The sequence below is a fragment of the Fictibacillus sp. B-59209 genome, assembly GCF_036216745.1.
In the GTDB taxonomy this organism is placed as follows: domain Bacteria; phylum Bacillota; class Bacilli; order Bacillales; family Fictibacillaceae; genus Fictibacillus_C; species Fictibacillus_C marinisediminis.
Genome location: NZ_JARMMC010000004.1, coordinates 1 through 57,671, shown reverse-complemented (window position 1 = coordinate 57,671; position 57,671 = coordinate 1). Strand labels below are relative to the sequence as shown.

Here is a 57,671-nt window from a genome sequence, read left to right as displayed (position 1 = left end):
ATGACACCCATTAAAGGTTCAATCTTAATATAGTAAACTCCGAAAATAACACCCGCTGCCCCTGCAAGCGCTGAGCCGATCGCGAAAGTAGCAGAAATTGTGCGGTCAACGTTAATCCCCATCAGCTGTGCTGCTTCTGCATCAAAGGATACAGCACGCATTGCTTTACCGATTTTCGTTTTATGTACGATGAACTGTAAAATGATCATGAGCGCTACCGAAACACCGAGGATCAGAAGCGACTGGCTGTTAATTTTCGCGCCAAAAATGTGGATAGCATGTTCCGGCAATACATCGCCAGGGTACGCTTCAGGCTGTGCACCCCTTACATAGATAAAGCCGTACTCAATTAAAAGAGAGACACCGATCGCTGTAATCAATGCCGCGATCCGAGTAGCGTTCCTTAGCGGTTTATACGCGATGCGTTCGATCAGTACCCCGAAAATCGCACAGACCGCCATGGCAAGAATCAATGATAAGACAAATGGGATGTGCAAAACTGTAATGGAATAGAAGCCTACAAAGGCACCTACCATAAAAACATCGCCATGCGCGAAGTTGATCAATTTAACTATTCCATATACCATCGTGTAGCCAAGAGCAATGAGGGCATAGATACTGCCGAGTGATATACCATTGACCAGCTGTTGTATGAGTTCCATCTCCGACACTCCTTAATATGTCCAATTCCTGAAAACACAGAATAGGGGGACAGAGCCCCCTATTCGTTAAACTGCTCTTATGGATTGATTTTTGTATTAAACTCTTGTTTGCCGTCTTTGTACTCAAGAATAGATGCTGATTTGATCGGGTCATGTTTCTTATCCAATGTCAATTTACCGGAAACAAGGGAAAGATCTTTTGTCTTCGCTAATGCTTTTGCAATTTTTTCAGGGCTGGCATCGCCTGAACGCTTGATGGCATCAGCAAGGTAGTACGCTGTATCATATCCAAGTGCACTAAAGGCATCTGGAGATTTTCCTTTATATTTCTTCTTGAATGCATTTACAAAGTCCTGAATCTTCTTATCAGGGTCTCCAGAAGAATAGTGGTTCGTGATGTACGTGTTATTGAGCGCTTCCGGTCCGGCGATCTCTACAAGTTTAGGAGAATCCCAGCCGTCTCCGCCCATGAATGGTGCTGTAATGCCGATCTCACGCGCTTGCTTGATGATCAAGCCGACTTCCTCATAATAGCCAGGAAGGAAAATGAAGTCCGGTTTTGCTGCTTTTAAGCGGGTAAGTGTAGCACGGAAGTCGGTATCTTTAGCGACATAGGCTTCTTCGGCCACGATGCTGCCGCCGTTTTTCTTATAAGCAGATTTAAACGCTGAAGCCAGCCCTTTGGAATAATCGCTCGCACTGTCGATGAACACAGCCGCTTTACTCGTTTTCAATTTATCTGTCGCAAAGTTCGCAGCCACTGTTCCCTGGAACGGATCGATGAAACATGTACGGAACACATAATCATTCACTTTGCCGTCTTTATTTGTAATATCAGGGTTTGTTCCTGTCGGTGTGACGAGCGGAACTTTGTTGCTTTGAGCGATCTGTACCTGAGCCAGTGTATTCGTACTCGTTGCAGCACCGATTACAGCCGCTACTTTATCCTGGCTGACGAGCTTCACTGCTCCGTTCGTCGCTTCTGCCGCTTCCGATTTATTGTCTACTTTCACAAGCTTGATTTTCTTGCCTTTAATCCCTTTTTTATTGATTTCATCCAATCCAAGCTGAAGTCCTTCTGCGATGGATTGTCCGTAGGAAGCTACGCCTCCTGAGAGCTCAAGGTTGGCCCCGACTTTAATTGTTTCTTTTCCTCCTGATCCGCCTGTCGATGCTGCACCGCAGCCCGCCATGACTCCTGCTGATAATGACAAGGAAAGAAAGATCCCAGCAAGTTTTCTCTTCTTCATTTTCTCATCCCCCTATTTTTTGTGAAAATGAAAACTACCTACAATATTTAAATATTGTAAATAAAATCAATATTCTGAAAATATTTTACACGAGATTTCTAAACTCGTCTACCGTATTTTATCTAGCACAAAATTCCTGCTTGTTTTCTAAAATTTTATAAAAAAAGACAAAAAACGAAAAAAGGCGGCAGATTGATGCGCGATTTACAGTTTTTTTTGTTTATAATAGCTAAGGTAGCTAAAGGCAATTTTGTTTCCTTGCTGTGAATGATATAATGGTGAGATAGAATGTTAACAGAAAGGCTGATACGGGATGGAAGAAAATTCGAATTTTATTAGAAGCATCATTAAAGAGGATTTGGAATCCGGCAAAAGGGACACCGTCATCACTCGTTTCCCGCCAGAACCGAACGGTTACCTGCACATCGGGCACGCCAAATCCATTGTTATAAATTTTGGGCTCGCCGACGAGTTTAACGGGCAGACCAACCTTCGCTTCGACGATACCAATCCACTTAAAGAAGACCGTGAGTATGTCGATTCGATCAAAAACGATGTCGCATGGCTGGGCTATGAATGGGAAAACCTTCGCTTCGCCTCCGACTATTTTGAGGAAATGTACAGCCGCGCTGTCCTGCTTATCAAAAAAGGAAAAGCATACGTCGATGATCTGTCACCGGATGAGATCCGCGAATACCGCGGAACGTTAACTGAACCCGGAAAAGACAGCCCGTACCGTGACCGTTCTGTTGAAGAAAACCTTGACCTCTTTGACCGCATGCGCAAAGGCGAATTCCAGAATGGTGAAAAAGTGCTCCGCGCCAAAATCGACATGGCGTCCGGGAACATCAACATGCGTGATCCGGTGATCTACCGTGTATCCCACGCGCCCCACCATAATACAGGAGACGCTTGGTGCATCTACCCAATGTACGCGTTCGCTCATCCGCTTGAGGATGCCATTGAGGGTGTAACCCACTCTCTTTGTACGACTGAGTTTGAAGAACAGCGTCCTCTTTATAACTGGGTGGTAGCAGAGTGCGAGATGGAAAGCCAGCCTCAGCAAATCGAGTTCGGCCGTCTGAATATCGAAAATACAGTCATGAGCAAACGTAAATTAAAACAGCTTGTTGACGAAGGCTATGTTGACGGCTGGGATGATCCGCGCATGCCGACCATTTCCGGACTTCGCCGCAAAGGATATACCCCTGAAGCGATCCGTGAATTTGTACAGGCGACCGGTGTTTCCAAAGGATCCGGTGCTGTAGACGAAGCGATGCTTGAGCACTTTGTGCGTGAAGACCTAAAGATGAAGGCTCCTCGTACGATGGGTATCCTGAATCCGTTAAAAGTCGTCATTACGAACTATCCTGAAGGACAAGTTGAAATGCTGGATGCGGAAATCAACCCTGAGAACCCTGAGATGGGCACACGCCAAATTCCTTTTTCACGTGAGATCTATGTGGAACAGGATGACTTCATGGAGAACCCTCCAAAGAAATACTTCCGCCTCTTCCCTGGCAACGAAGTCCGCTTAAAGCATGCGTACTTCATTAAATGTGAGGATGTCATCAAAGACGAGGATGGAAATGTCATCGAGCTTCACTGTACGTATGATGTGGAAACGAAGAGCGGCAGCGGTTTTACAGGCCGTAAAGTAAAAGGGACCCTTCACTGGGTGGATGCTTCACAGGCCATTCCAGCTGAGTTCCGATTATACGAGCCGTTGATCCGCGATGAAGATCTGAAGGCTGCTGATGAGAGTGAAGACAAAACGTTTATCGATTTCGTCAACGAAGACTCATTGACCATCCAAGAAGGGTTCATCGAGCCAAACATGAAGGACGCGAAGCCGCAGGACAAGTTCCAGTTCTTCCGCCACGGCTACTTTAACGTCGATCCAAAGCACACGGCCGAGGACAAGGTCGTGTTCAACCGCATCGTATCATTGAAAAGTTCATTTAAGCTCTAAGCTTAGAGTAAAAACCGGTTCTTTAGGGGCAACTGCCTCTCGAGCCGGTTTTTTTTGTGATTGAATGAATGCTGATCGGAGCGTCGCTAGTTTCCACAATGCCGTTTTGGCGGGTAATTCTGCTGTTTCAGCGGGTATTTTCAAATTTTGGCGGGTAAATTCTCTGTTTCCGCGGGTAAATCTCTCATTTCGGCGGGTAAACCGAATCATCGCCCAGGCAGACCGTCCAAACAATATCGATTTGAAGGAAACAGACGCTTTGGCGTATAGTAGAAACAAAGAAACAAGGAGGAATGCCGCCTGAAAGCCATAAAAGTTTCGCTGCAGATTAAAATACTCGGGCTCGTCCTGCTATTGGGTGCATTGCTGATCTTGTTGCTGACAGGGTATTTCAGTTATAAAGAGAGTAAACAAATTGAAGAAAATAAAGGACGGCTGGCCCTCGAGTTATCAAAATCCATATCCTTCATGCCTACGGTTATTGATGCTTTCCAATCGAGCGATCCATCCAAAACGATACAGCCTCTCGTTGAAAAGATACGTAAACATACTGGTGCTGAATTCATTGTGGTCGGCAACACATCCGGCATCCGCTATTCACATCCCATCCCTTCAGAAATCGGAAGAAAAATGACTGGGGGCGATAATGACCGCGCACTTAAAGGGGAGTATTACGTTTCACAGGCAAAAGGTTCTCTCGGTCCCTCTCTCAGAGGAAAATCCCCGATCTATAACCAGCAAGGAAAGATCATCGGCCTCGTTTCCGTAGGATTTTTGTTGGAAGACATTCATGAACAGATCATGAACAACTTCTTAAAAGTCCTTTTTGTTTCTCTTATCGCACTGCTGGTTTCTGTGATTGGGAGCTATATCCTTTCTAGAGATATCCGGCGAGATACGATGGGGCTTGAACCGTATGAGATCGCCGCACTGTATAAAGAAAAGAACGCTGTGTATCATTCCGTTAAAGAGGGCATATTGGCCATTGATAAAGAAGGACGGATAACGAATATGAACCAATCGGCCAAGAAGCTGCTCGATATTGAAGGATCTGTCCGGCATATGAAAGTGGACGGCCTCTTTCCCTCCGCTTATCTTTATGAGGTGTTAAAGCACGGTAACCCCCAAAGTGATAAAGAGATGTTTTGGAAAGATAAAACAGTGATCGTTAACTGTACCCCTCTCTTTCATCAAAACAAGATCAGCGGTGTGGTTGCTTCCTTCCGGGACAAAACAGAGGTGGAGCAGATGATCAATACCCTTTCTGAAGTCAAACAGTATTCTGAAGACCTTCGTTCGCAAACCCATGAGTTTACCAATAAATTATATGTTCTGTATGGTCTCTTGCAGCTTGGTGAATATGAGCAGGCCATCAGTATGATCAAAAGCGAAACACAGGTCCTGCAATTTCAAAATGCCGTCGTCTTTAACCAAATTAAAGATACAAAAGTACAAGCGATTCTATTAGGCAAGCTGGGAAAAGCTTCTGAGAAAAAAATACAGTTTGAGATCGCTTCTGATAGTTTTCTGGAAGAGCTGCCGGCACACTTCAAGCTCTCCAGCTTAATTGTTATTCTTGGAAATTTAATTGATAACGCTTTCGAAGCGGTTTATCATGTGAAGAGTCCGAAAGTCACGCTTTTTGTTACCGATATCGGAAGTGAAATTATTTTTGAAATTGAGGATAATGGCAAAGGAATAAACGATAAAGAAATACCGCTTCTCTTCAATCGGGGCTACACTTCTAAAGACGGAGATGAACCAAGAGGATATGGCTTATCAAATGCGGACGAAGCGGTACGGGATATGAATGGAATAATTGAAGTGCAAAGTAATCCAGGCACTGGTACTGTATTTACGGTGTATCTTCCTAAGAATGATAAGGGAGCTGATTCATATGATCAAAGCAGCGATAGCCGAAGATGATTTTCGAATAGCCGATATACATGAAAAGTTTTTGAAGAAATTCAATGAGATTGAGGTGGTCGGAAAGGCACTGACCGGAGAACAGACGCTGCAATTGCTGAAAACAACGGAACCCGACCTGCTTCTTCTTGATGTGTATCTGCCTGATATGCTGGGCTCTGAGCTCCTCCCTCTCATCCGTGAGCACTTTCCTAAACTGAGTATTATCATGATTACAGCCGCGACGGAAAAGGAGTTCATTGAGAAAGCCCTGGGATATGGCGCGGAGAATTATTTAATCAAACCTGTGAGCCGAGAACGATTTGATGAGATCATCCAGTCATTTATTAAAAAGCATGCTCTCCTTTCTTCCAATGAACAAGTGAATCAAAACCTGATTGATTTGATTTTTGATAAGAGGAATCTTGAGCAATCCAAAAAAGGAACCAGCTTCCCAAAAGGAATCGATGAGATCACACTGGGCAAAGTGAAGGCCGTCCTTCAGGCAAAAAGGGACGGGCTTTCTGCAGAGGAAGTCGGAAACGAGATTGGAGCTTCAAGAATTACTGCCCGCCGGTATCTCGAGTACCTCTCCTCCATAAACGAATCCAAAGCCGAAGTTGTCTACGGCATTGTCGGCCGCCCCGAAAAGAAATATTATCCCCTGTAAGAGGATGGCGAAATCGCCGTCCTCTTTTAGTTTTCTCATGAACTTTATGTACAAAATTAATTTAAAGTACTTTAATAACTTTATTTTGAAAACGTTTTCATTTCAGAATATTTTGTTTACACTCAACTTACTTACAAAAGGGGTGAAGACGATGCTCGCATTATTAGGTTTTTTAATGATACTTACATTCATGGTTTTAATTATGACAAAACGCCTGACCGCCATGATCGCCTTGATGGTTGTCCCTGTAGCTTTCGCCTTGATTGGCGGATTCGGCAAAGATATCGGACCGATGGCGCTTGAGGGCATAAAAGGTGTAGCGCCTACAGGAATCATGATCCTGTTCGCCATTCTCTTCTTCGGCATTATGATTGATGCCGGTGTGTTTGATCCCATTATCTCAAGCATTCTGAAAGTTGTAAAAGGAGATCCTGTAAAGATCGCCATCGGAACAGCAGTACTGGCTTTGTTAATTTCGTTAGATGGTGACGGCACGACGACCTACATGATCACCATCTCAGCAATGCTTCCATTGTACAAAAGAATTGGCATGAGGCCTCTTGTTTTGGCCGGTATTGCCGTATCTGCGTCCGGTGTTATGAACCTCCTTCCATGGGGCGGTCCTACTGCCAGAGCGATGACAGCGCTGCACCTCGAGATGTCTGATATCTTTACGCCTGTTATTCCATCCATGATCGGCGGCGTAGTGTTCGTCCTGTTCATGGCCTTTATTCTCGGAAAAAAAGAACGCAGCCGTGTAGGTGTTCTTGAGATTGATTATAAAACAATGGCGATGCAGGCCGCTGCTGTTGATGCTGATGCAGTCGGTTTAAAGCGTCCAAAGCTCATCGTAGTGAACTATCTGCTAACAATCCTGCTTCTTGTTGCATTGATCAAAGAACTTTTGCCAACAACTGTTTTATTTATGATTGGCTTTGCTATTGCCATTACGATGAATTATCCAAAACTGCGTGACCAGAAAGAAAGAATCGCCAACTATGCTGATAATGCCTTATCTGTCGTCACGATGGTTTTTGCCGCAGGTATTTTCACAGGAATTCTTTCAGGTACAAAAATGGTAGATGCTATGGCCAACACGATGATCACACATGTCCCTGATGCATTGGGTTCACACTTTGCGCTCATTACAGCCATCATCTCTGCACCGTTTACCTTTTTCATGTCCAATGATGCCTTTTATTACGGCGTTCTGCCTTTGCTTGCCAAAGCAGCTGCTGGATACGGCATTGATCCAGCCATGATCGGACGCGCTTCCCTTTTAGGATTGCCGGTCCATCTATTAAGTCCATTGGTCCCTTCTACTTATCTATTAGTCGGCATGGTAGGCGAAGACTTCGGAGACTTGCAGCGAGGCTTCCTGAAATGGGCCTGTGGTGCAACCGCGGTAATGATTCTCATAGCTCTCGTCTTAACGATCATTCCGTTTTGAGTTTAAAAAGAAAGGAAGGCAGCGTGCCTTTCCTTTCTTTTTTTTGCTTATGATAGTGTGCTAGTTTCCATAATATCGTTTTGGCGGGTATTTCTTCTGTTTCGGAGGGTATTTTTGGATTTTACCAGGTAAATCCTCTGTTTTGGCGGGTAAATGTTTCATTTCAGCGTGTAAATCTATTTACAGGGCCATAGCCATAGAAAAAAAACAGCCAAAACGGCTGTTTTTTCCTATACCCGATAGTAATCCCCGCGCCATTCATTGATCGCCTGCTTAATTTCTTTAGAACGCAAACTTTCTTCAGCTGCTCTTTGGCTCAACGCTGGCAGTTCTTGATCACTGGCAAAGCGCAAGGCGACAATCTGTCCGGTTGTCAGCCTGGAATCCATGAGCTTGCCGGTCAGTACAAAGTGCCGCAGATTCTCTTCGGCACGGATGGCCCGGTCTTGCGCCTTCAGCGGGTAACTTCTTACGAGTAAAAATAGAATAACCAGTGACCCTGCCGCTAAAAGCACCACACAGGCAAGGAGTACATTCTCTCCATTACTCAGCGAACGGACAAAGTAAACCAGTGCTGTTACGAGTGTCCCCAGCACGAAAAGGGACAGGACATAATGAAACAACGGATGCATCCGTGTATGGTTTTGATAGTTTTGATTTTCCATGTTATTTTCCTCCTGATTTTCGAACTTCTTATTCCCACTTAAACGTGAGGCTCGCTACGATAAAGGCACCAATCAGCCAGCAGCCAAGAATCAGGGCCTCTGTTCCCAGGCTCATAAACGAAGCGCCAACATTCATCGTCTCCCTCATCGCAGTTGTTAAGTGAGCTATGGGAAGGATATGCACGATCGGCTGAAGAAATTCCGGCATATTTTTAATTGGAAAGAACACTCCGCCCAAAAACAGCATCGGAAAAGATAGGAAGCCTGCGATCGGTCCTGCACTTTCCGGTGTTTTGGCAATCCCTGCAATGATAAAGCCAATCGCCATGAACGCGAGTGTACCCAAGATGACAAAGCTGACGAGGGTCAGCCACGATCCCCGGATTTCCACATCAAAGACAAGACGGGCGACGCCAAGAACAATGAGTGCCTGCAAGCCGTTCAGCATCAGCCGGGCGGTAATCTGTGCCGCGATAAAAGTGTGGGCTTTCAATGTCGTTCCCTGCATCCTCCGCAAGATTCCGCGTTCGCGCCATGATGCGATCTGTCCTGCTACCCCGTTCATGTTGTTGCTCATGATCATCATCGCCACGATCCCCGGGACAAGAAAGTCAATATAGCGGAGATTCAGCGTCTCTACCCCTTTTGGGTTGATGACCACCGATGGCTTATAATCCGCCTTCTGTTTACTGATGGCATCGACCGCATTATTCACGAGCTGCTGTCCAACCTGCGAGACAGCCATGTTCGTTTCATTATAAAAAACAGGAAGCCTGAACGGCTTTTCACCCTGATCCGCACTCTTCATCCTTGTTTCATAGCCTTTCGGGACCTGCAGTACAAGCTGGACGTCTCCTTTTTTCAGCTTGGAGAGCGCCTCTTTTTTACTCGATGATTTTTCGAGTGATATCGCTTCGTTTTTCTTCAAAAGACTTGCAAGTTGTTTAGATTGGGCAGATTGATCCTGGTCCACATATCCGATAGTGACCGACACGCCGTTTCCATTGCCGAGAAAAGAGCCGAGCATGACCATGAGGAAGATCGGAAACGCAAGCGTCCAGAACAAGACCTGGCGGTTGCGCAGGAAAATGCGTAATTGAGCTAACGTTAATTGCCAGTATGCTTTCATCCTTCTCTCAAGCTCCTTCCTGTCATATGGATGAACACATCCTCCAAAGTGGCGGTGCGTGTCTGCAGATCGGTCAGTTTCAGATCTTTTTCAGATGCGGTCTGAATCAGGCTGGTCAGCGTCTGCTGTAGATTATCGGTATAAAGCACTTGAACATCCTTATGGCTGCCTGTCTGCTTGACCCCTTCAATTTCTTTTAAATCCAGGACGGGTGCATCTTCTGTTAAACGGAACTCAACGGCGCTGTCCGACTGAAGATTTTTCACCAGATTCTCAGGTGTATCCAGTGCAATCAGCTGTCCCTGATCCATAATGGCAATCCGGTCACAGAGCACATGAGCTTCATCCATATAGTGCGTTGTCAGCATGACCGTCTTTCCTCTTTCCTTCAAATTCAGAATGATATCCCACAAGGTACGCCGAGCCTGCGGATCAAGTCCTGTTGTCGGTTCATCCAGGAAAATGATCCAGGGATCGTGCACGAGTGCCAGCGCAATCGCCAGCCTCTGCTTTTGGCCGCCTGATAAGCTTTTGATCCGGCTTTTACGCTTATCGGTTAAAATCATGTCTTCGATCAGATCCGGAATGGATATATGCTTGGGATAGAAGCTGGCATACATTTTCAAAATCTCTTCAACGGTCAGCAGTTCAAACAGCGTCGTAGATTGAAGCTGTACTCCAATCACTTCCTTGACGTGTTCCAGGTGCTTCTTAATATCAAATTCACCGATCCAGGCTGTTCCTTCATCCGGTTTTCTCAGGCCGACAAGCATTTCCAGCGTTGTCGTTTTTCCGGCTCCGTTCGGACCGAGCAGCCCGAATACTTCACCTTTATGTACTTCAAAGTCAACTCCCTTTACGGCGATAAAATCACCATAGCGTTTCACGAGATGCTCTACTTTAATAATGGGCTCCTGTGAACTCATTGCCATCCTCCATCCTATAAAAACTTTCATTCATAAAAAAAGAGCTAGATCCCTTCTATGAGATTCTAACTCATTTCTTTTGAAATTTATGTTTTTTTATGGCGTATAAAAAAATTCTGCCTCGATACGTGCCGTAATCTCATTCTCTCCAGTTTGGATCGGCACGGAACTTCCCTGTGACAGCATCGCTCCCTGAAACGGAACAGGCCCTGGATGGATGCCCTTTGACAGCTCTGTTACTTTTGCCGGAACCCGATTGAGCGTGACACCAAGATCACGGGATATAGCCATCGCTTTTTGCTGTGCACTGTTTACGGCAAGCGACAGAGCTCGGTTATAAAAAGCATCTGGAGAAGACACAGTGAACTGAATCGATGATACGGAATTTGCTCCCTGGCTGACCGCTGTCTCAATCACGGCTCCCGTCCTGCCCACATCATCCACCGTTACCTGAAGCTGATGGTTTACCTGATAGCCTTTAAGATTCTGCTGTCCGTTCTCATAAACATATTGCGGTTCAATGCGATAGAGTGAGGTCTGGATGTCTTTGTTCTTGATCCCCATCGTTAACAATCCATGAATGACGTTTGCCATGATCTCATTGTTCTGCTTTTGCGCAGTGTTCACATCTTTATTTTCCGTGATTACGCCTAAGGAAAGCTTGGCTTGATCGGGTACGGCAAATACGGAACCCTCACCGGTTACCTTGATGATGTTCCTCATATGTTCAGCTGTAAATTCCGGCCGGTTGTAATACATATAAGCCCCTCCCCATTGTACCGTTACATTATAGTCTATGCGGTACAACGCAGGCTCATAACAAAGCCCCCTAAAGACAGCCCACCTTTAACCAGAGTGAAGGATCGCCCCTTTTGTTGACTAGATGTTACGAAACAACTTCATGATCTCTCATAGTAACCAAACCCTTCCACCCTGCACCGAATACCTTTTTCTATTCCCTGTAGGAAAAAGGAGGAAATAGTTTAAATAGGAAAAATTACCTATATGGGTTAAAAGTTTTGTAAAAGGGATTTTTAACGAGAAGGATTACTCGTTTGTTTCAAAATATGGTAAAATAAGGAGATTTTTAAGGGGGAACGTATGTGAGAGAAAAGTGGTTTTGGGCAGGCATTATTCTGGCTGTGTTGAGTTGGATCGGCAACTCCCTCTATTATCAGTCAAAGCAGATTGAGCATCCGATCTTTTTAAAGCACTATTACGAGGCAGCAGATGACGGAGATCAATATTTAAAATTTTATTACTTGGCAAATCGTGAAGACAAGCAGGATTTACAAAGTGTCCGTATTAAGGACGCTGTAGTGTTTCCCTACTCCCAAGATGATTTTATGGCGGGTGAAAATAATCCTTCCGTTGAACAGGAATACACTCATCAGGATTTAAAAGTGTTTACCGTTTCACTGAAGGATATGCTTTCACAGATGAAGAATAAAGAAGCTTTTACTTTTAATAAAATGAGGGTTGTCATGAACAACGGCCAGAGCTTTACGGCCTACATCGGGCATGTGACGATCTATAAAATATATAAGGATGATAAAATTCTGGAGGAACAGATTGCAACCGGAAGCAATTTTGGTGATATAGGACTATTTCAGGCATTGAAACCAATTACGCTGACAAGTGTCAGTCTGCCTTTTGAAAAAGAAACGGAAAGACTAGTTTCGGTGAAAGCAAATACCGATCAGGAAGCTTTGAGTAAGGAAGCCGAAAGCGATGACCCTTTCGGCTGGACGGATCATGAGAAAAAGAGTCATAGCAGGTACCAGACTTTAAATCCGCATAAGAACTTTAGCATAAAACTAAAACAGAAGGATTGGCTTGAACTAGCCACAAGGTTTAAAGCTAGTACTCTCGCGTACTGCGATTTTTCTGTAAAGCTGCACGGAACAAGTAAAGGAAAGCCCTTTGTTTCTACCGCATTAGTAGACTATCAGCCGGTTCTCAGCCAGAGTGATGTCGACCGCATCATATTAAGGAACGGGGGCGGGGGGAAATGAGAGAAAGTTTTCACAAGCTGTTCTGGGGATTTTTATTAATTTTAATCGAGATACACATAATAGCAATTGATATTTTGCCAGACCCTGTTGGTTACTATCTCATCGTATCTGGTCTTGGACTGCTAACGATCAATAATAAAGCTCTGACAAAAGCAAAATATTTGGCATTAGGCCTCGTGTTTATATCCATCCCTACTGTCTTTATCCAGCAAAATGTCACTGGAAATACTTCCGGACAGCTGTTTGATCTGAGCCTATGGCCAATATATACGCAAGTCATTGGAATTTTAAAGCTGATTCTCGTTTTCTATGTGTTTCAGATCCTGCTGGATGCCGCTATGAAAAAAGGAGATCAACAGCTGTACGCTTCGGCCAGATACCGTTTTGTTTCCTATATGGCCGTCATGCTCATTTTGAACATCACCTTACCTTTCACAATGAATATCATCGGGGATTTGATGACTGCTTACACCGTTGTCTTCTTGCTGCTATCCCTTTTGGTAGAAGTTATGTTTTTGCTGTTGTTAAGGAAGTACAGGAAGGTTTTTAGCAATTGAATGATAGATTGCTGGCAGTAAAAAGAGAAGGCATCCTCTCTTTTTTATTTACTATTTTTTCTAACTTGTATAATTCCACCCCGAAAGATTCAATATAATCCATATTTCACCTTATTTATTTCACCATGTGAGCAGGAAATTTGTACGATTAACCATCGTTTGAAATACTTTGAGGTGGGTTGTCAATCCTATAGAAAAAGGAGAGTGTCATAATGAAAGTCTTTTTAGTAGGAGCAAATGGACAAATTGGGCGTAAACTGGTTGAGCTCTTGGGAAGCAGTTCGGAGCATTCCGTCCGGGCGATGATTCGAAACCCGGAACAAGCAAATGAACTGGAGAAGCTAGGAGCTGAAACCGTAGTGGCGAACTTGGAGGGCAGTGTTTCTGAATTGGCAGAAGCCGTTAAGGGAAGCGATGCGATTATTTTCTCGGCCGGATCCGGAGGGAGTACCGGCTCTGACAAAACCCTGCTCGTTGATTTGGACGGAGCGGCTAAAATGGTAGAAGCTGCTGAACAGGCCGGCGTCGACCGTTTTGTGATGGTCAGTGCTTTACAGGCGCACAACCGGGAAAACTGGAACGAAAAGCTTCGGCCTTATTACGTGGCCAAGCATTATGCAGATAAAATTCTTGAAAGCAGCAGTTTGAACTACACGATCGTACGGCCGGGCGGACTATTGAACGAGCCAGGTACAGGTAAAGTGGAAGCCAGCGAGAATCTTGGACGAGCCTCCATCCCCCGTGAAGATGTCGCGCAAACCGTATTGGCTGCTCTAACCGAAGAACACACATTTAAACGCTCGTTTGATTTGATTTCAGGAGATCAAACGATTCAAGAAGCGTTGAAGAACGTATAAAAAAAGGCTGGCCTCAAAGGACACATCTTGTGCTCTTTTGAGGCCAGCCTTATTTTTTTATATTAAAGCCTTAAATGTCGTTAAGATAAGTCCGATTAAAAACCCGCAAATCGCTCCGTTCACCCTGATCCACTGCAACTCTTTACCTACGTTGTTTTCCATCATATCGATCAGTGTTTCATTATCCAATTTATCAAGGTTTTCTTTCACAAGATTGCCTATTTTGGAATGGTTGCTTTCAATTAAAGTGGAAATTTGGTTTTGGAGCCACTTTTCAATGCTGTCGATTTTTTCAGGATCATTTTTTGTTCGATCAATGAGGTCTCTTATAAATGAAATCACATATCGATCAATAAACTCTTCATCTTGGGTCAGCAGCAGCAATTTATTTTGAACCTGGCACAGAATGTTTGTAATTTGATCCGCAGGACTCCATGTATTGACCATGTTATCTTTCCACTCATTAAGTTCAGCCGCCAAATTTTCCCGGTCTTGTACACTTTCTAACTCTTTGCGGATTCGATTAAGGATTAACTCCCTGTATGGATTATCTTTGTCTTGCAAAAGAATGATTCTTTTAAGAAAAAATGGCTGCAGGATATTGCCCAGCTTTTCTTCATTAATAAAATTGCTAAAAGATTGAAGGGCCATTTTAATAAACCCATCGGCCTCCGTATTATCCAGCAGTTGTTTCGCCATTTTGCCGATTTTTCTTTTTGTATCTTCCCTTGCCATCCACTTTTGTGTCTCGGCCAGAATATAATCAAAGGCTTGATCATGCATATTTCTATCCAGGGCCTTATTAATCATGGACTGCAAAAAGCCTGCAGCATCCAGGGAGCGCAGATAGTTCTTCAGCTCTTTTTCAATATACGGAGCGATATTTTCCGGATTGATATGGCGTATCGCCTGCTGAAGAAACGTTCCGACTCCTTTATGAAAGGAATTGGAATCCAATTCTTTCTTTGCGATTTTTATAAGTTTCTCTGTAATTTTAATTTGCTGGATTTTCCCCTGAATACTTTCTTTTGTCAGCCAATCATTTTCAAGCATGGATACGATGGCTTTCATCATCCTGTCACGGTTCTTTGGAAGCAACGCCGTGTGAGGAATGGGTATGCCCAAAGGATGGCGAAAGAGAGCGGTAACCGCAAACCAATCGGCCAGCCCGCCTACGAGTCCTGCCTCAAATCCCCCTTGCAGCAATTGTCCAATAAAAGAATCTTGAAATGGGATGGTTCCGAGAAACCCTGCTCCCATTACTCCCAATGAAATTTTCGCAAAGTATTTCGATTTCTTTTCCTTTTTTTCCATGGTAACTTCCCTCTGACATTCATTTGCTTAAAACTATACCATAAAACAGTGGACTGGCTGAAAAGTTTGCCGCCAGTTTTTCCCCTTAGCCGCCAGAAAGCCCGCGCTCAGCGCCCTTTCAGATAGCTCTCGAGCCCGCTGTTGGCTGATTCATAGGCCGGGAGCATCGCTTCCATTCTCTTTGTTGACAAAAAAGCGGTAAATAAACCACTAAACTGCTCCCCTTGAACCACTTTGGTCGTATCACCGAGATCTGTCAGCTCCCAGTAATGATAACCGGTCAAGATACCGGGTACCCCGCCCGTCCATGCCAGCTTTCTGTTCGGTTCAAATTCCAGTACCTTAGCTTTAAAACAAAAAGGGATGCCGTTGCCGACCGGTGATTTGACTCGAACGGACAGGCTGCTTCCTTTCCTGCATTCACCTTTAATCGAAACAATCTGCGGATTCCAGAACGAATGTGTTCCTGTGTCAGCTATAACCTTCCATACTGCTTCCATCGGGTAAGGCAGAAGGTATTCAGTCAATAATTCTTTCATTCTGCTTCCCTTTCTCTATCCTTGTTTTGGCGGCCGTTCACCATTTTTCAAATCTCTCATGCTTAGACCGAAATCCATTTGCAGATGGGGATAATCTTTGAACTCCCAGTCACCGCCCCATGTAAAGCCTAACGTTTTGGCAATGGAGACGACCTCCATCCAATCAGGTTTGTTATTACGGTTGCTGTCGCGCTCTGTGTCCCACACGACATCCCCCTCCTTGGTCTGAAGCGCAAAATCAATCGCCAGTCCGTAATTATGGTAGGATTCTCCGCCTTTAACAGTAGTGACGATATCGCCTTCTTTCGTACGGCCTTTTTCGTACAGCTCATTCTGTTTTTTTATGGAACGGAAACCATCCGTGATGACAATGGAAATCCCTTTCTCTTTCGCTCTTTGAATCAGTTTCTCTTTATTTTCTTCCACGGCCGGATGAAGTTTGGCCGGCAGCGGAACCTCTCTCTTGGCTTTCTCACGATCAAAGTACAAGTAGAATAAAAGCCCAAGAATAACAACAAAGATCAGCCAGCTTCCCAGTCTGGAAGTTGATTTTGCAGCACTCACCTGTTGAATTTCTCCTCCCTTGTCTGGATACACGTTACTCTTCTTCCATCGTACCACAAGCTTACACTACCACATAAAGATTGACATTTTCTGAATTTTCATAATAAAATGACTTTACGTACAATTAAATTTTTATGTAAAAAGGAGCGATGAGGATGCGTGTATTGGTGATAGGCGGCACAAGCTTTATGGGTCCAGAGGTCATTAAACGATTGTTTAACCTTGGACACGAGGTCACGGTTTTTCACAGAGGGCAAACCAGAACAGAATTGCCTGCCGGGGTGCATGAAATGCTTGGCGACAGAAATAATCTCTCTTCTTTTCGTTCAAAAATTCAAGAACTGAAACCTGACGCAGTATTGGATATGATTTGTCTCACTGAACGACAGGCGAAAACATTAGTCCAAACTCTTGATGGCATTGTCAATCGGGTGATTGTGGCCAGCTCACAGGATGTGTATCGTGCCTTCGGACTTGTTAACGGGACCGAAAAGGGTGCGATTGAACCGGTACCCATTGATGAAAATGGTGTTTTACGCCACAATCTGTATCCACATAGAGAGTTTGCAAAAACAGAGGAAAGGCGCAACTACGATAAAATTTTGGTGGAGCGTGTGGTGATGAATGCCCCCGGGATTGAGGGTACAATCATTAGGCTCCCTGCGGTATATGGACCGAACGATAAACAGCATCGGTGGTATTCTTTTTTAAAGCCAATGAGTGATCAACGGCCTTACATTCTGCTTTCAGAAAGCCTTGCCGGCTGGCGCTGGACCCGTGGCTATGTAGAAAATATGGCGGAGGGTATTGTGCAGGCTGTATTAAATGATCAGGCAAAAGGCAAGATCTACAATCTCGGTGAGAACGAAGCATTCACCATGAAGGAATGGGTAAAGAAGCTGGCCACCTCTCTCCAATGGAAAGGAAAAATTGTTGTTTTGCCAGACAGCAAACTTACCGAAACCTACTCCTGGGGAATTAATGCTGAACAAGATGTCATCTTCACTTCTGATAAAATACGGAGCGAATTAGGATTTACAGAAACGGTTTCATTGGAAGATGGCTTGAAACGTACGATTGATTGGGAATTAAAAAACCCTCCAGAAACTCACGGATTGGACTACGAAGCTGAAGACGAGATCATGAAGCTTCATCATGCAAAAACTCAGCCGTAACAGGCTGAGTTTTTGCTTCTTCTTAAACACATCATTTAAAAATGATCGGCCATATTGTATTCACGCAATAGGGCTTCCACCTTCAATGCCTTGCCGACATCGCCTTTGACTTTCAATTTCCCCATCATGAAGGCGGCGGTACCGTTCAGTTTGCCTAAAAGCATTTTCTTGAAGTTGGGATAAGAGATGAGGATGCCACAATCTGCCCGCTCTTCAAAATTTTCCACTACTTTTGCACTTCCGTCATTCAAGTGAAGCTGAAACGAGTATTCCTCGTCTGTAATGTCATATTGATACGCAGCATGAACTCCTTGAATCGGTCCCGGATTTTTATTCAGTACCTGTTCAATTTTTTTTACCGTTTCCTGTACAGTCAATTCTTCGATCGCTTTTGGCATTTCTCTTCCTCCTTATTTGGATTCTGATTTTGGCAATGAGACAACGTTCCCTGATGACAGATTGCTTTCCCTGTCTTTTTTTCGGATATAAATGGTTTTCTCCACTACGGCATGGACCGTGCCGCTCTCATCAACAAGCTCCACGTCATACACCCGGTCAAGACTCCGTTTTCCCTCAAGAGCTCTCTTAACTTCATCCAGCTCTTCATTCGTTATCTTAAACGTAGCGTACAATGTGCTTTTTCCCGGCTTTTTAAACCGGATGGAGGCGGCTTTATCCCATACGATATAATCATTGCCGAGCATTTGTAAGATCATGTACATATAGATGGGATCCACCGCACCATACATGCTGCCGCCAAAGATCGTGCCGACATAATTTCGGGTACGCCAGTTAAGCGGCAGCTTGATGCGGATCTCCGAATAGTCTCTAGCAATATAGATGACTCTTGCTCCCGTCCCTCTAAAGGCAGGAAACAAGTTAAAGCCGCAGCGGACAATCCTCGTCTTCCAGGATTCTTTCATCTTGACACCCCTTTCTTCGCTATGAGTGTTTTCGAAATTTTACTGTCCTCCTACTTCACTTGAATTAATTTATCGGGATCTCTTCTGTGCGTTTTATAATATTTCACCATGCTGGACACATAATCTTTAAAATCAGGACATTGAACGCCGCCTTTTGCGAGCACGCCCTTGGCTCCTGAAGCATCATATTGTGAGGTGCATCGGAAATACTCAAGCGCTTCCTTTTCTACTTTAAAAAAGCGCCGGAATATGGAAATAGAAAGAGCAAATTCAACAAGCGCTGGTGAAATGGTCCACGAAGGTGTTTTGCCGAGCAGCTCTTTGCAAACCATGCGGTAAAGCTCCCGGCTTTCATAAGGTGAAGGATCTGTGAGGTGGAACGCCCGATTTACGGCGTCTTCTGATTGCGCCAGACACAATGTGGCATCAACGATATAGTCAGCAGGCACAACGTTGAACAGGGCCTCCGACTTGCCCAAATAAGGAATGGGTATATATCGAAGACGGTCTAAAAAGCGCATAATAAAATATGGGCCATCAAACTTAACCGTCTCCCCGGTCACGGAATGTCCCACCACTACCCCAGGCCGAATAATGGTGTAAGGTACATTTTTAAGCTCTGCCACGAGCTTTTCTGCTTCAAACTTTGTAGATTCGTAATGGTTCTTAAAGGCCTGTCCTTTATCAAGCTCATCTTCTTTAATAACGCCAACCCTTTTTCCTGAAACATAGGCTGTGCTGAAGTAGATGTAGCGCTCTAAGAGTGGAAGTGATTGAGCGAAGGTGTTCACATTGCGAGTGCCCGTTATGTTGACGTCTTCTGCAATCTTTTTTGGTACGGCAAGATCATAAACCGCAGCCAGATGAAAGACATGTGTCATTTGTTCCTTCAGCCATTCTGTTTGTTCAGCATCCAAATCAAGTCCTTCCTTCGTAATATCTCCTGCAAAAAGACGCATATTTTGCTTGTTAGCTGCCAAGCGCTCTGCTTTATCCAGCTGGCTGGGGTGGACAATAAGCGCGAATTGCGTATCTTCATTTCGCCGCTGCATTTCTTTCAGTAGCTTTGAGGCAAGAAAACCAGGATAACCTGTCAATAAACATCCTTTCATGAACCATTCGCCTCCTTTAGCAGTAAATACGAATACGTACTGGTACTACTTCCCTATAAAACCAGCAAACAGCCGATTTTATAACGATAGATTGACATAAGCTCCGACAACAATCCGGTTAAGCAAGCGGGCCAGCCGGTCCAAATCCAGCTCAATGTCTGATTCAAACAGGGTTTGGATGACGACCTCATTGACCGCACCGACCATGGCCTGTGAGACGACCAATACTTCCTGATCAGGAACGGATGCTGGCATGGTCCCCTGAACCGTATTATAGAGCAGGCTGGCAAATCGCCGATAAGCTTCCCGGCGAACATTCTCTACCGTAAGGCTTACACCCACTGAATCAATTAATAATAGTTTGGCAGCGTTAGACTTCATTTCGCATATTTCAATATAACGGCGGATGCCGGCGTAGGCTTTTTCGCTAATTTTCTCTTCCCTTTGAACAGCAGCTTCCACATCTGCAATGAGCTCTTCAGCCAGCTGTGTGCAAAGGGCGGCAAGCAGCTCCTCTTTGCTGCCAAACGATTGATAGAATGTTGTTTTTGACACCCTCGCCAGCTCAACAATCTCAAGGACTGACGTTTCCTTATATCCCTTAACCGTATAGAGCTGGAGCGCGGCATACAGCATTTTGTCTCTGGCTTCTGTCGGCATTTCTGTTACAAAAAGCACATTCATCATTCCATTCTTTCATATGTGTACGAGTACGTACTCGTATTGTACGTATAACTTGCAGCCCCTGTCAATCGGCTGCAGCATCATTTACTGCTCTTGAAGGGAGCTGCTTGAAAAAAGGAACCTTCTCTGCGCCTGTCATACGAGCATAGACAAACAGCTGTCCTTTATGGTGAATCTCATGATCAATTAAACTTTCAATCCAATACTTCCCTAGCGCCCCATACCCGAAAATATCAATTTCCTTGCTCAAATGAGCACTTTCCAGAACAGAAAAATCCCTTTTTGATTTTTGAGTGAACTCCTGAACGATCTCCCGCACCTCATCCATCGTTTGAAACTCGCGCGGTGTGGCAGGCGATACAAACCGCCCGTTTTTAATCGTTTCCAAAAACATATCTGTGGAACCTGCGATATGAACCGCCAGCTCTCCCATTGAAAAACCATCTTTCCACGGTTTAAAAAACACATGCTCCGGCCCTATCTGATCCAGCAGATCGTGCAGTACAGTCCTGTGTTTGAGCCAATTTTGATAGTATTCTTCCACCATTTTTTATCGCTCCTATCTCAAATTTCCAATATAAACTAATTCGATGTTCCTCGTCTTTACCCTTTATTAAAGAACACAAAAAAGTCCAGCACTTTTCTGCTGGATTATGGCCGGGGTGATCCGTTGATTCCCTGAGGAAAGGTGAAGACATTATAGGGATCATATTTTTTATTTACTTTTTTTAATCGCGGTGCATTCCATCCGAAATACTCTTTTTCATAATGCCTTAAGTGGCTGTATGGAAAGTTGACAAAAGAACCTTATGTCAGGGATTTTACATAAGGAAATCTTTTCTTCAGCCACTGTGTGTTCTCTTCGGCAAATGCCGGATCGGTCCAGAATGCCGTTTCAAAAGGATTGATCTGGCTGGCCTTTCCTCCTAAAGCATATACCGTAATAGCTGCGTAAATTGACCCCTCAGCCCGTTTGCTGATCAGCCCGACAATATTTCGAATCTCTTTTTCACTGTATTTCCTGTACACAAATCTTCCCGTAGATTTAAAACTCTCATACTCTGGATAGGTCCTCTATCTATACATAGTGGAGAAAAAAACTCCCTATCATAAGGTATGTTGAGAAAGGACAGACAGTCATTTTTTTAATGGGTTCTTATTTTTTTTGTTTGTAATACGTTAACGCCAGTGCAAATGCGAGAACCGCTCCCTTCACAATGTCCATGGAATAGTAAGGCACAGACATCATGACAAGGCCATTCTGCAGAATGCCAATCAATACTGCGCCGACCAGGGTTCCAAAAGCATTGGGTTTGCCTGCACCAAACACCGAAAAACCAATAAAAGCCGCAGCCACAGCATCCATTAAATATGGAGTGCCTGCATTGATTTCAGCAGTCATCACTCTTGATGCCAAAACAATGCCGCCGATCGAAGCAAAAAGAGCGGACAGCAGATAGGCCGCTACCTTATATTTGTTTACCGGGATGCCTGAAAGCCTTGCTGCTTCTTCATTCCCGCCGATGACATACATGTACCGGCCGTGCTTTGTGTAATTGAGAAGAACATGGACGAGAACGACTGCCGCTGCCATGATCACGATGATCCAAGGGACTTGTCCTATTTTCTCGAACGCTGCACTGATCTTGCCCGTCGCAAACGTTCCATCAGGCATGACCATGTTTTGCGAGATGGTCGCCCCTTTCGTGTACGTGAGTGCAATCCCCTGGATGATAAACATGGTGGCAAGCGTCAGGAGCATATCCGGTATTTTCACTTTAACAATCATCACGGAGTTAATGATGCCTACAATCAGAGCGGCAGCGAGGGCGGAAAGAATCGCTACTACCGTGTTCTGGGAGAACCAGACAAACATTGAGATCGCAATGGCATTCGAAAGAGAGGCCACAGATCCGACAGAAAGGTCAAATCCGTTGACGGACAGTGATATCGTAATGCCGATCGCAATGATGGTAACGATGGAGATCGACCGTAAAATGTTCATCAGGTTATGTCCCTGCACAAAGGATGGATTGGCCGCAGTGAACACACCAATTAAGACCAGAATGGTTAAGATCGTTCCATATTTATAAAAAAAGTCGAACAGCTCAAATTTCTTTTTTGGAGAAACTTGGGCCGGTATTGGTTTTGAAAGCTCCATCTACCTTCCTCCTGTTGAATAGAATAAGAGCTCTTCTTCCGTCGCTGCTGAGGTTTCGAGCTCTTTCACACTGCGTCCGTCATACAGCACGTAAAGACGGTTCGTGATACCTAAGATCTCTGTAAACTCTGAGGACGCATAAAGGATGGCTTTGCCCCGTTTTGCCAGCGCTGATATCAGTTCAAAAATGTCCTTCTTAGCACCTACATCTACACCCTTCGTCGGCTCATCAAAAATATAAACATCGGCATCTGCGATGAGCCATTTGCCGATCGCAATCTTTTGCTGATTTCCCCCGGAAAGATTTTGAACCTTCGTTTTCTCAGATGGCGTCTTAATGCCTAAGGTTTGAATGATTTCAACAGCCTTTTGTTTTTCTGCCCGGCGATCCAGAAAACTTAGTACCTTGGAGAACTGTCCAAGATTGGCGGCTGTTAGATTAGCAGCAACCGATTCCGCGACCAGAATCCCTTCCTTTCTCCGTTCTTCCGGAACGAGAGCCAGGCCCTGCTTTACCGCCTGATGCGGGTTTTTCAGCTTCAGTTTCTTCCCCTTGAGAAGAACAGCGCCTGCTGTAATCTTTGTACAGCCGAACAGGATTTTGCACAGCTCTGTTTTTCCTGCTCCTACAAGTCCCGCGATTCCGATAATCTCACCAGCACGGACCGTTAAGTTCAAATCCTTGATCTTCTCGGCGTCAGAAAGCCCTTTTACCTCAAGAACAGTTTCTCCCACTTTTCCGTTCAAGGCAGGAAACTGCTCATCCAGCGCCTTGCCGAGCATCTGCTCGATGATCCGGTTGATTGAAGTTTCCGAAATAGATTCTTTTATGACTAACTCACCGTTCCTCATCACCGTAATGTCATCACAGATTTCAAAGATTTCCGGCAGCCGGTGAGAAATGAATATGATGCCTACATTTTTAGACTTCAGGTTTCTGACAATCCGGAACAGTTCGTTTGTTTCTGAATGGCTTAACGGCGCAGTCGGTTCATCCAAAATTAGAAAACGGCACTGTGCTGAAACCGCTCGGGCGATGAGAACCATCTGCTTTTGAGCAAGTGTAAGCTCACTGACCAGCTTTTTGGAAGAGACGTTGATGTTCATCTCTTCTAAAATTTGCGATGCCTTCTTATGCAGCTGTTTCCATCTTACAAGCTGCTTTTTACTCATCTCGTTGACCAGATCATGCAGCAGAATATTTTCACCAACGGTTAAATACGGGATCAGCGCGGTGTCAACCTCTTGATGGACGATTTGAATTCCTTCGTCCAGGGCATCTCTCGGCGAAGTGATGGCCGCTTTTTTTCCGTCCAAATGAATCTCGCCCGTGTAATGATTGTAGGCTCCCGACAGAATCTTCATAAGGGTCGATTTCCCAGCCCCGTTCGCTCCGATCAGCGCATGAACCCGGCTGGTTTCACTGGCAAAGCTCACACGATTCAACGCTTTTACACCCGGAAACTCAATACTTATATCCTTCATCTCCAACAGAGCCATCTGCTTCTCCCCTTCCCTCAAAGCAAACACTCTCTTAACTTTAGGCTGTTTTCGCAATCTTTATTGCTCTTGGGCGGAGTTGATTTCCGTTCCAGGCTGCTCGCTTTCCGTGGGGCGTTCGCTGTACCCCTCGGCTCAAGCGCCTTCGGGTTTCACCTGTCACGCTAGTCCCACAGGACAAGGAAGGCTTCGGCAGCGATACATCGCACGAAGAAAATGTGACGTTCATTTTCGAGGAGTCTCGCACCTTACACTCCAATCAACCTGTCGATGAAGAATCAATACAAAAACCATCACAAAGCAACAATCTTTTAGAAAAGAGCCTAACTTTAAAAAGAGAGTGTGCATTTTCATTTTGCATAAATAAAATTTCATTTTGATTAGCCTTCTTACATACATCACATACTGATGTGGGCAAGAGACTCTCAAATCTTTTACTTTACATTCATGACATTCATGGAATGGGACTGCTGGTGTAGTATGAGCCAGCAATTGTAAAATTGAATAGCCGAAAATTGAATTCAAGAAAGAGCTCACTTTTTCTTGCGCGGTTCCAATTTATTAGGCTATTCAAGTCCCATTCTTCTTCCTGAGAGTTTCAGTTATTTTTGGTAGTGATCCTTAAGTGTCTTCATCCAATCTTCCTCAAACGCATCAGACTGGCCCCAGCCTTTAATTTCCTTGGACAGGTTGACCATGTTCACACCCTCGTTTGATTTTTGCAGATCCTTTTGTGAAACGAGAGAAGCTTTCAAATCATATTTTTGAGGTGTTTTTTCACCCGCAAGCTTTTTAGCAAGAATTCTCATATCCACTGCCCCAATGAGCTTAGGATCAACAGCAGCCGTGTACTTCCAAGGACTTTCTTTTTGCTGGATTTCTTGAAGGTCTGCATTGGAGACGTCAATTCCGTAAATTTTGATTTCGTTGCGTCCCGCTTCTTTAATCGCACGTGCAGCCCCGATCGCAAAGGCATCCCATGTGGCAAAAATGGCATCAATCTCGCCTTTTTTATGTTTGTTCAGCATGGCCGTCACCGCATTTTGCGTCTGGACCGACGTATCTGCAGAAGCAACGCCAAAGCGTTCTACTTCCTTGATTCCCGGGTTATTCTTCAATGTTTCTTTATAGACGGCGTTGCGTCGCACCATCGGCGGGAACCCGTCTACCCAAAGATAAACGATGTTGGCCTTCCCTTTGTTCTCTTTAACGAGCTGATCGAGAGCCAGCTTGGCAAGGGCTTCATCGTCCTGAGACGTAAGTGTGACACCGCCTACTTTCGCGAGGTCCGGATTGGAATCAAACGTCACCACGTTCTTTCCTTTTTCCCGAAGCTTCTTAATATCGTTTATGGTAGCCGCATCATCACCGTGAGAGATGATAAAACCGTCGTAATTCTCATCAGCCGCCTGGGCAATCGCATCATGGAACTTGGCGGTATCACCGTTTGCTGTGTAGGTATCAACGGTAAAACCAAGTGCCTCTCCTTCCGCTTTAGCACCTGCTAAAAATTGAGCTGTATGATCATCACCGCCGATTTTACGGATAACCTTGATTCGGGCTCCCTGCCCTTTGGCAAACCGCTTCGGCACGTTATCGAACGAGACCTTTTCATGTTTGCCAGCTGATGAAGCGGTATTGCTTCCGGATGAACAGCCTGTTAATAAAAGTGATAAAGCGACCGCAGAGATTGCCGCGCAATTGATGAATCGTTTCATTTCCCCAACTCCCTTTTTTGTATATCTCTCTTCTCAAGGGGGCACGAGACCAGCGAAATAAGCCCCACCACGTAAAAAAACCTCTCTGGAAAAAGAGAGGTTTCATCGCATATGTATAACGGATTCGTCCTCTCTTATCTCTCAAAACAGACATGCTGTTTTGCTGGAATTAGCACCAATTCCATTACGGAACGGTTGCTGGGCGTCATAGGGCCAGTCCCTCTGCCACTCTTGATAAGAGAATGAATATTTAATTTTTAGAAAATATAGTTATTACTTTAATCCGCAAATGGGGGAAAGTCAATGGTTTTTTTATCATATAAAAAACCTCTCCACAACGAGAGGTTAATCCACCAGGCTTATCCTCGGATATCCCCTCCAAAGATCGCAACGTTCTGCACCTCCGCACCAAACTCCCGGCCATTCCACTTCAGGGTAGTCTGGACATAGCCAAGGCGGTCAGCGTTATATCGGCCGGCGATGTTTTGGTAAGCCAGCAGTTCATACACGCCATTTCGGTCAAAGTCCACCGGGTAAAGACCGCTTAAAGATGAGACAAATCCTTGTATGGGAGCCTTTAATTTTCCATTCGGGTAGTAAATCTCAGACAAGTATTCCTTGTCCTTCGTACTCAAATCGATAATAAATTTTTGCTTCAGGCTGTAGCTGTTCACCTGTGCTTTATATTGGTTCAGATAAAAAACCCTGTACTTCCATTGGTCACTGAATACACCAGAGTCAAAAAGCGGCCCGAACTGCCCTCCTCTGTAGGAAAATACATAGGCGTTGATCATGCCTCCGCTGCCTCCTGTATCCATGACCACCATGATGTCTTCTACCTTGTCACCTGTAAAATCACCGAGAAAAAGGGTTGGATTGTATCCTGAATTTTCTTTAATAGGGATCTGCGTGTACTGGTTGGTCCTGCCGTCCTGAACGACGGCCGCAATGTTCACCCAGTATGGACTATCCGCTGTTTTTTCAGCAGTAAGATACACCGTATCCTGCGAACCGTCTCCGATGACATTCCCTCTTTTCATATCGACTACCTGCCGCTGTCTGTATATGTCGCATCCCTGCCTTCCCCAGTTTCAATAAAACAGTATATGCACTTAAGCCCTGTTTTGGTTTTTATTCAGATCTCGTGATACACTACAAAAAAAGACCGGACAAGCAGGTGCATTCGTGGATATTAAACAATTACAGTATTTTATTGAAGTGGCAAAATATAACAGCTTTACACGGGCGGCTGATGCCCTTTTCATCACCCAGCCAACCATCAGCAAAATGATCAAGAATCTGGAGGATGAGCTTGGGGTTGTCCTTTTTGACCGCTCACGAAAGGGACTGACACTTACGGATGCCGGACAGACCATATTTGACCAGGCCAAGCTGGTCGATAAAGCATTCAACAACCTGGAGATGGAGCTGGACAACCTGCTCGGATTAAAAAAAGGGCATATTCGGATTGGGCTTCCTCCGATTTTTGATCCCCGTCTTTTTCCAAAATTGATCGGCAGTTTTCATGACAGATATCCCCACATTACCTTCGAGCTTATGGAAGACGGATCAAAAAAAATCGAAGAAGAAGTGGCCAGCCTTCAACTGGATATCGGGGTTGTCGTGCTCCCGACAAACACCGATATGTTTCAGTATTTTGCTTTTATGGAAGAGGACTTGCGGCTCATCATCCATCCTGACCATCCGCTTGCTGTCCGGGACGAAATAAATTTAGCTGAGCTAAGAGAGGAATCATTTATCCTTTTTAACAAAGATTTCGTCCTCCATGACCGCATCATCTCCTCCTGCAATCAGGCTGGCTTCAGTCCGCACATTACGTCAGAAAGCTCACAATGGTCCTTTATTGAGGAGATGGTCGTGTGTAAATTAGGGGTCTCCCTGCTGCCCGAGAGCATCTGCCGGCATCTGACGGATGAAGTGCGTGCGATTAAAGTCGTCAATCCTTCCATCAGCTGGCATCTCGCCCTGATTTGGAACAAAGATCAGTATTTATCTTTTGCCGCGAAAGAGTGGCTCAGCTACGCAAAAGAACAATTATCAGAAGAGTAAATAACGGGGCGGTTCTCGAAGGAGAGCCGCCTTTTGCATTTAATCATCTATGCCTTTTCTGTATATCTGAAAGCATTTACATAGATTTCGTCTATGTAAATGATGAAAAATAACAATTTTACTTCCTTTTCTTGGAGGCGTACACTTGGTACCTGTAAGAGGGAAACGCAAAACGACAAAGCGTCCCGATATAAAAAGGGTGTAACACGAGAAAGGGAGATTCTTTTGGAAGCTAAAAAAACGAGCGAAAGCCGCATTATAAATACAGATCAGGTTTTATCCTGTGACTTGAATAATTACAACACATTGTTTGGCGGAGTTTTGATGAAAAAACTCGACAGTGCCGCCTCATTATCGGCACGACGCCATGCACGTGTAAAAACATGTGTAACAGCATCAACCGATTCGATTGATTTCTTGCATCCGATTCACCAGACCGATTCAGTATGCATTGAGTCTTTCGTATCCTATACAGGAAAAAGCTCCATGGAGATTTTCTGTAAAGTTATCGCTGAAGATATTATCACTGGGGAACGAAGAATCGCAGCTACAGCCTTTTTGACCTTTGTTGCTTTAGGTGAAGACAAACGTCCGGTTGAAGTACCGGCAGTCATCCCTGAAACAGAAGAAGAAAAATTCCTTTTTGATACTGCGAAAGACCGTGCAGAAATGCGCAAGATCCGCAGAGCTCGAAGCAAGGAGTTGGCTGAGGTTATTACACTAAGAAAACCTTGGCAGCAGGAAGGAGCATTAGTATGATTACGTTATGCAGCCACAGTGAATTGAAAGAAGCAAAAGAGTCCTTAGAAAACCTTGAACGCACGTACCCTTCTCTTTATGAAAAATGGGTGCACATCATCAATCTGACTCGTGCACTTCAGTTTAAATATCAATACATGGGCTGTCTTATAATGAATGAAGATTGCAGACGCTATTCCCCTGAGTTTGTTCAAGGGTCCGTCATCCGCCTCTATAAAAGTGAGATTGAAAAACTTTTATCAGATACAGACATCGAGGCACTGCGAAAAACCATCTCCAGCTGCCCCAATGCCGGCTATGCCAAGATCAGCCTTCTGGCACTCGGAAGAACTCCGGAATCATTAGTAGGGACATCCGCGATCATCAGCTAATCATAAAAAAGAAGCAGACTCTCTGCTTCTTTTTTCACTACATAGTAAAGGTATGAGTGAGTTCTTCCATTTCTTTCGCAAGTTCATCGAGTGAAGCCGTATAGGCTGACATCTCTTCAATCGAAGCTAACTGTTCTTGTGTAGCAGCCAGCACTTGCTGAGAAGACTTGGCTGTTTCAGCAGCAATGGCTGAAATCGTGTCCATAGACGAAACCGCCTGTTCGTTTCCGGCAGAAACTCCGTGTACTGCACCTGATACTTGGCTGATATGTTCAGTTACAGACTGAATGGAGTTCTGAATCTGTTTGAAGGAGGATCCTGCGTCATTCATAACACCGATTCCTTCGCTGACCTCTGCATTGACAAGATCCATCGTCTGTACCACCTGAGCGGTTTCATTTTGAATATGAAAAATGATGTCACTGATCTGCTGAGTTGCTTCTCCGGACTGTTCGGCAAGCTTTCTTACTTCGCTTGCTACGACGGCGAAGCCTTTTCCGTGCTCTCCTGCCCTTGCCGCTTCAATAGCCGCATTTAATGCCAGCAGGTTTGTCTGTTCAGCAATTCCTTTGATCACTTCCACGATATTTCCGATCTCACTGGAGCGGTCTCCGAGCCCTTTTACCGTGTTGGACAACTCACTTACATTCGTGAAGATCGCGTTCATCTGCTGTTCCGCCGATCCGATGGACTGAGTTCCCATATTCGCTTTATCAAGTGTGTCATGAATGCTGCTGGAAACACGCTGCGCACTTTGGTCAACATGCTGAAGGCTCTCTGTCACTTGCCGGATGAGGCCGGCTGCATCTGAAACGCTGTACACCTGATGCTCTGCTCCCTTGGCCGCCTCTTCCATCGTTCCGGAGATCTGTTCAGCTGCCCCCGTTGTTTGCCTGACACCATGTGATAGATGATTGGAGTACTCATTGATCGATTTAGATGCCTTCTGAATCACTGTTAACACATGTGCCCAGGAATCCACCGTATGATTAATGCTCACTGCAATGGACTTCAGCTGACCCAGTTCCTCCTCCTTCAATCGGCTTCCCATACTGCCCTTTGCCAAGTCATGAAGGTAGTTGTTGATCGGATTCATTGGTGCAAGAAACCGCTTATGGTTCAAACATGCGGATAGAATCCCTACAGCCAGTCCCATTAAGGAAGTGAACAGGGTAGTGTAAAAGAATGCCTGTCCCTGAAGACCGTTTCCGTAGCTGACAGCAGCCCCGGCCAGGCAGGTTGCAGGCAGAACAATAATCAAAGTACGAAAAATATAGTGCATCAAACTCATGGTCTTAGTTCCTCTCATTTTTATTGAACTGGTTTACATTTATTACTAGTTATATCGGTTTTTCCCAGGAACTTTGCACTATTTTATAACAAAAAACCTTGAACGCATCTGCGGATGCTGTTCAAGGTTTTCATCAGTCTTCGTCTTTCGCATCCCAGTCTTCAGGGATCGGCTCGTTCATATACTCTTCCACCAGTTTCTTGTATTTTTCCATCTGTTCGAGGTGGGAGTTAAACTGCTCTTTATTAATCAGATACTCGCTGCCGTCATAAAAGGCACGAATCTTTTTTTGCTGAATCAAACTTTCAATATAGGATTCCGGCAGATCAAGAAATTCTGCCGTTTCTTTTAGCGAGAGATACATGGGTTCACCTTTTCCGTGCTGCCATTTTCACAAGCCTTACAGCACCATATCTCCCCTATTATCCACCCATTGCGGTTTTTCTTCAAGGGCTGTTATTAAGAGAAAATCCTTCCGATCTCTTGAATTTCCTCTTCTGAAAGCTGCACATCGAGCGTCTTTAAGTTGTTGCTTACTTGATCGGCACGTTTGGCTCCCGGAATGATGGTGTCGATTGAAGGCTGCGTTAAATACCATGCCAAGACAACATGAGCAACCTCCGCATTCTTTGCATCCGCTATTTTACGGATTTGGTCGACCTTCTTTAAATTGCGAACAAAATTTTCACCTTGGAAGTGAGGCATTTTCGCACGAAGATCATCAAACTTTGTATCCTTGTCATACTTGCCAGCCAACAAACCGGAGGCAAGCGGGAAATAAGGAACGAACGAAATACCTTTATCCGCTGTATAAGGAAGCAGTTCATTTTCAGCGTCACGCTGCAACAGGTTATACTCTCCCTGAAAAACATCCACATAGCCGTCAACGTTGGCTTGCTTCAATTGTTCGATGGAAAAATTAGAAACACCAATCGCCTTAATCTTTCCTTGATCCTTCAGCTCCTTTAAGGCTCCCACCGCTTCTTCCTTCGGAGTGTCTTCATCCGGGAAATGTATATAAAACAAGTCGATATAGTCGGTCTGCAGGCGCTTCAAGCTTCCTTCTACCGCTTCTTTTAAGAATGCAGGCGAGTTATCGAAAACGACTTCCTTTCCGACAAATTTATGAGCTCCTTTTGTGGCCAGTACCGCTTTATCACGGCTTCCCGTTTCTTTTAACACCTGTCCGATCAGTTCCTCTGAGCGCTCAGGTCCATAAATATAAGCTGTATCCAAAAAGTTAATGCCGATATCCAACGCCCGTCGCACCAATTCTTTTCCAGCTTCCTCATCCAGATTGGGATACAGATTATGTCCCCCTACCGCATTCGTACCAAGTCCAATCGGGTTTACCAATAGATCTGTCTTTCCGAGTCTTGTTTGTTTCGCCATGTGCTGCTCAACTCCTTATCTTTTGTTGGTTTTATCGTAGCAAAACGCTTGTCCAAAAGAAAAAATTTGGATTTGGGGTGCTCTTGAGTGCGTTTCTCGGGTTGAATTCCGTCCCAATTCGACAATTTGAAAATAAATCTGAGGTTTTTGAACATAAAATTGAAGGGCAGACTTTGCTGTTTACTCCCCTCTTTAGCAAAAAAAGGGGCTGTCCAAGAAGTCTGTAAGCTGTTGATTTCCGTTCCAGGGTGCTCGCTTTCCGCGGGGCGTGCGGTGAGCCTCTTGGCGCTAGCGCCTGCGGGAGTCTCACCTGTCACGCTAGTCCCGCAGGACAAGGAAGGCTCCGGCAGCGTTTTATCGCACGAAGAAAATGTGAAGTTCATTTTCGAGGNNAATCAACTTTTCATTGAAGTTTTTCAAGCCAAAAAGGAGCTGCTGAAGGTCAATTTTCGACTTTCAGGACAGCCCCCTTCCTGCATTACAAAATAATTCTCTCGGGGTGCGTGTACACGTTCAACCGGCTGCCGCGGATGAATCCAACTGCAGTAATGCCGAGGTCATTCGCGAGTTCAAGCGCCAGCGTGGTTGGAGCTGACTTGGATAAAATGATCCCCGCGCCAATCTTGGACACCTTCAGCAGCACTTCTGAAGAAATTCTTCCGCTGAAGGCAATCACTTTGTCCCCCAGCGAAATCTTGTTTTTTAAACAATGTCCGTATATTTTATCGAGTGCATTATGGCGCCCGATATCAGAACGCGAAATTAATAACTCATCATTCGTGCAAAGGGCAGCATTGTGCAGGCCGCCAGTAGAGTGAAAGTCATCTGAGCTTTTCTGCATGGACTTCATGAGCGAAATGCATTGCTCCGCCTGAATGGTTGCTTTGGACATGATCGTTTTGGCGTTTTTTACATCGCTCTGAAAATAAAACTGTCTGCTTTTTCCGCAGCAGGAACCGATAAACCGTTTGGATTGAAGCTGATTCGTGACAGGCTTCTTATCCAGTAGCTGTACATACGCAAAGCCCCGGTCTTCATCAATCGATAGCGATTCGATTTCACGCGGCAAGCGGATCACTCCTTCTGACGCCAGGAAGCCTGTGACCAGATCCTCCATATAGGTCGGGGTGCAGACCATGGTGGCGAACTCATCATCGTTTACAAAGATGGTTAAGGCGTATTCCGTCGCGACATGATCCTGTATTTCCTGAAATGATTCGCCATCATATTTAACAATGCTGATACTTTTCATGACCTTGTGTTTCATAACTGCTCCTTTTTAGCTGATCTCTGTTTCCAGATCAGGAATCTGCTTCTCCAGATACTTTATATCCTTGCGGGCGTTGAACCGATCAGCTTTTTCCACTTTAACCGCTACATTATAGCTCGGGATCTTAGAGAATTCCTCGTAAACGCCTTTGGGCAAAAGGAAGTTTCCTTCTGGGAAATGCACTTCAAGGTTTCCTTTGGCAATGTCGATAAATTTTGCCCGGCCCTGGAAAACACCGTGCTGGTTGTAAACGACGATGGTTTCTCCCTCTTCAATGGATAGTTCCTTCGCATCCTCCCCGTTCATCAGCACATCATAACGCTCTGCGCCGTTAAACGGATCGGATTCGTTGTAGACCATCGAGTTGAACTGCTTCCCTCTTCTCGTCGTCACATAATACATACCTTTACCCTTCTGCAGGTCTGGAATATCAACCGGGATTAAATTCCCTCTGCCATCCGGTGTCGGGCAGATGCCGTCTTCGCAGAGCCATGCCCCTCCCCATTGGAAAACATCACCTCGCTCTTTTAAATGCTGTATGCCTTCATAATTCGGGTTGGCGATGGCAATTTCGCTGCGGATCTCCTGGCCATTCTTAAAATTTACCAAATGGGCATTCTCAGGTTTTACACGCTTGGCGAGGTCGATATAGATTTTCCACTCCGTACGGGCTTCCTCCACCTGCTGGCTGTTTCCTTGAATTTCAGGCGAAAAATACACCATGCGTTCTGTTGAGGTCGATGTGCCTCCATCCTCCTGCTCGTAGCGTGTTTTTGCAGGAAGTACGATGACCGCTTCTTCTGCATCCACCATTGTAGACGTGTTAAAGATGATATCCTGATGCACACGAAGTTCAAGCGATGACAGGGCCCGCTCTACAAAATCGGGATCCGGCATCGTTTCAAGGAAATTGCCGCCTGACAGGTAATACATCTTAATTTTCCGTTCATGATCTTCAGGCAGAAGGATATTCTCAAGAGAAACACCTAGAACGTCTCCTTGCCATTTCGGAATGTCAAAGCCCCACAGCTTTTGGATACGCTCGATATTTTTTGGTTCAAAATCACCGCCGGGAAGAACGAATGGATCAGCTCCCATCTCCCCAGAACCTTGAACACTGGAGTGTCCTCGGATCGGCATTAGTCCGCAATGTTTACGCCCCAGAAACCCTCTTAACAGCGCAAGATTAGCAACCTGCGAGATGTTGTCAGAAGCGAATGTATGCATCGTTAAGCCAAGTGACCAGACAAAAACACCGGATTTGCTTTTGGCGAGAAGCTCTGCGAGTCCATAAATACGATCCTTGCTGACGCCTGATGATTCCTCAATGGCTTCCCAGCTTTGCTCCTGAACCTTTGCCTTTAATTCCTCGTAGCCATTCACATGTTCTTTTACAAACCGATGGTCGATGGCAGAACCGTGTTCTTTCTCCTCCATCTCAAACCAATGCTTCATGATACCGTGCATGAAGGCAATATCTCCGCCAATGTTTACCTGATAAAAATCATCGGCAAGCTTTGTGCCGAACAAAGCCGACTCTCCAATCGACGGAATCCAGTATTTCTCCATCGACGGTTCACGGTACGGATTGATGCAGATGATCTTGGTTCCTTTGCGCTTTGCTGCATACATGTACTTTGTAGAGACGGGCTGGTTGTTTGCCGCGACCGAGCCCCAAAAGACGATAACATCCGAGCCGATCCAGTCCTGGTAATTGCAGCTGGAAGCCCCGATTCCGACAGAACGCTTCAGCGCCGTTTTGGAAGGGGAGTGGCAGATGCGGGAAGCGTTATCAATGTTATTCACGCCTAAATAGCGAGCAACCTTTGCCGCTACATAATACGATTCGTTTGTGATTCCCCTTGAGGTGAGGAAGAACGACACCTGCTTTGGATTCAGTTTCTTCATCTTGTCCGCAATTAAATTCATGGCATTATTCCATGTGATACGGGAAAATTTCCGCTCACCTTTTCGGCGGATGAGCGGATAAGGAATTCGGCCGAGCTTTCTCAGTTCGGCGCTTGAGTATTTGCGCAGCTCATCAATGTCAGCATGGACGAGCTCCTCTTTCATAGCCGGCATCGTATTTAAGCGGAGAACGTTCAGCCGTGTTGTACAAACATGCGGTCCGGCAAGGGTTTGGTCGTACAGCCCTGAAACGCCAAGCGCACAGCCGTCACACACACCCTGTGTCAGAATGCGTCCGGCATAAGAAAGATTATCGCGGTTTTCCCATGCTACCTTCATCGTATCGCGGATATGTCCCGGTTTAATTTTTCCCAGCCCGAAAGGAACCGGGCTGACCCAATGTTTGGGAGCAGGGCTCTTAGGGAGTTTAATCGGTCCTTGATGCTTTGTTTTTCCCATGCTCATGCACTCCTTTTCCTCTTTATGGAATTTTGAGTTGATTTTTATGGTTTTCCAGTGTTATTTCTTACAAAAAACCAATGATTTTGAGTAAATTTGCTCGGCGCCCGTTGAACTGAGCTTATAACAGCCCTTCTGCAGGGATATATTTTCTAAAAAAAGGGATTTCGCCTGCAAATCTCCCTGCCAAATTTTTTATTATCGAAAACGCAGCCTTTATTATCGAACAGTTCGCACTCGACACTCATCGACAAGATTAGACGCATTCATTTCCACTCAATCATCTGCATGATCGAAATATCCTCACAACCCTGAAAAAAACAAAAACCACCGGGGACCCGATTACGCGAAACCGGGAACCGCGGTGGTAGTCTTTAACAGGAACGCTGCCAAGTGCCAACACAGATGGTTCTTATTTTTTAAATTTCTCTTGAATATTTTCGTCAAAAACAAAGATGGACATCCCGAAGTCTTTTTCGATATCAATATCTACGAAAAGCTCCAGAAACGTTGCGCCCAGCAATTCTTCCATTTCCACCGGATGGTTCTTTTTGTACATGTCCTTCACCATCTCGGTGCGGGCCGAACGAAGCATCTGCTTGCCCTCATTAGAGCCTGAGATAAACTTCTCGACCGGTGATAGATTGCCTTCCATTTCACAAATGGCCCAGTTTTTACAAAAGGTCGTTTTGATCTGCCGGGGACCTTTCCCCATATGGCGCTTACGAAAAGCTCTTACCAGGTTACTGAATTCTGCTTCATAATTATTCATAAACGACAACCTTTATTTTTGCATTTTGCTTATAAAATTATAAATCAGAAATGCTCAACGCGCAACTGTTCGTCCGTCCCCCTCTCCCTTTTAAGCCTGCGAATATCCAGCCGTGCAAGGAAAGAAACGATAAGCGCCACAATAAACAGGGCAGCGAAGAAGGTAAGGCTTTCTGCGTAACTGCCTGTCGTATCCTTCACCCAGGCGGCAAACAGCGGACCTGCCAATCCCGCGGCTGCCCATGCTGTTAGAATGTAGCCATGGATGGCACCGAGCTGTTTCGTTCCAAATAAATCACCGATATACGCAGGAATGGAAGCAAAGCCTCCGCCATAGCAGGTATATACGATAGCAAGCATGATTTCAAAGACGATTGTGGTTGTAACGTTCGGAAGCAAAAAGAACAGGACGATCTGCAGCACGAAGAACGTGGTGTATGTATTGGTCCTGCCGATATAGTCAGAAACAGATGCCCAGCCAATTCGGCCGAATCCGTTAAATAAGCCTAAAACACCAACCAGCGCTGCCGCTTCTGCGGTGGTCATCCCTATACTTTCCTGAGCAAGCGGTTTAGCTGCTGACAGAATGGCGATGCCGCAGGTCACGTTAATGAACAGCATTAGCCAGAGATAGTAGAAACGTTTTGTTTTAATCGCCTCATTGGCCGTCAGCTGTGACAAGTCCTGTGCTACAGTAGCTTTCCCGCTGTCCACCTTCTCCTGATAGCCTTCTGGAGCCCAGCCTTCCTTCGGTTTTTCCAGGTAAAGGGACGAGACCAGCATCACGATAAAATAAGAGATTCCGAGAATATAAAACGTGTTGGCGATCCCAACCGATTTAATCAGACTGTCCATGATCGGAGAGCTGATCGCAGCCGCGAAGCCAAACCCCATGATGGCAAGCCCCGTTGCCAGCCCCCTGCGGTCAGGAAACCATTTTACTAAAGTGGAGACAGGTGCAATGTAACCGACTCCCAGGCCGATTCCGCCAAGTGCTCCATAAAAAACATACAATAGCGGCAATGATCCCAGCTGTACGGCGAGGCCCGAGCCAGCCACACCGACTCCAAAAAAGACAGCAGCCAGTATACCAGCCTTTCTTGGCCCGTGCTTTTCAACAAAATGGCCCAAAAAGGCCGCAGACAGCCCCAAAAACAAGATTGCCAGACTGAACGTCAGCTGAACCTCACTTGCCGTCCACTTAAACTTCTCACTTAATGGAGTCGTAAAATTGCTCCACGCATAAACCGAGCCGATGGAAATATGAATTCCCACTCCCGACAGTGCGATCAACCATCGATTTTTGACCTTGCTCATCATAACCCTCTCCTCTTTTATGTAAATAAAAAACCGCCACAAACTCAACCCATAGTTACATAGCAACTATAAGAAAAAAGATTGCGGCGGCAGCAAATCACAGGTTCGCTGTGGTATAACCTATCCGGTTTTTCGAAGCGCTTACAGAAGAATCCTTTTAACAGGAGACAGGTTCGCTGTTCCTTGCCAAAAGATTCCCTAACTTTACGTTAGCGGAATATTCAAATTTTTCAATCTTAATAGTAATGGAATTAAATGGGTCAGTCAAGTGTCCATATAAAAATTATGTCAGTTTTTTACCACGCCCTGAGGATCAATGACAAACTTTTTTTGCTGCCCCTTTGTCAAGTCCTTATATCCAGACGGTGCTTCATCTATAACCGGAAGTCAATCTCAAGTGAAAAAAATTTATCAAATCAACTTATAATACAGTTTTAATTGCCCATTATAAGAAAGAAAATTAACAAAAGAAAAAGGTGTCCAGGATGAAAAAATTTATGTTTCTTAAAGTTCTTGTAATCTCGATCATATGCATAGCAATATTCGCATGCTCCAGACCATCCACCAATAAGCAGCAAGAGGGCAATAAAGAAAAGAAGAGTACTTCGACCCCTTCTGTTAAACTTATTGGAAAATATCCTTTAGAAAATCCGCCAAAGTTATCTAAAGGTATCCATGCGGCTATGGGATCTTCTCTCCTGCATTTGCCAGGTGATCCTGATAACATTTTTTATTCTTCGTCCGATCGGGGCCCCAATGGAAAATTGACCGTAAATAGTGAAGAACGGAGAACCTTCCCAATACCAATGTATACTCCTGCAGTGTATAAAATTGAAATTTCTAAAGGGAAAATGAAAATATTAGAACAAATTAAATTAAAGTTACCAAAAGGATCAGATCCAGTAACGGGAAACTCCTTTATTACAGGTTTGCCTAATTTCAAAAAATCTGATGAAGCACCATATGATGCGAAAGGAAAAAGTGTTTTGTCATATGATCCCTATGGTTTAGATACTGAAGGGCTTGCTTACAATCCTACAGATAAAACGTTTTGGTTAAGTGATGAATACCGGCCAAGTCTGGTCCAGATAAAAAAAGATGGTACCCTTGTAAAACGGTTAATACCGTCTGGGATGGAGTCTAAATTTAAAAACGCACCTCTGATTCCTGTGAAGGCGAGTTTGCCTGCTGTTCTAACAAAACGCATGGAAAATAAAGGATTCGAAAGCGTGACGATTACTCCAGATGGACGTTATCTTTTCACGATGACACAAAGTGCACTGTCAAACCCTGGTGAAAATTCGAGATTAGTTCGGATTCTAAAAATAAATTTAAAAAATTCAATGGCAATAGCAGAATATGCATACATTACTGATAATGGACAAAGGTTGGGATTTGATCAAAAAGATATTGGAGTCTCTGATCTTTATGCTATTAATGAACATAATCTGCTTGTCGACGAAAGAGATTCAGAAATAGGAAAAAAAGCGAAATTAAAGAAAATATATAAAATAAATGTTCAAGGTGCAACAAACATCTTAGGCAAGGACAAACATAAAGGAAAAACGCTCGAACAAATGAACGCAAAAGATTTAAAAGCCGCGGGAATTAAAACGGTTGCTAAGGAGGAAGTATTGAATCTTTTAAATTACGATTATCCTTATGAAAAAGCTGAGGGTATTTCGTTAGTTAAGGGCAAAAAATTGGCTGTCATTAATGACAACGACTTTGGAATTGAAGATCCGAATAGTAAAACAGAACTTTGGCTGTTCCGTTTACCCTGAAAAAACACCGTAATCTAAAAAAGGGGCTGTCCAAGAAGTCTGGAAGCCGTTGATTTCCGTTTCAGTCCGCTCGCTTTCCGCGGGGCGTGCGGTGAGCCTCTTGGCGCAAGCACCTGCGGGAGTCTCACCTGTCACGCTAGTCCCGCAGGACAAGGAACGCTGCGGCAGCGGTGCATCGCACGAAGAAAATGTGATTTTCATTTTCGAGGATCTCGCACCTTCCACTATAATCAACTTTTCATTGAAGATTTTTTGCGCGAAAAAGGAGCTGCCTGAAGGTCAATTTTTGACTTTCAGGACAGCCCCTTTTATATTATGCCAGTTTTTTTAGAATAACGACTTTAAGATAATCCCCTTCTTTAAACTCTTTAATTGTCTTAAAGTCTTCAGGCAGACTGTGTTCTTCAAGGATTTTATACTTGCCGCCGGTCTGGCGGAACGCTTTTTCAATAAAGCCTTTGAACTTGCTCATGCCAAAGGTGCTGCAATTGGACGAAGCCACTATCACACCATTCTTTTCGGTGATGGCAATGGCCTGTTCCAGCAGAGCCGGATAATCCTTTCCTGCGCTGAACGTATGTTTCTTGGATCGCGCAAAGCTCGGCGGATCAAGGATCACCAGATCAAACAGCAGCTTTTTTCTAACCGCATATTTGAAATAGTTAAATACGTCCTCGACGATGATGTCTTGTGACTCGTAATCGATTCCGTTGATGCTGAACTGTTCCTGCGTCTTGCTTCGGCTTCGGTTGGCCAGATCCACGCTCGTCGTTTTCACGGCTCCGCCTAATGCGGCTGCCACAGAAAAAGCACCGGTATACGAAAAGGTGTTCAATACCCTTTTGCCTTCTGAATACTTGTCCCGGATGGCTTTCCGGACTTCTCGTTGATCCAGGAAAACACCGACCATCGCACTTTCATTTAAGTATGTAGCAAAATAAATGCCGTTTTCCTGAACGATGAGCGGAAACTGAGCTCGTTCTCCTTCGATGAAATCATCGTCCTCAATGTACGTTCCTTTTTCAGCAAACCGCTTCTTCTCATAGATCCCTTTAAAGTCTGTCAGGTTTCTAAGCGACTTAAGGACGAATTCTTTAAATTGATAAATACCCTCGCTGTACCAGTTGATGACGTAATAGCCGTCAAAATAATCCATCGTGACACCGCCGATGCCGTCACCTTCACCGTTAAACACCCTGAATGCTGTGGTCAGCGGATTATCAAACAACCTCTGCCGGCTTTCGATGGCCGCCTTTATTTTCTTTTCAAAAAAAGCCTGGTCGATGTTTTCCTGCGGCTTGCGGGTTAAAATCCATCCCAGTCCTTTATTCTGCTTGCCATAATAGCCATTGCCGATAAATTTGCCGCTTTCATCAATAACCTCAATGATTGTCCCTTCTGCCAGACCTTTGTCCACGTAAGAGACGGCATCGCTTACGATCAGGGGCGATCCGCCTTTGATGCTCTTATCGGAAGATTTTATTTTTACACGAGCTGTACTCATCATTCCACCCAATTCATTGATCAAATTTTATCAAATCATTATAATTCTTCTTCACGTTCTGTCATTATAATACTTATCGTAAAAGAAATCATTAATACCTATAAAGGAGCCAACGATATCATGCAGCATTTAATAGATGAAATCCGAAAATTCCGGGACGAACGAAATTGGGGCCCTCATCATAATCCAAAAGACCTTGCCCTTTCTATTTCACTGGAGGCGGCTGAACTGCTGGAAAACTTTCAGTGGAAAGAAAGCCAGGAAGCGGTTGATGAGAACCTGGAAGACATTAAAGATGAATTGGCTGACGTAATCATCTACTCCCTTCAGCTGGCGGACAGGCTTGATGTGGATGTAAACGAGATTGTACGTAACAAGATGGAGAAGAACGCGGTAAAGTATCCAGTAAAATAAACGCCCCATGGGTAATCTCCAAAACTGCCGCCGTAAGAACCAAAAGTGACAGGAAGGGCTGGAGCCACCGGCAGATAATAAGCCCGAGGGATCTCCTCGGGCTTAGGTTTGTTAAATTGTGATTTCTTGGAGCCTGACTCCTTCTAAACAAATGTTTAGGATTCCTATACACTGACATTAAAAAAGCATGGCATTCATATCTTCCTCGACATCCCCAATGAGCTTTAGATTAAAGGTGTCTTGTAATACTTGCATTACTCCCTGTGAGATAAACTCAGGTGGTTTGGGTCCGATACGAATGTCTTGGATGCCAAGACTGAACAATCCGAGTAGAATGGCAACCGCTTTTTGTTCAAACCAAGAAAGAACAATGCTAACTGGGAGTTCGTTTACTTCACAATCGAATGCATCGGCCAGAGCTAGTGCAATTTTTACAGTTGAAACGGAGTTATTGCATTGGCCAAGGTCGATATAGCGTGGAATGTTCGTTCCGGGTACGTCTCCGTAATCTACATCATTGAAACGGAATTTGCCACATGAAGTGGTTAAAATAACCGTTTCCGGTGGCAGGGATGTGGCTAGTTTTCGATAGTATTCCCCACCCTTTCCAGGTGCGTCACAACCGGCAATGACAAAGAAACGTTTAATCTTTTTATCCTTTACCGCTTGGATGATTTCAGGAGCTATACCAATGACAGTTTGATGGTGGAACCCTGTAAGTAATGTTTCGTCAGATTCAATATTCACCTCAGGAAGCTCCAACGATCGCTGAATTAATGGAGTAAAATCATCATTTTCAATTTTTTGAACATGCTCTAAGCCGGCCACTTCATAGGAGAACATTCTGTCGGCATACGTTCCTTTAATCGGCATCACACAGTTGGTCGTTGCTAAAATGGCACCCGGAAACTTTTCAAACAAGCGGCGTTGATCATACCAGGCTTTACCGATATTTCCTTTTAAGTGCGAATACTTTTTAAGTTTTGGATAACCGTGTGCCGGCAGCATTTCAGAGTGAGTATAAATATTTATCCCTTTTCCTTCTGTTTGCTTTAAAAGGTGTTCCAATGCAAATAAATTATGACCAGTTACTACAATGGCATTTCCTTCTATCTTATTTTGCGATATTTTAATCGGTTCAGGAATTCCTAAACGATCTGTATGTGCTTTGTCCAACAACTCCATTACCCGAACAGCCGCTTTCCCAACTTTCATTGCCATATCAATATGTTCCTGTACATTAAAGTTCGAGTTTGTAAGCGTCATATATAACGCTTCATGAGTGGTCGCATCAACGAAGGGATCCGTGTACCCTAATTGATTTGCGTGCGTCCGGTAAGCAGCAATTCCTTTTAAGCCAAATATGATAGTATCTTGTAAACTGGCAATATTTTCATCTTTTCCACATACACCTATGGTTTTACAGCCGCCAGTTGGAGTTTGCTCACATTGATAACAAAACATTTTTTTCATCCCTTTTTAAAAATCTGTTTTTGTTTTTTATAATTTGGTCTTAATCTAAACAGTTTTTATACGTTTTGATTGCTTAGGGGAAACTTCGAGATTACAAATTAATACTATCGCTTAAAAGGGTTGATATCTGTGACTATTATCACAAGGTGAAAGGTGCGAGACTCCTCGAAAATGAATTTCACATTTTCTTCGTGCGATATAACGCTGCCGAAGCCTTCCTTGTCATGCGGGGGAAGCGGGACAGGTGAGACCCACAGGCGCATGCGTCGAGAAGGTAGGTGCTGGCGCCGGTAAGGCTTAAGCTTCGCCCCGCGGAAAGCGAGCAGCCTGAAACGGAAATCAACCACTCCCATGCAACAAAGGTTACGAGATTGCTAGAGTTGTTTGGAATGAACAAGCGTTTGCTAGAATAAAAAGATTTTTTACCACCAAAAAAGAGGCCCCATTTTCAGGAGTCTCTTAATACGCATTTTATTTAAATCCTTAAATCTCTCTTTCGATAAGAAACATACGTGAGCATAATTCCTGTCACAATAATCACAGCCGACAGTACGACAAACACACCATCAAATCCGTTATTCTCTATCAGGTTCTTCGCCTCAAAGTATTTAAACGGCGTAATGTATTTAAGAGCTTCCAGCTTGTCGTTCAGTTCAATGACGATAGACAGAATATACGTGACGAGAAGGATGCCTGTAGCAATGGACGTAGCCAACTTCGGCCGTTTGCTGACCGATGCGATGGCCATTCCGATCGCCAGGAATAAGAGCTGCAGCAAAAACAATCCAGCCATCAATTTCCCAATCTCACTTGTATCTGCTGCGGCGTCATAGTGCATCACCATCGCAATCGAAAAAGCATAGGTTACGAGATTGAAGATCACAAGCAGTACAATGGATGCTGCAAGCTTCGATGAAATAATTTTTGTTCGGGATACTGGTTTGACCATCAGAAACTCTGACGTCTTGTCACGCTCTTCTTTTGCGATAATATTGGCGCCGAGCATGACGGCATGGATAGTTGCCATCAAGACAAGATACGAAAACAGCATGCCGTAAAATCCCATGGAGGTTGATAAATCCAGTGAGCTTAACCCAAATATGGCCTGAAGCGATTTAGGCATCGCAGCAAAAATCTCGTTCACAGACTGACCGGAACTTTTCATGGTCCCATACTTGCTCATTCCTGAAACCACCATAAAGAGAATGCCGGCGCACCACCAAATCATGGACTTACGGCTGTATTTTAACTCTCTCCAAAAGATGTTCATCGTTTATCACCTCTTCCTTATCCTGCTAGGCCGCATGGATGTCCTTTTTCGTAAACAGCACATAACTGGCCGCGATCGCCGCCATGACGACGGCAGCTCCAATACTGATATAAACCGGCTCATAAGAGGAATGCTTCATAATATATGACAGATCAAAATATTTAAACGGTGTAATATAGCGAATCGCTTTATCCCCTATGACAGAGCCGAACATGCTGAGGATAAAGAAAGCAAAGACCGTACCTAGCGAGAGCGGCAGTACTGATCTGATCCTTGAAAAAGCTGAGGATACGAGAAAACCAAGCGACGCAAACACGAGCTGTACAAAAAAGTTTGCCGCTGACATAAAGAAGAAAGTTTTTTCGTTAAAATCTGCTGTTGCTACTGCAAACGCCATACCGTATGAAACGGCAATAAAAATGACATTCGTGAAAATTAACGTACAAAGTACAGCCAGCAGCTTTGCGGTGATGATCTGCGCTCTCGTCACTGGCTTCGTGAGAATAAACTCTGCTGTCTTCCCGCTGACTTCCTTGGATAAAATTCCGGTTCCAAGGTTCATCGCCTGAATGGCACCGCACAGCATCACATATAAAAAGAAATACGAGTAAAATCCAAGGAGTGACGTGATCGTGTTGATCTGAACGCCTAACGCCTTCAACACACCTTCCGGATAATTTTGAAGGACCTTAATAAACTGATCTCCATCTTTTTCAACCGATGGGTAGATCGAGAAAAACAGCACCGTGACTGCCGCTAGCGCAAATGCCCAGATCAGCATGGACTTACGGTTCGCCTTAAGCTCATGCAAGAAGATATTCACTTTGAACCATCCTCCTTCTCATAATAATGAAGAAAGATTTCCTCAAGGTCTGGCTCATCCACCCAAACGTTCGACAGTTCAATTTCCACAAGCCTTTTCATGATCAAGTTAATGTTGCCACTGTATAAGAAGCTGATCTTATGATCATCACTCTCAATGTTGGTGACGCCATCCACTGCAAACCAACCAGCATCCACCGGCTGTTTTGTCTCAATTCTAATCTTCTTATGGTTGTTTTCCTGAAGGGTGCTGATCTTCTCAACCGTAATGAGCTTTCCTTCTTTAATGATGGCAACCCGGTCACACATCTTCTGCACTTCGCTCAGGATGTGCGAGGAAAACAAAATAGTCGCTCCCTTTTTATTCTCCTCTTTCAAGAGATCAAAGAACTTTTGCTGCATTAATGGATCCAGTCCCCCGGTCGGTTCGTCCAGAATGATCAGCTTCGGTTCATGAAGTAAGCCTTGAACAATACCAACCTTTTTCCGGTTTCCGTAGGACAAGTCGTCGATTCGTTTATTAAGATCCAAATCCATGATTTCTGCGAGTTCACGAATCCGTTTCTTGCAGTCTTTTTTATAAAAGCTTGTGGAATAGTTCAGCAGGTCCTTCACTTTCATTTTGTCGTAGTAGAACACCTCTGAAGGCAGATACCCGATCTGCTTTTTGATCTCCGGCCCGTACTTAATGACGTCTTTTCCGAAAATCGCAGCGCTTCCACTCGTTGGATAAATGATGGACAGCAGCGTGCGGAGCGTTGTGGATTTACCGGCACCGTTCGGACCGATGAAGCCAAAGATCTCCCCTTCTTCCACATGAAAGCTGATGTCTTCGATTCCCCTGGCATTGCCATATCTTTTCGTTAAATTTTTGATCTCAATCACATTCATGGCTGCAGCCTCCTGTTCATTTATAAAAAGCTTTCTTAAACATTTCAATGTAAGCAGCTGCTTCAGCAAACACCTCGTCATAATCAACCTCAAGATCTTGGAGTTTCGCTTTGGCCAGTATTTCTTCACTGAGCCCTTCAAATGCCCACAGCATACTTTTTATGACCTTTGAGAGATCCAAGTCATCACGGAACTTCGAGGTGTCAATTCCATCAAAAAGCCAAGTGGAACTGCTGGCCGTAAAGGTTTTAATCCTGCTTTGAAAGTCGCTTCGAATTTGGTCTGACTCTTCCAGCATCGCTTTCTCAAAGAAACGAAAGATGTCAGGATAGGTATGAAGCAGCTCCATCTTAATCAGCGTCATGTCGTGAAGCCTTTTGAAAAAATCCGTTTCCTCCATGACTACCTTTTTATAAAAGTCTTCCATGACCACCTCGATACAGTGATCAAATAAGAAAAGATACAAGGTCTTTTTGTTCTTGAAATAGTGAAACAGCAGTCCTTTGGATATGCCGGCCTCCTTCACAATTTCATTGGTGGATGCATTGTCATAGCCCTTTTGCACGTAAACCTTGATGGCAGCATTTAAAATTTTAATTTGTTTCTCATCTTCCAGATTGTAAAATTTCGAAAACACAGGCAGCACTTCTTTCGTAATTTATAACGTTTTATAGTCGCGTTGACCAATTCGGTCAATCACAGTATATGCGCATTGACCAGTGTGGTCAACCACAACTTTTCGACAAAATTTAGCTGTTTGAACCTTATGGTTGGCAAGCAGTGAAGAGTTTTTAAGGATAGGTATGAGTTTTGCCTGTTTTGGGGTTCTTTTTTGGCAGAAAATAAATGATGTTGAGTAAATAATTGTTTTCTGGCTTGTCTGAGGGGTTTGATCGGAGTAATTTTGGTTTATTTACAGATCTGGGGCTAAAATCCTGAGATATTATGGAGCATGAAAGCCCAGTCAACTTTCTTATTATCGATAATCCTGATTTATTATCGAAAAGCTCAATTTATTATCGAAAAACTGATTTTATTATCGAAATCCGAGTTTTTATTATCGAACCGTTTATACACGACTCTGTTCGACATGTTTTGACACATTCATTTCCCACCACCCACTAAAGCCGATACACACAGCACGCACACCAGTCAGCAAGCACGCAGCACACAACAAAAAACACCCATCCTTCACTAAAAAGGATGGGCGCTCACAACATTATCTCCCGCGCTTCCACTTCGGAAGCTTCGGCTCTTTGACACGGATAAACCGAATGATGATGAACAGGATATAGATCGCCAATGCAACATAGAAGAACACCGGCACTTTTTCAAACCTTGCCTTTGCTAAGAGATAGAACATATAGAACAAAAACAGAGTGACGATCACACCGTTTTTGGGCAGTTTGATGTTTTTGAAGCTTGGAATTTTCATGGTGCTGACCATAAGAATCGCCAGCCCGTAGAAAGCGATGATGAAAGCCCAAATCGGGATCATTTTTACAAAAAGCACTAAGAAGGTAACGATCGCTCCAGCCAATGTGATCGGGATTCCGGTAAAATGTTTCAGCGACTCTTCCTGGGAAGTCACGTTGAAACGGGCCAGGCGGTAGGCTCCGAACACCGGAAAAATGCCGGACATCGCCACACCATATATATAATGAAAGTCGGCAAAATACGTATGAGCTGCTAAAAAGGCAGGTGCGACTCCGAAAGAAACGACATCAGCCAGGGAATCCAGTTCCTTCCCCATCTCATTGGTTACGCCCAGAATTCTTGCCACCCTGCCGTCCACCGCATCAAGCATGATGGCGATAAAGATCAGGATTGTGGCGTTCTTGCTGTCCCCATCTATAATATAGCCGATGGAAAAAAAGCCGCAATATAAATTTCCAAGTGTAAGCAGATTGGGTATATGCTTTTTCATTGAGCACGTCCTTTATATGTAAACTATACCCTTTAATACTAATGCATTTTAGAAAATTTACAATCGCTTTTCCTATTTAAGTGGGTTTTACCAGTGTATTTTCACATTTTTATTTTATTCAATAACTTAATAAATATTTCTATTTCTTCTACTGAAAGTTCACTGAACGTTTCTTCATAGAAATCCTGCAGCACTTGATCCATTTCATCCGCCAGCTGCTCCCCTTTTGGTGTGATCGACAAATAAACGATTCTGCGGTCCTGTTCACTATGTTTTCTTGTGACCAGACCGCGGTTGATCAATTTATCGCTCGTAACAGAAATATGGCTGTTCGTTACTTGCAGATGATCCGCAATTTCCGATACCATCTGATCACCATGGCAGCGAAGTACCTTTAACGCCGCATATTCATTAAGCGGAATAAAATCCTTTAGCAAAGGATGAAAACATGCCCGGATTTTCTTTGTTTGATTTCTATAGGTTGTCACGAGATCCTTAACGAGTGTTTCTCTGTTTTTCATACTGATTCTCCTTGCTAGCAGCGCAGGAAATGATCATGCAAAGCTTGGCTTACCTCAAACTTTGGCTTTAATTCCAGCTTCTATTTTTTTTAACAATCGAATATATTCCTCTTGCTCTTCCTTCGTCAGAGTGGAAAGCATCTCTGACCAAAAGTGATTCCGTTTTTCAACGATGTCAGAAATCAGCGCTTCACCCGTTTCTGATAATACGATCCAGACTACTCTCCGATCCTTTTCATCGCGTGTACGCCTGATCAACTGATCTTCTTCCAGCTGATTTAAAAGCGTGGTCGTTGCTCCTGACGTCAATCCCATCGAGTTTGAAATATCGACAACCATGCATCTATGTTTCTGAAAAAGCATCTTAAGCACCGCGTACTTGGTGGCCGTCAAACTATATGGAAATTCCTTGATTTGGTTTTCAATAAACGCCCTTCGTAACCGAAAGAACGTATCTTTAATGTGATCCAGCTGTTCGATCTGAGCTTGTAGTTGTCGGTCCATGACTGATCCCCTTTGGGTTTATGTGCTGCATCATGATAGTATCATTAACCCTAAAAAAATTAAAATTCATTTTTATTGTGCCGTTCAATCTTTTTGTGGTAAAGTGTTTACTTAGACAATACCTTTATCATAAAGTATCTTTTTAAAAAAGTAAAACTTTCTCAAGGGTATCATCATTAACAGTTAGCTGTGATTTACAGTTAATAATATTAACAATTAAGGAGGGCAACTAAATGTCTAGAGGTCGTTTACTCATGACCAACATCGTAGCATTTCTTGTAGTCATAGTTTTAATTGCAGGAGGAGCGTATTACTATTTCCAAAATAGCAACTACGTATCAACTGACAATGCAAAGGTAACAGGTGAACTTCATAACATCACCGCTCCAACGGATGGTAAACTTTCCGATTGGAACCTGGAAGAAGGTAAAAAGGTAACAAAGGATGAAGGAATAGGAAAAATTTCCGGTGCTGAAAAATCCATGGACATCAAAACCCCTGCTGACGGAACCATTATTAAAAAACAAGCCAACAATGATCAAATGGTTCAAGCTGGCCAAACCCTTGCAAGTGAAGTCAACATGGATGAACTATACGTGATCGCCAACATTAAAGAAGACGAATTGAAAGATATCGAAGAGGGTGACCAAGTTGACGTTACTGTAGATGGTGACGATGAAACCACTCTTGATGGAAACGTAGAAAAAATCGGTTTTGCTACTAACTCTTTATTCTCTTTAATGCCTAAATCCAACGATGACGGCAACTACACAAAAGTAACGCAAACTGTACCTGTTAAAATTTCAATCACGAACTCATCTGATAAAGTATTGCCAGGTATGAACGCAGAAGTAAAAATTTCTAAAAACTAATCCATCATTAGAACTGTACTTCCTAAGAAAGGAGGAAGAATAAATGTCAAGCGAATTTCAACAGCCTCAAGGCTCACACGATATCAAAAGATACATTCCTTTATTAGTCATACTCATGATCGGGTTATTCCTTGCCATCCTGAACCAGACACTGCTGAACGTGGCTATTCCCCACTTGATCACAGAATTCGGAGTTTCTGCCAATACAGCTCAATGGTTATTGACAGGCTACATGCTGGTCAATGGTGCGCTCATTCCGCTATCGCCTTTTCTGATTGAACGGTTCGCGGTCCGCCGCCTCTTTTTGTTTGCCATGTTCTGCTTTACGTTAGGTTCATTGATCTGCGGGCTTTCAACGGGATTTCCTGTCATGCTAGTCGGGCGTTTGATCCAGGCCGTTGGCGGCGGTGTATTAGCACCTCTTGTCATGACCATCATCATCTTTATATTCCCTCCGGAAATCCGGGGTAAGGGGATGGGGATCTTTGGTCTCGCCATGATGTTTGCTCCGGCGGTCGGTCCTACGCTTTCTGGCTTTGTCGTGCAAAACTATGACTGGCATCTTCTCTTTACCGGAATGGTGCCGCTGGGCGTCATCGTATTAATCTTTGCCTTTTTCAGCCTGAAAGACATTCAGCCGCCGAAAAAGGTTAAGGTTGATGGCCTTTCCGTCTTTACGTCTCTTGCCGGTATGTCGCTGCTTCTATATGGGTTCAGTGAAGCAGGAAATGACGGCTGGGATGATGCGGTTGTTCTTTCAACCATGATTGCAGGTGCTGTCCTGCTCATGATTTTTACCATCAGACAGCTTCGTATTGAAAAGCCGCTGCTCGACATGCGGATTTTCAACTATGGAATCTTTTCATTAGCAAGCGTTATTAACGTCGTTTTGACGATCAGTCTGTTTTCCGGGATGTTCTTGCTTCCGATCTATCTGCAGACGATCCGGGGATATTCACCGCTTGATTCCGGACTGCTGTTGCTGCCAGGAGCTTTGATCATGCTGGTCATGTCACCTGTTTCAGGTACACTGTTTGATAAATTGGGGCCTCGTCCACTTGCCATTTTCGGTATGGCGATCACAACGATAACGACGTATTTCTTTACAAGGCTGACAATGGATACTCCCTACACATTCATCGTGGTTCTCTATATGTTCCGTATGTTTGGGATGTCCTTCTTGATGATGCCAATCATGACAGCCGGCCTTAACCAGCTGCCGAAGCACTTGAGCAGCCATGGCACGTCCATGTCCAACACGCTTCGCCAAGTATCAGGCTCGATCGGTATCAGCTTGATCACGACCATCTTTACGAATCGAACAACGTTCCATATGAATGAGATGGAAGGAGCCATGAATACGGCCGATCCATTCTTTATGACTTCATTCCATGACTTTGTTCAAAAGGTAGCGGTCAGTCTTCATCTTCCTGTATCACAGGCCCAGCAGCAAGCAGTTCAAATCCTTTTCGGTAAAGCGAGCCAGCAGTCCAGCATCAACGGCATTAACGACGCCTTCATCATAGCAACCGTTATTTCCGCCATTGGTCTCGTATTGAGCTTATTTCTCCGTGATGTCCGAAAAGACAAGGTTAGAGAAGCGGCTGCACCAGTACCTCAGAAAGAGGAAGTACTGCTGCTGCCAGCGCCAAAGAATGTATCCTAACACCCTACTCTATTAAAATCTGGGGGAATGTTTCATGAATATATGTATTGTCTTCGATAGTGAAGGCGGCCATACAAAGGCACTTGCCGAATCCATCGCAGCTGGAGCACAGCAAGTGAACGGCGCAAATGTCTATCTGCAGCATGTAGATGAAGCAGATGTTTACTCCCTTCCTAAGATGGATGCGATCATCTGGGGATGCCCAGGACATTTCGGCACCATCAGCTCAGGGCTAAAAAGCTGGATCGACAAGCTTGGCTATCTATGGGCAGAAGGAAAACTAATCAACAAAGTGGGGGCTGTGTTCTGTACAACAGCTACAACTCACGGCGGTTTAGAAGCGACTCTTCTTAACCTCATTACTCCAATGCTTCACCAAGGTATGATCATCGCAGGACTTCCAGGTAATGTCCCGGAAAACGCCCTGTATGGATCTTACTACGGAGTGGGAATAACTTGTCCGATTGAAGGGAATGAACTCATTACCGAGGACGACCAGGCTCTTGGACGCGCATTGGGAGAGCGTGTAGCTCTTGTTGCACAGCAATTTACAGAACGGTAGGTGATGGAAAATGATCGGCATATTACTTATTGTAGTCGCCGTGATTTTAATTGCAGTCTTAATTGTTATTAATACGAGGGCTTTTGCCGCTAAAGGCAAGGCGAATACAGCGGATGAAAACATGCAGTCTCCGGTTGCGGAAAAACCGATACAGGAGCCTGTACAAGAAGAAACAGCTGCCGCTGCCCAGGAAAATCACGAGAATATGGCTCCACCATCGCCAGCAATAGAAGAGAACGTACCAGAGAAAGACCCGAATGCTATGAGTGACACGGAGTACCGTCATGCTCTGCAGCGGTTAAAAACACCTGCTAAGCCTGCCGCTCCTCCGGCTGAAACAACGGAAAAGCATTCAATGAAAGATAACGATTACCGCAATGCTTTAAAATCAATGAATAAAAAACGCGATAACTAACAGGGTAAAAGGAGCTGCCTGAAAGTCGAAAATTGACCNNAGGCTCACCGCACGCCCCGCGAAAGTAGGCGTTTACGCCGGTAAAAGCGAGCAGCCTGGAGCAGAGATCAACACCTACCAGACTTCTTGGACAGCCCCTTTTCTTTAATCCATTTTTATAGTTTATACGATAAGAGGTACTTTTTATGAAAGTGTAAGTGTTCATCTAATAATTGTTTCTCCTCACGATGAGATGGATCATGATACGATATGAAACGTGGACGAGGGAGCGCGCCTGCCAGCTGATCCGCTGCCTGCGCTCAGGCTCTGAGCGGAACGAAGCGCATCAGTTTTAAAAGATACTGGCTATTAACGGGTAAAAAAGCAGGAAGAGTTTGAACGTAAACTTTAAGAAAAGAATTTTACTTGCAGTTCGACAAGAGTTACTTGCAAAAATACTGACTTTACTTGCAATAATCCACCATTTACTTGCGAGAAGGCCGACTTTACTTGCGAGAATCTACCATATACTTGCAAAACACCTCATTTTCATAAAAAAGTCAGCCCACTGCCTCATTTCACCATACAAAAATAGAAAACCTGTGCCGCCATAAGGCGATACAGGTTTTACTTTTTTCTTCTTTCCTTCCGTATACGTGGTCAAGCCAAATTTGAAGTACTGCGTCTGCTCGCAAAGCACTATTTTAAAAAACTTCCCGCTGTAGACAAAGAAAAACGGCAAATCGGTGTCATAAGCCGCGGTGATGTCAGCCAAAAAATCCAGCAGGCCCTTCTACCGCAGCTCTAACGGCTTCTTTTATTTTGCAGAGATGTTCGTATACTTTTCACGCAGCAGGAATTTTTGGATCTTGCCGCTCGCGTTTCTTGGCATTTCATCGACAAAGATAAATTTCCTCGGCCGCTTGTAGTCTGCCAGCTTATGGCTGTTTCTGCAGAATTCATCAAGCGCATCTTCGGTCAGCTCTCCTGCTTTTTTCACGATGACGGCCGTCACCCGCTCTCCCCACTTTTCATCCGGCTCTCCCAGCACAGCGACATCAAGAACCCCTTCATGCTCGTATAAAAGGTCTTCCACCTCACGCGGGTAGATGTTTTCTCCACCACTGATGATCATATCGTCCATCCGGTCAGAAACGAAAAGGTACCCTTCCTCATCCATATAGCCGATATCCCCGCTATGGTACCAGCCTTTATGTACAGCTTGATCTGTCGCCTCTTCCCGGTTGTAGTACCCTTTCATCATACTCGGCCCCTTGACGATGATTTCTCCAGCCTCTCCCGGCGGAAGAATGTCTTCGGGATCAGACGGCCCTTGAGTTCCCGGACGCACGACACGAATTTCATGGTTAAAGCAGGCTTTACCCGCCGAACCTGCTTTAGCCTCCTGTTCGTCTTCAAACAAAAAGGCGATAGCCGGTCCCATCTCCGTCATGCCATACGCTTGTACAAGCTTAATGCCCAGCTTTTCACCAAGTTCCCGCACGAGAACCGGTGCCATCGATGCCCCGCCATAAAGCCCAAATCTCATGGAAGAGGTCTCGTATTGCGACAGATCTTCCTGCAGCATCATATTCCACATGGTAGGCGCTGCAAACATGACGGAAATTTTCTCGTCCTGAATCGTTTGGAGAACTTCTTTTGCATCAAAATGGTGCATGATCACTGTCGTACATCCATTATGAACACGCGGCAAAAAAGCGCAGTGCAGTTCAGCACAGTGGAACATCGGGGCTGCTGTCAGCCCTCTGTCAGATGGTCTCAGCTGCAGCGCCTGCATGCAGGTCAAACTTTGCTCAATCATGTCTCTGTGGCGGTGCATCACGCCCTTCGGCTGTCCGGTCGTCCCGCTCGTATACATGATGGCGTACAAGTCGTTTTCATCCAACTCAACATTCGGCGCCTGGGCTTGAGCTTCTTGAACCCGATCGTGAAAACGGACTGCCTGATCCGGAACCTTCTCGCTGACCGACCAGAAGGAGACAAGCGGAAATTCATCAAACAGAACCTTCACCTGCTGCTCCAGATCTTTTCCATAAATAAAAAGGACAGGCTTGGAATCGTTGAGTATGTACGAGACTTCACCTGACTTTAACCGAAAGTTGATGGGATTGATGATCGCGCCTATTTTTGCACAAGCGAAGTAAACCGTCGCAAATTCACTTGAGTTGTACATAAAAACAGAAACAACATCCCCCTTCCTTACCCCGGCTGCCAGAAACGCCTGTGCCGTGCGGTTGACATACTGATCCCATTCTCCGTACGTCCACCTTTGGCTCCGGGATAGATCGACCAGCGCCTCTTTACCTGGATACTTTCTTACCGTCTGCTCAAATAACCTTCCAATCGTCGGATACATTCATTCTTCCTCCCATTATTTTTAGAGTAGAATCGAGCAATGCCATCACAAAAGTTGTAAGAGCCCCTATTTCCTGTTAGGTACTATTTCCCCAGAACTATTAGAATCCCTTGTTATTTAACTACTAAAATAGAACTATTTTATCGAATTGTTAACTAAATGTAATAAAACAATTTAGACCATTTGCCGATACACATCTATGAATCAAACAATTGTGAAACGTTTTGATTTTAGAATGATGTGCAGAGGAGATTGAGATGAAAAAGCTAGCAATTCCGGGGTTTTGTTTTGCCGTACTAACCACAGCCGCTTTATACCAGGGTATACATGCCAATCCCGTGTCCGCTCAGGAGTTAAAAACAAAGTATGTGAATGTCAGTGCAAGCTCAAGCCTGAACTTGCGTAAAAGCGCAACGACAAAGTCAGCCGTCATCGGCAAGCTCGTAAAAGGCAACAAAGTAATCGTCTATTCTGAAAGCAAAGGATGGGCTAGGCTCAAATACAACGGGAAGTATGGCTATGTCAGTTCAAAATATCTGGTTTCCAAGCCTTCGACCACCAAAACCACGATAAGTGCCGCTAAACCTACAACTGCCATTAAGTATGTAAAAGTGACCCAGGGCACGTTGAATATGCGCAAAAGCGCTTCATCCAGTGCAACGGTCATCGTCAAATTAGCAAAAGGAACAAAGGTTACATTTTATTCCCAATCAAAAGGCTGGTCTAAAATTGCAGCAAGCGGAAAAATCGGCTACGTCGGCTCGGCTTATTTGTCCACTTCCAAACCAGCAGCCACCACTGCAGCACCTAAACCGAAAACCGTTACGAAATATGTTATGGTGAAATCAGGAGACACTCTCACTATGAGAAAAAGTGCCTCCGCAAGTTCAACGGCCGTAACAAAACTAAAGAATGGTTTGGCTGTTACGGTATATACCGAGTCGAAAGGGTGGGCCAAAATCAAAGCCAATGGCAAAAACGGGTATGTCAGCTCCGTGTACCTTTCTGCCAAAAAGCCGGTGGTTAGTGCACCCAAGCCTGCTGCCCCTAAGACGACAACCAAATATGTAAAGGTAACATCCGATACACTTAATCTTAGGAAAAGCCCTTCTGCAAATGCAGCCATCATCACCAAACTAGTAAATGGCCTGGAAGTTACCGTCTACTCCGAATCAAAAGGATGGGCCAAGATCAAGGCCAATAACAAAGATGGGTATGTCAATACAAGCTACCTCTCTGCTACAAAACCGGTAGTCAGCAAACCAGCTGAGCCAGCAAAGACGATCATTAAGTTTGTGAAGGTCGGCTCCAGCCTTAACATGCGTTCCGGTCCAGCCACTACCTATTCTGTAATGGCCGTACTTAAACACAACACACCTGTTACCGTACAATCGGAGACCAAAGGCTGGGCCAAAGTATCCGCAAGCGGAAAAACCGGCTATGTCAGCTCCTCTTACCTGGTGGATCAGGTAGAAGCAACACCTGGTATCACAAATACTGCCTACGGAAAGACATTGGATGAGATGGTAGCCATTCAGATGAAGGTAAACCCTCAGACCGATAAAAAGTACAATACGTTTATCCGCGAAGATGCACTTGATCTGACAAGCAGTACATCCGGAATTGTTGATGGAACCGGCTGGCGCGTAAGAGGCGGTGCCGGGGACCAGTACTGGGCAGTAGGCAATGTCAGCAACGGGGACATCCTTCAGATCGTTAACACCGTGAAAGGCGCTGACGGCTACAACTGGTATCAAGTGATCTACAATAACAAGTGGGTCAATGCGAGCCCTGATGACGTAAAATATTATTTGGACGTTAACAATTTTAAGGGCGATGCGGTAAAGTCCTTACAATTTTTAAAGCTCTCTCAAAGTGCAAGTGTTCTTAACAGTGAAGTCAATGATCGGATCCTTGCAGGCAAAGGTATTCTTGCAGGAAAGGCAGATGCGTTCATTGAGGCAGGAAAAGCATATGGAGTAAATGAAATCTACCTGATCTCCCATGCACTTCTTGAAACTGGCAACGGTACATCCAAGCTGGCAAACGGAATCCTCTATAATGGCCAGATGGTTTACAATATGTATGGAATTGGAGCGGTTGACAGCGATCCTATTAACATGGGGGCAAAATACGCTTATGATAAGGGATGGTTTACCCCCAATGCTGCCATTATTGGCGGAGCACAATTTATATCCAATGGCTATATCCAGGCTGGACAGGATACGCTCTATAAAATGAGATGGAATCCGTTAGCTGCGTCACTAACAGGCAAAGCCACTCATCAATATGCAAGCGATATCGGGTGGGCCTCCAAACAGACGACCCAGATGTACAATCTTTACAAGCTGCTTTCATCCTATAAACTTATATTGGATATTCCTGCTTATAATACAATCAGCAAATAAAAATAAGAAAAAGCAGACTTGTTGTCTGCTTTTTCTTATTTCCTTAATTCCAGTTGATTTTTTTCACCGTAGAAAATCCATTGTGCTTTTGTAATTCTGTGTCCACATAAAAATACGGTTTTACTATGGATGGCCTAACATAAATGTACCTTGAAGTCCCTTGATTCCACATTTTCATTTGGTAATCAACACCTGCTCCATAGTAGTAAGCCTGCCAAACTATTTCAGAACAATAAAGATATTTTCTATTTGTAGGATCAGTAGAAACCTTGTATGTACTGTTTTTATACTTGGCACCTGTTTTCCAGTAATTATCATAAGCGTTCTTCGCTGCTTTTCCTGCTACAGTAGTACTTTTATGCCGGACTACTTTGGTTGTATCATAGTGATCCAGCCATTTACTGATACTCCAAACGTAAGGCTTTTTGTTGTTGCTGGTACTTGTAAAAAGTACATTCTTTCCGTCAGGCAGCACAATTCCAGCATGTCCTACCAGTTTGTAGGAACTATACGATTTTGTGATCAGTACATCGCCAGGCTTGTAATCAAAACCTTTAACTTTTGCAGCTTCTGCCGAACTCGGTCCATAAGCAAGAAACATTGAAAATAATAAAGCTGAAATCAAAATTGACTTAACTAGTTTCATAGAATTCTCCTCCTTTGTTAATAAACACAAGTCATATTATTCCATAAATTCCTTTTGTTTGAATGGGATATATTAACTCTTTTTATTCATTATACATGGTAAGAATTCCTTAAATCGATTTCCAACCCTATTGGGCATCCCATACTGATGCTTAAAAGAGGCCCTAAAGTCTTTTTCTCCAAAAATAAGGGGTGATACACACCCTACCAAAACAACAACATGAACAAACAGAAAAAAAGGGGCTGTCCAAGAAGTCTGATAGCTGTTGATCTCCGCTCCA

Annotated in this window: 55 protein-coding genes, 1 pseudogene and 1 riboswitch (1 of these 57 running past the window's edge); of the genes and pseudogenes, 18 read left to right on the top strand and 38 right to left on the bottom strand. The window is 44.4% G+C overall.

What is annotated here, in order from left to right:
* Positions 1–662: the 5' portion of a branched-chain amino acid ABC transporter permease gene (locus tag P4361_RS02190; RefSeq protein ID WP_091007719.1), read on the bottom strand. 217 nt of this gene lie to the left of the window's left edge; 662 of the gene's 879 nt are visible here — the first part of the coding sequence; its start codon is at positions 660–662; its stop codon lies off the left edge, out of view.
* Positions 663–739: 77 nt separating this feature from the next.
* Positions 740–1,912, bottom strand: a complete 1,173-nt coding sequence (locus P4361_RS02185) for an ABC transporter substrate-binding protein (protein ID WP_062238730.1) — start codon at positions 1,910–1,912, stop codon at positions 740–742.
* A 313-nt stretch (positions 1,913–2,225) separates the two neighbouring features.
* Here P4361_RS02185 and P4361_RS02180 point away from each other — a divergent pair, with 313 nt between their 5' ends.
* The 4 genes from P4361_RS02180 to P4361_RS02165 all read left to right on the top strand — a co-directional run bounded on the left by P4361_RS02180 (position 2,226) and on the right by P4361_RS02165 (position 7,909).
* A complete protein-coding gene (locus P4361_RS02180) occupies positions 2,226–3,884 on the top strand; it encodes a glutamine--tRNA ligase/YqeY domain fusion protein (protein ID WP_328088163.1) in 1,659 nt (552 codons plus the stop codon).
* A gap of 300 nt (positions 3,885–4,184) precedes the next feature.
* The gene (locus P4361_RS02175; RefSeq protein WP_248254571.1) at positions 4,185–5,810 is read left to right on the top strand and encodes an ATP-binding protein; all 1,626 of its coding nucleotides are present in this window, start codon (positions 4,185–4,187) and stop codon (positions 5,808–5,810) included.
* Entirely contained in the window at positions 5,782–6,459 is a 678-nt protein-coding gene (locus tag P4361_RS02170; RefSeq protein ID WP_328088162.1) for a response regulator, read from the top strand. The genes P4361_RS02175 and P4361_RS02170 overlap by 29 nt, the downstream gene beginning before the upstream one ends.
* Positions 6,460–6,463: 4 nt before the next feature.
* Complete coding sequence (locus P4361_RS02165; protein WP_328088161.1) at positions 6,464–7,909, top strand: CitMHS family transporter; 1,446 nt, start codon at positions 6,464–6,466, stop codon at positions 7,907–7,909.
* A gap of 230 nt (positions 7,910–8,139) precedes the next feature.
* Here P4361_RS02165 and P4361_RS02160 read toward each other — a convergent pair whose 3' ends face one another.
* The 4 genes from P4361_RS02160 to P4361_RS02145 all read right to left on the bottom strand — a co-directional run bounded on the left by P4361_RS02160 (position 8,140) and on the right by P4361_RS02145 (position 11,388).
* Positions 8,140–8,574: a DUF6526 family protein gene (locus P4361_RS02160; protein ID WP_248251430.1), complete on the bottom strand. Its 435-nt coding sequence runs from the start codon at positions 8,572–8,574 to the stop codon at positions 8,140–8,142.
* Between the two features lie 28 nt (positions 8,575–8,602).
* Positions 8,603–9,703, bottom strand: coding sequence for an ABC transporter permease (locus tag P4361_RS02155; protein ID WP_328088160.1), 1,101 nt, complete (start codon positions 9,701–9,703; stop codon positions 8,603–8,605).
* Entirely contained in the window at positions 9,700–10,629 is a 930-nt protein-coding gene (locus tag P4361_RS02150; protein WP_328088159.1) for an ABC transporter ATP-binding protein, read from the bottom strand. The genes P4361_RS02155 and P4361_RS02150 overlap by 4 nt, the downstream gene beginning before the upstream one ends.
* Before the next feature lie 96 nt (positions 10,630–10,725).
* On the bottom strand, positions 10,726–11,388 hold the full coding sequence (locus tag P4361_RS02145) for an SIMPL domain-containing protein (protein WP_256227133.1): 663 nt from the start codon (positions 11,386–11,388) through the stop codon (positions 10,726–10,728).
* 344 nt (positions 11,389–11,732) lie between these two features.
* Here P4361_RS02145 and P4361_RS02140 point away from each other — a divergent pair, with 344 nt between their 5' ends.
* The 3 genes from P4361_RS02140 to P4361_RS02130 all read left to right on the top strand — a co-directional run bounded on the left by P4361_RS02140 (position 11,733) and on the right by P4361_RS02130 (position 14,058).
* Positions 11,733–12,644 carry a hypothetical protein gene (locus tag P4361_RS02140; protein ID WP_328088158.1) on the top strand — a complete coding sequence of 304 codons (912 nt, stop codon included), beginning with the start codon at positions 11,733–11,735 and terminating at the stop codon, positions 12,642–12,644.
* Entirely contained in the window at positions 12,641–13,201 is a 561-nt protein-coding gene (locus P4361_RS02135) for a hypothetical protein (protein WP_328088157.1), read from the top strand. The genes P4361_RS02140 and P4361_RS02135 overlap by 4 nt, the downstream gene beginning before the upstream one ends.
* A gap of 212 nt (positions 13,202–13,413) precedes the next feature.
* The gene (locus tag P4361_RS02130; protein ID WP_053355787.1) at positions 13,414–14,058 is read left to right on the top strand and encodes an SDR family oxidoreductase; all 645 of its coding nucleotides are present in this window, start codon (positions 13,414–13,416) and stop codon (positions 14,056–14,058) included.
* A 57-nt stretch (positions 14,059–14,115) separates the two neighbouring features.
* Here the strand turns inward: P4361_RS02130 and P4361_RS02125 are convergent, their stop codons facing one another.
* The 3 genes from P4361_RS02125 to P4361_RS02115 all read right to left on the bottom strand — a co-directional run bounded on the left by P4361_RS02125 (position 14,116) and on the right by P4361_RS02115 (position 16,475).
* Entirely contained in the window at positions 14,116–15,372 is a 1,257-nt protein-coding gene (locus P4361_RS02125; RefSeq protein ID WP_328088156.1) for a DUF445 domain-containing protein, read from the bottom strand.
* A gap of 107 nt (positions 15,373–15,479) precedes the next feature.
* Entirely contained in the window at positions 15,480–15,911 is a 432-nt protein-coding gene (locus P4361_RS02120) for an SRPBCC domain-containing protein (protein ID WP_328088155.1), read from the bottom strand.
* Between the two features lie 15 nt (positions 15,912–15,926).
* Positions 15,927–16,475 (bottom strand): M15 family metallopeptidase, encoded by a 549-nt coding sequence (locus P4361_RS02115; RefSeq protein WP_328088154.1) that lies wholly within the window; start codon positions 16,473–16,475, stop codon positions 15,927–15,929.
* 155 nt (positions 16,476–16,630) lie between these two features.
* On the opposite strand from P4361_RS02115, the gene P4361_RS02110 reads away from it, so the two are divergent.
* On the top strand, positions 16,631–17,650 hold the full coding sequence (locus P4361_RS02110) for an NAD-dependent epimerase/dehydratase family protein (protein ID WP_328088152.1): 1,020 nt from the start codon (positions 16,631–16,633) through the stop codon (positions 17,648–17,650).
* Between the two features lie 35 nt (positions 17,651–17,685).
* On the opposite strand, the gene P4361_RS02105 is transcribed toward P4361_RS02110, so the two are convergent.
* The 11 genes and pseudogenes from P4361_RS02105 to P4361_RS02060 form a co-directional block, all read right to left on the bottom strand.
* Positions 17,686–18,048: an SCP2 sterol-binding domain-containing protein gene (locus P4361_RS02105; protein WP_328088151.1), complete on the bottom strand. Its 363-nt coding sequence runs from the start codon at positions 18,046–18,048 to the stop codon at positions 17,686–17,688.
* 12 nt (positions 18,049–18,060) lie between these two features.
* Entirely contained in the window at positions 18,061–18,573 is a 513-nt protein-coding gene (locus P4361_RS02100) for a DUF4442 domain-containing protein (protein WP_328088150.1), read from the bottom strand.
* 50 nt (positions 18,574–18,623) lie between these two features.
* Positions 18,624–19,685, bottom strand: a complete 1,062-nt coding sequence (locus P4361_RS02095; RefSeq protein ID WP_328088148.1) for an SDR family oxidoreductase — start codon at positions 19,683–19,685, stop codon at positions 18,624–18,626.
* Between the two features lie 78 nt (positions 19,686–19,763).
* Positions 19,764–20,372 (bottom strand): TetR/AcrR family transcriptional regulator, encoded by a 609-nt coding sequence (locus P4361_RS02090; protein WP_328088147.1) that lies wholly within the window; start codon positions 20,370–20,372, stop codon positions 19,764–19,766.
* 61 nt (positions 20,373–20,433) lie between these two features.
* The gene (locus tag P4361_RS02085; protein ID WP_328088146.1) at positions 20,434–20,916 is read right to left on the bottom strand and encodes a DinB family protein; all 483 of its coding nucleotides are present in this window, start codon (positions 20,914–20,916) and stop codon (positions 20,434–20,436) included.
* A gap of 104 nt (positions 20,917–21,020) precedes the next feature.
* Positions 21,021–21,161, bottom strand: a pseudogene (locus tag P4361_RS23185) (BBE domain-containing protein); the annotation flags it as partial.
* Positions 21,162–21,176: 15 nt separating this feature from the next.
* On the bottom strand, positions 21,177–21,398 hold the full coding sequence (locus tag P4361_RS02080) for a hypothetical protein (RefSeq protein ID WP_328088145.1): 222 nt from the start codon (positions 21,396–21,398) through the stop codon (positions 21,177–21,179).
* Positions 21,399–21,525: 127 nt separating this feature from the next.
* Positions 21,526–22,530 carry an ABC transporter permease gene (locus P4361_RS02075; protein ID WP_328088144.1) on the bottom strand — a complete coding sequence of 335 codons (1,005 nt, stop codon included), beginning with the start codon at positions 22,528–22,530 and terminating at the stop codon, positions 21,526–21,528.
* Positions 22,531–24,030 carry a sugar ABC transporter ATP-binding protein gene (locus P4361_RS02070; protein ID WP_328088143.1) on the bottom strand — a complete coding sequence of 500 codons (1,500 nt, stop codon included), beginning with the start codon at positions 24,028–24,030 and terminating at the stop codon, positions 22,531–22,533.
* Positions 24,031–24,632: 602 nt separating this feature from the next.
* On the bottom strand, positions 24,633–25,748 hold the full coding sequence (locus P4361_RS02065; protein ID WP_328088142.1) for a sugar ABC transporter substrate-binding protein: 1,116 nt from the start codon (positions 25,746–25,748) through the stop codon (positions 24,633–24,635).
* A 131-nt stretch (positions 25,749–25,879) separates the two neighbouring features.
* Positions 25,880–25,989, bottom strand: a riboswitch (SAM riboswitch).
* A 118-nt stretch (positions 25,990–26,107) separates the two neighbouring features.
* Complete coding sequence (locus P4361_RS02060) at positions 26,108–26,788, bottom strand: hypothetical protein (RefSeq protein ID WP_328088141.1); 681 nt, start codon at positions 26,786–26,788, stop codon at positions 26,108–26,110.
* 145 nt (positions 26,789–26,933) lie between these two features.
* On the opposite strand from P4361_RS02060, the gene cidR reads away from it, so the two are divergent.
* From cidR to P4361_RS02045, 3 genes are all read left to right on the top strand, one after another.
* Complete coding sequence (gene cidR / locus P4361_RS02055) at positions 26,934–27,818, top strand: cidABC operon transcriptional activator CidR (protein ID WP_091007650.1); 885 nt, start codon at positions 26,934–26,936, stop codon at positions 27,816–27,818.
* Between the two features lie 225 nt (positions 27,819–28,043).
* Positions 28,044–28,577, top strand: a complete 534-nt coding sequence (locus P4361_RS02050) for an acyl-CoA thioesterase (protein WP_062238780.1) — start codon at positions 28,044–28,046, stop codon at positions 28,575–28,577.
* Positions 28,574–28,948 carry a hypothetical protein gene (locus P4361_RS02045; RefSeq protein WP_053355803.1) on the top strand — a complete coding sequence of 125 codons (375 nt, stop codon included), beginning with the start codon at positions 28,574–28,576 and terminating at the stop codon, positions 28,946–28,948. The genes P4361_RS02050 and P4361_RS02045 overlap by 4 nt, the downstream gene beginning before the upstream one ends.
* A 37-nt stretch (positions 28,949–28,985) precedes the next feature.
* On the opposite strand, the gene P4361_RS02040 is transcribed toward P4361_RS02045, so the two are convergent.
* The 7 genes from P4361_RS02040 to P4361_RS02010 form a co-directional block, all read right to left on the bottom strand.
* Positions 28,986–30,239: a methyl-accepting chemotaxis protein gene (locus P4361_RS02040; RefSeq protein WP_328088140.1), complete on the bottom strand. Its 1,254-nt coding sequence runs from the start codon at positions 30,237–30,239 to the stop codon at positions 28,986–28,988.
* Positions 30,240–30,372: 133 nt separating this feature from the next.
* A complete protein-coding gene (locus P4361_RS02035) occupies positions 30,373–30,603 on the bottom strand; it encodes an excisionase family DNA-binding protein (RefSeq protein WP_062238785.1) in 231 nt (76 codons plus the stop codon).
* A 95-nt stretch (positions 30,604–30,698) separates the two neighbouring features.
* Complete coding sequence (locus P4361_RS02030) at positions 30,699–31,631, bottom strand: aldo/keto reductase (RefSeq protein ID WP_265408626.1); 933 nt, start codon at positions 31,629–31,631, stop codon at positions 30,699–30,701.
* A 478-nt stretch (positions 31,632–32,109) separates the two neighbouring features.
* Positions 32,110–32,898: a formate dehydrogenase accessory sulfurtransferase FdhD gene (fdhD, locus tag P4361_RS02025; RefSeq protein WP_062238791.1), complete on the bottom strand. Its 789-nt coding sequence runs from the start codon at positions 32,896–32,898 to the stop codon at positions 32,110–32,112.
* Between the two features lie 12 nt (positions 32,899–32,910).
* Positions 32,911–35,268 carry an FdhF/YdeP family oxidoreductase gene (locus P4361_RS02020; protein ID WP_328088138.1) on the bottom strand — a complete coding sequence of 786 codons (2,358 nt, stop codon included), beginning with the start codon at positions 35,266–35,268 and terminating at the stop codon, positions 32,911–32,913.
* A 412-nt stretch (positions 35,269–35,680) separates the two neighbouring features.
* Positions 35,681–36,040, bottom strand: coding sequence for a DUF2294 domain-containing protein (locus P4361_RS02015; protein ID WP_053355810.1), 360 nt, complete (start codon positions 36,038–36,040; stop codon positions 35,681–35,683).
* A 44-nt stretch (positions 36,041–36,084) separates the two neighbouring features.
* Positions 36,085–37,356, bottom strand: coding sequence for an L-lactate MFS transporter (locus P4361_RS02010; RefSeq protein ID WP_328088178.1), 1,272 nt, complete (start codon positions 37,354–37,356; stop codon positions 36,085–36,087).
* Between the two features lie 485 nt (positions 37,357–37,841).
* Here P4361_RS02010 and P4361_RS02005 point away from each other — a divergent pair, with 485 nt between their 5' ends.
* Positions 37,842–39,140, top strand: a complete 1,299-nt coding sequence (locus tag P4361_RS02005; protein ID WP_328088136.1) for an esterase-like activity of phytase family protein — start codon at positions 37,842–37,844, stop codon at positions 39,138–39,140.
* 313 nt (positions 39,141–39,453) lie between these two features.
* Here the strand turns inward: P4361_RS02005 and P4361_RS02000 are convergent, their stop codons facing one another.
* Positions 39,454–40,647 carry a class I SAM-dependent rRNA methyltransferase gene (locus P4361_RS02000; RefSeq protein WP_425590217.1) on the bottom strand — a complete coding sequence of 398 codons (1,194 nt, stop codon included), beginning with the start codon at positions 40,645–40,647 and terminating at the stop codon, positions 39,454–39,456.
* 117 nt (positions 40,648–40,764) lie between these two features.
* Here P4361_RS02000 and P4361_RS01995 point away from each other — a divergent pair, with 117 nt between their 5' ends.
* Positions 40,765–41,058: a nucleotide pyrophosphohydrolase gene (locus P4361_RS01995; RefSeq protein WP_425590216.1), complete on the top strand. Its 294-nt coding sequence runs from the start codon at positions 40,765–40,767 to the stop codon at positions 41,056–41,058.
* Positions 41,059–41,235: 177 nt separating this feature from the next.
* On the opposite strand, the gene hcp is transcribed toward P4361_RS01995, so the two are convergent.
* The 8 genes from hcp to P4361_RS01955 all read right to left on the bottom strand — a co-directional run bounded on the left by hcp (position 41,236) and on the right by P4361_RS01955 (position 48,466).
* On the bottom strand, positions 41,236–42,522 hold the full coding sequence (hcp, locus tag P4361_RS01990; protein ID WP_328088135.1) for a hydroxylamine reductase: 1,287 nt from the start codon (positions 42,520–42,522) through the stop codon (positions 41,236–41,238).
* A gap of 484 nt (positions 42,523–43,006) precedes the next feature.
* Complete coding sequence (locus P4361_RS01985; protein WP_328088134.1) at positions 43,007–43,801, bottom strand: ABC transporter permease subunit; 795 nt, start codon at positions 43,799–43,801, stop codon at positions 43,007–43,009.
* A gap of 25 nt (positions 43,802–43,826) precedes the next feature.
* On the bottom strand, positions 43,827–44,624 hold the full coding sequence (locus P4361_RS01980; protein WP_328088133.1) for an ABC transporter permease subunit: 798 nt from the start codon (positions 44,622–44,624) through the stop codon (positions 43,827–43,829).
* Positions 44,621–45,514: an ABC transporter ATP-binding protein gene (locus P4361_RS01975; protein WP_328088132.1), complete on the bottom strand. Its 894-nt coding sequence runs from the start codon at positions 45,512–45,514 to the stop codon at positions 44,621–44,623. The genes P4361_RS01980 and P4361_RS01975 overlap by 4 nt, the downstream gene beginning before the upstream one ends.
* Positions 45,515–45,530: 16 nt before the next feature.
* Positions 45,531–46,151, bottom strand: coding sequence for a TetR/AcrR family transcriptional regulator (locus P4361_RS01970; protein WP_053355816.1), 621 nt, complete (start codon positions 46,149–46,151; stop codon positions 45,531–45,533).
* A 582-nt stretch (positions 46,152–46,733) separates the two neighbouring features.
* The gene (pssA, locus tag P4361_RS01965) at positions 46,734–47,441 is read right to left on the bottom strand and encodes a CDP-diacylglycerol--serine O-phosphatidyltransferase (RefSeq protein WP_328088131.1); all 708 of its coding nucleotides are present in this window, start codon (positions 47,439–47,441) and stop codon (positions 46,734–46,736) included.
* A 101-nt stretch (positions 47,442–47,542) separates the two neighbouring features.
* Positions 47,543–47,962 carry a MarR family transcriptional regulator gene (locus P4361_RS01960; RefSeq protein ID WP_328088130.1) on the bottom strand — a complete coding sequence of 140 codons (420 nt, stop codon included), beginning with the start codon at positions 47,960–47,962 and terminating at the stop codon, positions 47,543–47,545.
* Positions 47,963–48,016: 54 nt separating this feature from the next.
* Positions 48,017–48,466 (bottom strand): MarR family transcriptional regulator, encoded by a 450-nt coding sequence (locus P4361_RS01955; RefSeq protein ID WP_328088129.1) that lies wholly within the window; start codon positions 48,464–48,466, stop codon positions 48,017–48,019.
* A 233-nt stretch (positions 48,467–48,699) separates the two neighbouring features.
* On the opposite strand from P4361_RS01955, the gene P4361_RS01950 reads away from it, so the two are divergent.
* The 4 genes from P4361_RS01950 to P4361_RS01935 are packed head-to-tail and all read left to right on the top strand — an operon-like array spanning position 48,700 to position 51,981.
* Complete coding sequence (locus tag P4361_RS01950; protein ID WP_328088128.1) at positions 48,700–49,338, top strand: HlyD family efflux transporter periplasmic adaptor subunit; 639 nt, start codon at positions 48,700–48,702, stop codon at positions 49,336–49,338.
* 43 nt (positions 49,339–49,381) lie between these two features.
* Positions 49,382–51,004, top strand: coding sequence for a DHA2 family efflux MFS transporter permease subunit (locus P4361_RS01945; RefSeq protein WP_053355821.1), 1,623 nt, complete (start codon positions 49,382–49,384; stop codon positions 51,002–51,004).
* A 34-nt stretch (positions 51,005–51,038) separates the two neighbouring features.
* On the top strand, positions 51,039–51,566 hold the full coding sequence (locus P4361_RS01940; protein ID WP_328088126.1) for an NAD(P)H-dependent oxidoreductase: 528 nt from the start codon (positions 51,039–51,041) through the stop codon (positions 51,564–51,566).
* A gap of 10 nt (positions 51,567–51,576) precedes the next feature.
* Entirely contained in the window at positions 51,577–51,981 is a 405-nt protein-coding gene (locus P4361_RS01935; protein WP_053355823.1) for a hypothetical protein, read from the top strand.
* 796 nt (positions 51,982–52,777) lie between these two features.
* Here the strand turns inward: P4361_RS01935 and menE are convergent.
* Positions 52,778–54,337, bottom strand: coding sequence for an o-succinylbenzoate--CoA ligase (gene menE / locus P4361_RS01930; RefSeq protein ID WP_328088124.1), 1,560 nt, complete (start codon positions 54,335–54,337; stop codon positions 52,778–52,780).
* 257 nt (positions 54,338–54,594) lie between these two features.
* On the opposite strand from menE, the gene P4361_RS01925 reads away from it, so the two are divergent.
* The gene (locus P4361_RS01925; RefSeq protein ID WP_328088123.1) at positions 54,595–56,745 is read left to right on the top strand and encodes an SH3 domain-containing protein; all 2,151 of its coding nucleotides are present in this window, start codon (positions 54,595–54,597) and stop codon (positions 56,743–56,745) included.
* Between the two features lie 43 nt (positions 56,746–56,788).
* Here P4361_RS01925 and P4361_RS01920 read toward each other — a convergent pair whose 3' ends face one another.
* Positions 56,789–57,391, bottom strand: coding sequence for a hypothetical protein (locus P4361_RS01920; RefSeq protein ID WP_328088122.1), 603 nt, complete (start codon positions 57,389–57,391; stop codon positions 56,789–56,791).
* Positions 57,392–57,671: the final 280 nt, after the last annotated feature.

Coding starts and splice junctions, on each gene's coding strand:
- P4361_RS02185 (WP_062238730.1), bottom strand. CDS start 1,912: ATGAAGAAGAGAAAACTTGCTGGGATCTTTCTTTCCTTGTCATTATCA.
- P4361_RS02180 (WP_328088163.1), top strand. CDS start 2,226: ATGGAAGAAAATTCGAATTTTATTAGAAGCATCATTAAAGAGGATTTG.
- P4361_RS02170 (WP_328088162.1), top strand. CDS start 5,782: ATGATCAAAGCAGCGATAGCCGAAGATGATTTTCGAATAGCCGATATA.
- P4361_RS02165 (WP_328088161.1), top strand. CDS start 6,464: ATGGCGAAATCGCCGTCCTCTTTTAGTTTTCTCATGAACTTTATGTAC.
- P4361_RS02160 (WP_248251430.1), bottom strand. CDS start 8,574: ATGGAAAATCAAAACTATCAAAACCATACACGGATGCATCCGTTGTTT.
- P4361_RS02155 (WP_328088160.1), bottom strand. CDS start 9,703: ATGAAAGCATACTGGCAATTAACGTTAGCTCAATTACGCATTTTCCTG.
- P4361_RS02150 (WP_328088159.1), bottom strand. CDS start 10,629: ATGAGTTCACAGGAGCCCATTATTAAAGTAGAGCATCTCGTGAAACGC.
- P4361_RS02145 (WP_256227133.1), bottom strand. CDS start 11,388: ATGTATTACAACCGGCCGGAATTTACAGCTGAACATATGAGGAACATC.
- P4361_RS02135 (WP_328088157.1), top strand. CDS start 12,641: ATGAGAGAAAGTTTTCACAAGCTGTTCTGGGGATTTTTATTAATTTTA.
- P4361_RS02130 (WP_053355787.1), top strand. CDS start 13,414: ATGAAAGTCTTTTTAGTAGGAGCAAATGGACAAATTGGGCGTAAACTG.
- P4361_RS02125 (WP_328088156.1), bottom strand. CDS start 15,372: ATGGAAAAAAAGGAAAAGAAATCGAAATACTTTGCGAAAATTTCATTG.
- P4361_RS02120 (WP_328088155.1), bottom strand. CDS start 15,911: ATGAAAGAATTATTGACTGAATACCTTCTGCCTTACCCGATGGAAGCA.
- P4361_RS02110 (WP_328088152.1), top strand. CDS start 16,631: ATGCGTGTATTGGTGATAGGCGGCACAAGCTTTATGGGTCCAGAGGTC.
- P4361_RS02105 (WP_328088151.1), bottom strand. CDS start 18,048: ATGCCAAAAGCGATCGAAGAATTGACTGTACAGGAAACGGTAAAAAAA.
- P4361_RS02100 (WP_328088150.1), bottom strand. CDS start 18,573: ATGAAAGAATCCTGGAAGACGAGGATTGTCCGCTGCGGCTTTAACTTG.
- P4361_RS02095 (WP_328088148.1), bottom strand. CDS start 19,685: ATGAAAGGATGTTTATTGACAGGTTATCCTGGTTTTCTTGCCTCAAAG.
- P4361_RS02090 (WP_328088147.1), bottom strand. CDS start 20,372: ATGATGAATGTGCTTTTTGTAACAGAAATGCCGACAGAAGCCAGAGAC.
- P4361_RS02085 (WP_328088146.1), bottom strand. CDS start 20,916: ATGGTGGAAGAATACTATCAAAATTGGCTCAAACACAGGACTGTACTG.
- P4361_RS02075 (WP_328088144.1), bottom strand. CDS start 22,530: ATGGAGCTTTCAAAACCAATACCGGCCCAAGTTTCTCCAAAAAAGAAA.
- P4361_RS02070 (WP_328088143.1), bottom strand. CDS start 24,030: ATGGCTCTGTTGGAGATGAAGGATATAAGTATTGAGTTTCCGGGTGTA.
- P4361_RS02065 (WP_328088142.1), bottom strand. CDS start 25,748: ATGAAACGATTCATCAATTGCGCGGCAATCTCTGCGGTCGCTTTATCA.
- P4361_RS02060 (WP_328088141.1), bottom strand. CDS start 26,788: ATGAAAAGAGGGAATGTCATCGGAGACGGTTCGCAGGATACGGTGTAT.
- P4361_RS02045 (WP_053355803.1), top strand. CDS start 28,574: ATGATTACGTTATGCAGCCACAGTGAATTGAAAGAAGCAAAAGAGTCC.
- P4361_RS02040 (WP_328088140.1), bottom strand. CDS start 30,239: ATGAGTTTGATGCACTATATTTTTCGTACTTTGATTATTGTTCTGCCT.
- P4361_RS02035 (WP_062238785.1), bottom strand. CDS start 30,603: ATGTATCTCTCGCTAAAAGAAACGGCAGAATTTCTTGATCTGCCGGAA.
- P4361_RS02030 (WP_265408626.1), bottom strand. CDS start 31,631: ATGGCGAAACAAACAAGACTCGGAAAGACAGATCTATTGGTAAACCCG.
- fdhD (WP_062238791.1), bottom strand. CDS start 32,898: ATGAAACACAAGGTCATGAAAAGTATCAGCATTGTTAAATATGATGGC.
- P4361_RS02020 (WP_328088138.1), bottom strand. CDS start 35,268: ATGGGAAAAACAAAGCATCAAGGACCGATTAAACTCCCTAAGAGCCCT.
- P4361_RS02015 (WP_053355810.1), bottom strand. CDS start 36,040: ATGAATAATTATGAAGCAGAATTCAGTAACCTGGTAAGAGCTTTTCGT.
- P4361_RS02010 (WP_328088178.1), bottom strand. CDS start 37,356: ATGAGCAAGGTCAAAAATCGATGGTTGATCGCACTGTCGGGAGTGGGA.
- P4361_RS02005 (WP_328088136.1), top strand. CDS start 37,842: ATGAAAAAATTTATGTTTCTTAAAGTTCTTGTAATCTCGATCATATGC.
- P4361_RS02000 (WP_425590217.1), bottom strand. CDS start 40,647: ATGATGAGTACAGCTCGTGTAAAAATAAAATCTTCCGATAAGAGCATC.
- P4361_RS01995 (WP_425590216.1), top strand. CDS start 40,765: ATGCAGCATTTAATAGATGAAATCCGAAAATTCCGGGACGAACGAAAT.
- hcp (WP_328088135.1), bottom strand. CDS start 42,522: ATGTTTTGTTATCAATGTGAGCAAACTCCAACTGGCGGCTGTAAAACC.
- P4361_RS01985 (WP_328088134.1), bottom strand. CDS start 43,801: ATGAACATCTTTTGGAGAGAGTTAAAATACAGCCGTAAGTCCATGATT.
- P4361_RS01975 (WP_328088132.1), bottom strand. CDS start 45,514: ATGAATGTGATTGAGATCAAAAATTTAACGAAAAGATATGGCAATGCC.
- pssA (WP_328088131.1), bottom strand. CDS start 47,441: ATGAAAAAGCATATACCCAATCTGCTTACACTTGGAAATTTATATTGC.
- P4361_RS01960 (WP_328088130.1), bottom strand. CDS start 47,962: ATGAAAAACAGAGAAACACTCGTTAAGGATCTCGTGACAACCTATAGA.
- P4361_RS01955 (WP_328088129.1), bottom strand. CDS start 48,466: ATGGACCGACAACTACAAGCTCAGATCGAACAGCTGGATCACATTAAA.
- P4361_RS01950 (WP_328088128.1), top strand. CDS start 48,700: ATGTCTAGAGGTCGTTTACTCATGACCAACATCGTAGCATTTCTTGTA.
- P4361_RS01945 (WP_053355821.1), top strand. CDS start 49,382: ATGTCAAGCGAATTTCAACAGCCTCAAGGCTCACACGATATCAAAAGA.
- P4361_RS01940 (WP_328088126.1), top strand. CDS start 51,039: ATGAATATATGTATTGTCTTCGATAGTGAAGGCGGCCATACAAAGGCA.
- P4361_RS01935 (WP_053355823.1), top strand. CDS start 51,577: ATGATCGGCATATTACTTATTGTAGTCGCCGTGATTTTAATTGCAGTC.
- menE (WP_328088124.1), bottom strand. CDS start 54,337: ATGTATCCGACGATTGGAAGGTTATTTGAGCAGACGGTAAGAAAGTAT.
- P4361_RS01925 (WP_328088123.1), top strand. CDS start 54,595: ATGAAAAAGCTAGCAATTCCGGGGTTTTGTTTTGCCGTACTAACCACA.
- P4361_RS01920 (WP_328088122.1), bottom strand. CDS start 57,391: ATGAAACTAGTTAAGTCAATTTTGATTTCAGCTTTATTATTTTCAATG.